We start from the raw sequence: 57671 nt of genomic DNA on the forward strand, positions 1-57671 counted from the left end.
CGGCGGGTGGCCCTCAGCAACCTGGACAAGGTGCTGTATCCCGCGACCGGTCTCACCAAGGGCGAGCTGCTGCACTACTACGCCACGACCGCTCAGGTGCTGCTGCCGCACCTGCGGGACCGCCCGGTCTCCTTCCTGCGGTATCCGGACGGTCCCGACGGCCAGGTGTTCTTCACCAAGAACGTGCCGCCGGGTACCCCCGACTGGGTCACCACGGCCGAGGTGCCCCGCTCGGAGGGCCCGGCCCGGATGGTGCTGGTGCAGGACCTGCCGAGCCTGATGTGGGCGGCGAACCTGGTGACCGAGTTCCACACCCACCAGTGGACCGCGGACGACCCCGGCGAGGCCGACCGGCTGGTGTTCGACCTGGACCCGGGGCCGCCCGCGACGGTGGTGCAGTGCTGCGAGGTCGCGCTGTGGCTGCGGGAGCGGCTGGCGGCGGACGGGATCGAGGCGTACGCCAAGACCTCCGGGGCCAAGGGGCTGCATCTGCTGGCGGGGGTGCGGGGCTCGTCCTCGGAGCGGGTGTCGGACTACGCGAAGGCGCTCGCGGTGGAGGCGGAGCGGGCGCTGCCGAAGCTGGTGGTGCACCGGATGACGCGCAGCCTGCGGCCGGGGAAGGTGTTCGTGGACTGGAGCCAGAACGCCGCGCGCAAGACCACGGCCGCCCCGTACACCGTGCGCGCCCGCGACGTGCCGGCGGTCTCCACGCCGGTGACGTGGGACGAGGTCGCCGGGTGCGGGCGGGCGGAGCAGTTCGTCTTCCTGGCGCCGGACGTCGGGCCCCGGGTGCGGGACCACGGCGACCTGCTGGCGCCGCTGTTCGAGCGGCGCCGGGCGGCGACGCTGCCCTGAGCCGGACCTCAGAGGCGCTGCCAGGTGGCCCGGTCTCGAGCCATGGCGTGCAGGGCCTCCACGTCCGCCGGTTTCAGCACCCCTCCCGCGCGGCCCAGGTCCGGCAGCTCCCGGTCCGTGAGGACGCGCACCGAGCGGGGCGGAGCGGTGACGGAGACCTGCGCCGGCCCGACGAGGACGAGGACGGGGTGGACCTCCGCCGTCAGGGCGTGGGAGGCCCGGTCGGCGTCCGCGCGGACCCGGCGCAGCAGGGGGCGGGGTGCGCGGCGGCCCAGCGCCACCAGCGGGTCGGCGACCCGCACCCGCTGTCCGCGGGCGGGCAGCACGTGGAGGGCGAAGAGCCCGCCGGGTCCGATCAGCAGGTGGTGGACGCGGTCGCCGCCGGGCAGCGGGAGGGAGTGCAGGGTGTGCCGGCCGGTGCCGTCGAGACGGTCGAGGGCCGCCCCCGTCGCCTGCTCGGCGGCCAGCTCCCGGCGGCGCGGGTCGGGGCGCAGCCGGTGCGCCGGTGCGGGCTCGCGCTCCAGGGCGATCAGGAGGGCCTCGCCGGGCCGGTTGGGGGCGAGGTCGTCGTCCGGGTGGAGGGTGAGCCGGGCCAGTTCGGCAGGGGTCGGCACCGGGGGCGGGCCGACCGTGACCGGGCCGGTGACGAAGGGGCCGAGGGCCTGGAGGACCTCGTCCCTGCGGTCGTCGCTCAGCAGGTTGACGCGGGCCGCCTCCCGGTCGTACCAGGCGACGTTCCCGCCGTCCGGAAGGCAGACGTAGAGCCGTTCCCGGCCGTGGCGCCAGGTCGGCACGACGCGCAGTCCGTCCATGCCATCACCCCCCGTCCATGGGACCAGGAGGGGTGCTGCCGGGGCAAGAACCCGGTTACCTTTGGGAGGAGTTGGGCAGGCCCTGGGCGGGACTGGGGAGGCGCCTGTGCGTACCCGTGGGAAAGGCCCCGACGTGCCGGCCCCGGATCGGCCGTGGGACGAGATCGTGCCGGGGCTGTGGATGGGCGGGCACGAGTTCCGGCGGCCCGGCGGGCGGCTGGAGTTCGCCGTGGTGCGGGACGAGTTCGACCTCGTGCAGACGCTGCTGCGGTTGCCCGGACACGGGCCGGACGAGGGTGTCGAGCACCATGTCTGGCCGATCCCGGACGGCCCCCTGGACGGCACGCAGCTCGCCGGGGTGATCCGGCTGGCCCAGGCCGCGGGCGAGGCGCTGGACGGAGGCCGGAAGGTCCTCGTCCGCTGCTACCACGGGTACAACCGCTCCGGTCTCGTCGTGGCGCACGCGCTGATGCGCCGGGGCGGCAGCGCCGAGGAGGCGATCCGGCTGATCCGGGCCCGGCGCTCGCCGTGGGCGCTGCACAACGACCTGTTCGTGGCCTATCTCCGGGCCGGTCTGGCCACCGTGCGGCTGCTGGAGGAGCTGGCCGAGTAGCCCGGTGGGACCGTGCGCAAGCAAAATGGCCTTCCGTACGGCGACGCGTACGGTGCCGCGGCGTCCGCGGTGCCGCCCGCGGCCGTGCGGGACCGCCGACGCCGACACCGAACCCCAGGAGTGCAGTGCTCCCGATCCGCCGCGGGCACCCCGCCCGCGTCCCCGCCGCCCTCGCGCTGCTCCTGGCGGCCGCGGCGGCCGGCGCGCTGGCGGCCTGCGGGGACACCGGCGGGCTCGAGGACGCCGGGGCGACGGCCGCCGCGCGCGATCCGGCCCGGCTCTGGCCCGGCCTGACCCCGGCGTCGAGTCCGGCGTACGACATCGGCGAGGTGGAGCACGCGCCGGTGAAGGGCGTCGCGGTGCCCGGCGGCGACATCCGCAGGGCGGACCCGGTGGCCGCGGTGCGGGCCGAGATCGCCGCCCACCCGGACGACTACGCGGGCGCGAAGGCGCGGTACCACGAGACGTCGGTGCGGATGGCGGACTGCGGCACGGACGGCGCCGGTGAGGGCGGCTGCCCGGTGCTGCGGCCGTACTACCGCGACCTGACCGGTGACGGGCGGCCCGAGATGACGCTGGGTTTCCGGCTGCTGCCGGACAAGCTGACCGCGGTGCGCGTGTACACCGTCGAGAAGGACCGGCTCGTGCGGGTCATGTCGTACGAGGACGCCGTGAGCGCGGTCGAGCTGGCCGGGCGGACGGTGATCGTCCGCTCGCCCTCGGAGGTCGCCGGGTACGAGTACCGCCTGCAGTGGACCTGGGACGCGGACCAGCGGGCCATGCTGCTGACCAGCGACGAGATGCTGCGCACCGACGACGGGGGACAGCACACGAAGCGCCCGTCCGCCTCGCCCTCGCCCTCGCCCTCCGCATCGTCCTCGGCGAGCGCCCGGTGAGGCTCGCGCTCCCCCGGTGGGCCGGACCGCTCGCGGTGAAGGCGGCCGTCTTCATCACCGTGATGTGCTGCGGGCTCGCCGCGCTGCTCGGCGTCCTGGTGCACGTCTCGGTGACCGATCAGACCGTCGGCCAGGCGCGTGGCGTCGCCCTGTCCCGGCTGCGGGACGCCACGGAGTCCTACGAGGCGGGGGACCCGCTGCGGCGCGGGGCCGGCGTCGATCCGCCGGGGCTGCCGCGGCGGCTGCGTGAGCTGGCCGTGTCGGGGCGGCGCGGCACGATGGTCGCCGAGTACGCGGGGCGCCCGACGATGTGGGCGGCGGGCCCCGCCGACGGCGGCCGGGTGCTGGCGGTGCGCGTCGACCACTCCCAGGGCCAGGCCACCATCGACGGCCTGGACGGCGCGATCGTGTGGTCCTCGGCACTGGCGATCGGGGCGACGCTGCTGGTCGGCGCGTTCGCGGTGACGCGGGTGACGCGGCGGCTGCACGCCACGGCGCGGGTGGCGCGGCGGATCAGCGCCGGCGACCTCGACGCCCGGGTCGGCGATCCGCGCGCGCAGGATCCGACGCGCCCGCAGGACGAGGTGGCGTCGGTCGCCGCCGCGCTGGACTCCATGGCGTCGTCGCTGCAGGCCAAGCTGCTCGCCGAGCAGCGCTTCACCGCGGACGTGGCGCACGAGCTGCGCACCCCGCTCACCGGCCTGCACGCGGCGGCCGAGCTGCTGCCGCCGAGCCGCCCCACCGAGTTGGTGCGGGACCGGGTGGCGGCGCTGCGCACCCTCACCGAGGACCTGCTGGAGATCTCCCGGCTGGAGAGCGGGCGGGAGCAGCCCGCGACGGAGCCGGAGGAGCTGGGCGCGCTGGTGCGGCGGGTGGTGCGGGGCTCGGGCACCGGCACGCGCGTGGACGTCGTACGGGACGCGTGGGTGGAGACCGACCGGCGGCGCCTGGAGCGGGTGCTGGGCAACCTGGTGGCGAACGCGCACCGGCACGGGCGGGGGCCGGTGGTGCTGACCGTGGACGGCGCGGTGATCACCGTACGGGACCACGGGGACGGCTATCCGGAGTACCTCCTGGCGCACGGGCCGCAGCGTTTTCGCACCGAGGGCGGGACGAAGGGGCACGGCCTGGGGCTGACGATCGCGCTGGGGCAGGCCGAGGTGCTCGGGGCGCGGCTGGAGTTCACCAACCCGCCGGACGGCGGGGCGCTGGCGCGGCTGACACTGCCTCAGCAGTCCTGACCACGGCGCCTTCCCCGATGGCCCAGTGCGGTGGGCGGGGGGCACGGGGCGCTCCTAATGTGGCGGTTAGTCACCTGAAGAACCGTTCGCTCCCGGGAGGTACTCCCATGTCGCCACTGTCCGCACCGGCCTCGCGTTCACCCCTGGTCCGCGGCCTCGCCACCGCCCTCGCGGCCGGCGCGCTCGCCACCGCCGTCGCCGTCACGCCCGCCGTCGCGAACGACGGGCGGAGCGGGGACACCGGCTCCACGTCCGCCGTCACCGACGGCGGGAACCGCGGCGGGAACGGCGGCGACGAGCGGGGCGACGGCCGCCAGGAGCAGGGCCGCTACCGGGGCGTCGTGACGGCCCAGCGGCTCGCCCTGCGCACCTCGCCGACCCGCGGTTCGGACGTCATCCGGTACGCCCGCCGGGGCGAGGTCGTCTCCATCTACTGCAAGACGCCCGGCGACCGGGTGCAGGGCAACCCCCTCTGGTACCTCCTCACGGACGGCACCTGGGCCTGGGGCGCGGCCCGATACATCGACAACATCGGCCCCGCGCCGCGCTGGTGCTGAGCCGAACGCCGCGCGCACCCCACCATTTGGGTAAGTTCCGGACATGACCAAGGCCGGAACCGGAACCGGGATCACCGTGGCACAGGCGGACACACCCGCTCCCGTCGCCCGGCTCCCCCGGCGCCGGGGCATCGAACTCGCGCTCATCGTGATGGCCGTCCTGCTGTCGGTCTTCGGCTACTGCAACGTCGGCCTCGCCCAGCACGACGCCCTTCCGCCCGGCGCCGCAGGTTACGGCGCCGGGCTCGGTGTGCTCGCGCTCCTCGCCCACCTGGCGGTGCGGCTGCGCGCCCCGTACGCCGACCCGCTGCTGCTGCCCATCGGGGTGCTGCTCAACGGCCTCGGCCTGGTGCTGATCTACCGGCTCGACCTGGAGACGCCGGGCGACCGGGCGGCCCCGGCCCAGCTGGTGTGGTCGACGCTGGGTGTCGCGCTGTTCATCGTGGTCGTCCTGCTCCTGCGCGACCACCGGGTCCTGCAGCGCTACGCCTATGTGTGCGTCGCCGCGGCGCTCGCCCTGCTCACCGTGCCGATCTTCTTCCCGGCGGTGAACGGCGCCCGGATCTGGATCCGGATCGAGGACTTCTCCATCCAGCCCGGCGAGTTCGCGAAGGTGCTGCTCGCGGTGTTCTTCGCCGCCTACCTGGCCGCCAACCGCAGCGCGCTGGCGTACGCGGGCCGCCGGGTGTGGCGGCTGCAACTGCCCACCGGCCGGGTGCTCGGCCCGATCCTCGCGGTGTGGCTGGTCAGCGTCGGCGTCCTGGTCCTGGAGCGGGACCTCGGCACCTCGCTGCTGTTCTTCGGCCTGTTCGTGGTCCTGCTGTACGTCGCCACCGGCCGCACCGGCTGGATCGCCGTCGGGCTGCTGCTGGCCTCGCTGGGCGCGGTCGCCGTGGGCTGGCTGGAGCCGCACGTGCACGGCAGGGTGGAGGACTGGCTGCACCCCTTCGCGTCCATCGAGGCGGGCGCCGGCCCGAACCAACTGGCCCAGTCACTCTTCGCCTTCGCGGCGGGCGGGGTGACCGGCACCGGTCTCGGCCTCGGCCACTCGGTGCTGATCGGCTTCGCCGTCAAGTCGGACTTCATCCTGGCGACGGCCGGGGAGGAGCTGGGCTTCCTCGGCCTGACCGCCGTCTTCCTGCTGTACGGGCTGCTGGTGGAGCGGGGCTACCGGGCGGGCCTGGCCGCCCGCGACCCGTTCGGCCGGCTGCTCGCGGTCGGCCTCTCCTCGATCGTGGCGCTCCAGGTGTTCGTCATCGCGGGCGGGGTGACCGGCCTGATCCCGCTGACCGGCATGGCGATGCCGTTCCTGGCGCAGGGCGGGTCCTCGGTCGTCACCAACTGGGCGATCGTGGCGCTGCTGATCCGGGTCAGCCACGCGGCCCGGCGCGGGACGCCCTCGTGACCCGGAACATCCGGCACGCGGCCGTCTTCTGCGCCCTGCTGCTGGTCGCCCTGGTGGTCAACGCGGCCCGGGTGCAGATCGTCCAGAAGCCGGAGTACGACGGCAACCCGGCCAACCGCCGCCCCGACATCGCCCGCTACCAGCAGCCGCGCGGCGACATCCTGGTCGGTGGCGAGGCGGTCACCGGCTCCCGGGACACCGGCGAGCACCTGCGCTTCGAGCGGACCTACGCGAACGGGCCGATGTACGCGCCGATCACCGGCTTCGCCTCGCAGGCGTACGGCACGACGCTGCTCGAACACGCCGAGGACGGACTGCTGTCCGGCGCCGACCCGATGCTCGCGCCGCTGCCCCTGTGGAACGACGTCACGGGCGCCCACAACCCGGGCGGCGACGTGGTGACGACGATCGACGGGGCCGCGCAGCGGGCGGCGTTCGAGGGGCTCGGCGGGCGCAAGGGGGCGGTGGCCGCGATCGAGCCGGCCACCGGCCGCATCCTGGCCCTGGTCTCCACGCCCTCCTACGACCCCCAGTCGCTGTCCGGCAACAGCGCGGCCGCCACCCGGACCTGGCACCGGCTGAACGACGACCCGGACAAGCCGATGCTCAACCGGGCGGTGAGCCGCACCTATCCGCCGGGTTCGACGTTCAAGGTCGTCACCGCGGCGGCGGCGCTGGACGCGGGTGTGGTCCGCGACCTGGACGCGCCGACCCGCTCCCCCGACCCGTACACCCTGCCCGGGACGCGGACGAAGCTCACCAACGAGGCCGACGGGTGCCGCGACGCCTCGCTGCGGGAGGCGTTCGAGTGGTCCTGCAACACGGTGTTCGCCAAGCTCGGCGTGGACGTGGGCGTGTCCGGCATGACGGCGATGGCGGACGCCTTCGGCTTCAACGACGACGGACTGCGGATTCCCTTCCCCGTCGCGCGAAGCACCTTCGACACCTCGGTGGACCGGGCGCAGCTCGGCCTGTCGTCGATCGGCCAGTACAACACGCGGGCGACGCCGCTGCAGATGGCGATGGTGGCGGCCGCGGTGGCGGGCGGCGGTCAGGTGCGCTCGCCGTACCTGGTGGAACGGACGCTGCGGGCGGGCGGCAGCCTGGTGGCGGCGGCCGGGTCGCGTCCCTCCCGGGAGGTGATGCGCCCCTCGACGGCGGCGCTGCTCAAGAAGCTGATGACCGGGGTGGTGGACCAGGGCACCGGCGCGAAGGCGGCGATCCCCGGTGCCACGGTCGGCGGCAAGACCGGCACGGCCCAGCACGGCGTCGGCAACTCGGGGACACCGTACGCGTGGTTCATCTCCTGGGCGCGGGGCGACGGGGACGTGGAGCCGAAGGTCGCGGTCGCGGTGGTGGTCGAGGGCTCGGCGGCGGACCGCGGGACCGTCAGCGGGGGCGGCCTGGCGGCGCCGATCGCCCGGGGGGTGATGGAGGCGGTGCTCGCTGGATGAGACGGGGGTACCGCCTCCCGGAGCGACCGACCTAACGTTCGGTCCATGACTGACGACGCCGTGTACGAACTCGCCCAGGTCAACATCGCCCGCCTCAAGGCCCCTCTGGACTCACCGCAGTTGAAGGACTTCGTGGACGCCCTCGATCCGGTGAACGCGTCCGCCGACGCGGCGGACGGATTCGTGTGGCGCCTGCAGAGCGAGGGCGGGGACGCGACCGACATCCCCGTTTTCGGGGATTCCTGGCTGATCGTCAACCTGACGGTCTGGCGGGACACCGACGCCCTGACGGCGTTCATGTACCAGGGGCGGCACCGGGAGATGCTGGCGCGGCGACGCGAGTGGTTCGAGCGGCTGGCGGAGGCCGTCACGACCCTGTGGTGGGTCCCGGCGGGCCACCGCCCCACGGTCGCGGAGGCGGAGTCCCGGCTGCTCCACCTGCGCACCCACGGACCGACGCCGTACGCCTTCACCCTGCGGACATCCTACCCGGCCGGGGCGTCGGTGCCGGTGCCCGGCGAGGTGCCGGAGGGGCTGGGCTGCTCGGTGTAGGAACCTGAACACGCCTCACTTCTTTACTCGCGGTCAACAACTTCCGCGCAGGGGATTGACGAGCTTGCTGACACGCAGTCTCATAAGACGCAGCAAGCTGGAGTGACCGCGGGTAACACGATCTGTTCGACGAGGTGGGACACAGCCATGACGACCCTGACGGAAGCCGACGCGCTCGAGGGCCTGCGCGACGCGCTCGGCCTGCTCAAGGACCGGGAGCAGGTGGCCGAACGGCTGCTGGACTCGTCCGCCAAGCACTCCTTCGACCCCGACAAGGAGCTGGACTGGGACGCGCCGTTCGAGGACGGGAAGTGGTTCTGGCCGCCGGAGCTGGTGTCGCTGTACGACACGCCGATGTGGCAGCGGATGAGCGAGGAGCAGCGCATCCTGCTCTCCCAGCACGAGGCCGCCGCGCTCGCCTCGCTCGGCATCTGGTTCGAGCTGATCCTGATGCAGCTCCTGGTCCGGCACGTCTACGACAAGGCCGCGACGAGCGCCCACGTGCGCTACGCGCTCACCGAGATCGAGGACGAGTGCCGGCACTCGAAGATGTTCGCCCGGCTGATATCCCGCGGCGAGACCCCGTGGTACCCGGTGAGCCCGGTCCACCAGCACCTGGGGCGCCTGTTCAAGACGATCTCCACCACGCCCGGCTCCTTCACCGCCACGCTGCTCGGCGAGGAGGTCCTGGACTGGATGCAGCGGCTGACCTTCCCGGACGAGCGGGTCCAGCCGCTGATCCGGGGCGTCACGCGCATCCACGTCGTGGAGGAGGCCCGGCACGTGCGCTACGCCCGTGAGGAGCTGCGCCGGCAGATGGTGACGGCCCCGAAGTGGTCGCAGGAGTTCACCCGGGTGACCTCCGGCGAGTTCGCCCGCGTCTTCTCCAAGGCCTTCATCAACCCCGAGGTCTACACGAACGTCGGCCTGGACAAGCGGGAGGCCCTGGCCCAGGTCCAGGCCAGCGGCCACCGCAAGGAGATCATGCAGACCGGCGCGAAGCGCCTCACCGACTTCCTGGACGACATCGGCGTACTGCGCGGTGCCGGCCGGAAGCTGTGGCGGTCGTCGGGACTGCTGGCGTAGTCCGGCCGGTCCAGTCCGCCGACGTGGGTGGGCCCCGGTTCGTGCGGGTTACGCTGCGGTTCATGACCCCGCAGGCCCCCACCCCCGCCTACCGCCGACTCAGTGTCGAGGAGCGCCGCGTCCAGTTGCTGGAGGCGGCGCTCGCCCTCTTCGCGCACCGGCCGCCGGAGGAGGTCTCCCTGGACGACGTGGCCGAGCAGGCCGGGGTCTCGCGGCCGCTGGTCTACCGCTACTTCCCCGGCGGCAAGCAGCAGCTGTACGAGGCCGCGCTCAGGTCCGCCGCCGACGAGCTGCGGCTCTGCTTCGACGAGCCCCGCGAGGGCCCGCTGCTGGCCCGGCTCTCCCGCGCCCTGGACCGCTACCTCACCTTCGTCGACCAGCACGACACCGGCTTCAGCGCCCTGCTGCGCGGCGGCAGCGTGGTCGAGACCTCGCAGACCTCGGGCATCGTGGACGGTGTGCGCCGGGCCGCCGCCGACCACATCATGCGCCACCTGGACGTCACCGAGCCCGGCCCCCGGCTGCGGATGACCGTCCGGATGTGGATCACGGCGGTGGAGGCGGCCTCGCTGATCTGGCTGGACGAGGAGAAGCAGCCGCCCGTGGACGAGCTGCGGGACTGGCTGGTGGAGCAGTTCCTCGCGGTGCTGACGGTCACCGCCCGCCGCGACCCGCAGACGGCGACGCTGGTCGAGGCGCTGGCGGCGGACCTCTGACCGTGCGCCGGCCTCCGGCACCGGTGCGCGGATCACCGACACTGGTGCCGTGAAGAGCGAAGACACCCCCTTCGAGGGCGGCCCCATGGACGGACGCGTGCTGCCCGTCCTGGTCGGGATGACCGGGCACCCGCCGAAGACCTACCGCATCCCCGTCCCGGACCCGGACGGCGGCCCGCCCACCGTGCTGGTGTACCGGCGCGTGCCCCGCCACTCGCGGGGCGGGACGGGGTTCGCCCGGTGGAAGTACGCGTACGACCCCTCGGGCAAGCGGGGCTCCGGCCGGAAGTGGCCGTGGTCGAAACCGGACCGCCCGGCAGCCGCCGATCCAGACGCCACGCCGCGCGGCAAGCCGGACGACGCGGACGGGTGACCCCCTTGCGCCGATCCGCGCACACTCGGCGCGCGAAGCCCGCCGTCCCGCCCCATGCTCACGGTGCGGAGCGGACCCGCCGCCCCGCAGCGGAGGTGATGGCGTGTCAGGAAGGCTCCTGCGTCTGGCGTGTACGGCGGTGGTGGCGACCGGGATCGTCCTTGCGCCCGTGCCCGCCGCGGCCGAACCCGGACCCGGCCCGGCCGAGGGGGCGACCGGCGACCGTACCGTGGCCGGTCTGCTGACGGACCTTCAGCGGCTGTACCGCGAGGCGGAGAAGGCCACCGAGACCTACAACGGCACCGAGGAGCGGCTGAAGAGGCAGCGCGCCCGGGTGCTGCGGCTGAACGCCGAGCTGACCCGGACCCGGCTGTCGCTGCGGGACAGCCGCGGCGCGGCCGGACGGCTGGCCCGGCAGCAGTACCAGAGCAGCAGCAACCTCTCCCCCTATCTGCGGCTGCTGCTGGCCCGCGATCCGCAGCACGCCCTCGACCAGGGGCATGTGATCGGCCGGCTCTCCAAGGAGCGGGCCGAGACGGTGGGGCGGCTCACCGGCGACACCAAGAAGGCCGCCGAGCTGGCCGGGCGGGCCCGTGCGGCCCTGGACGCGCAGGCGGCCCTCGCCGCACGCCAGGAGAAGGAGCGGGACGCCGTGCGCGAGCGCCTGCGCGCCGTCGAGAAGATGCTCGCCTCCCTCACCCCCGAGCAACTGGCCGCCCTGGCGGAGCTGGAGAAGAGCGGGGTCGACGAGGAGCAGGAGCGGTTCCTGGCGTCCGGCTCGCTGGGCGACGACGCCAAGCCGTCCGCCGAGGGCGACCGGGCGGTGCGCTTCGCGATGGAGCAGCTCGGCAAGCCGTACGAGTGGGGCGCCGAGGGCCCGGCGTCGTACGACTGCTCCGGACTGACCTCGGTGGCCTGGGAGCGGGCCGGGACGCCGATCCCGCGGACCAGCCAGGAGCAGTGGGCGCGCCTCGACCATGTGCCGCTGGACGAACTGCGCCCCGGTGACCTGGTCGTGTACTTCCCCGAGGCCACCCATGTGGCGATGTACCTCGGCGACGGCATGGTGGTCCAGGCGCCCCGCCCCGGGGCCGACGTCAAGGTGTCGCCGATCGCCGCCAACCCGGTCCTGGGCGCCGTACGCCCCGACCCCGGCGGGGAGCCCGTACGGAGCTACACCCCGCCGAGGCTCCCCGCGGGGGCGACGGACGGGTCGGACGAGGGATACGCGGACGCTTACGCGCCGGACGCGCCCGAGACCTCCATCAGGTAGCCCTCGGTCTTCGCCGGGTCGTAGAAGAAGTTCTCGAAGTCGGCCGGGTCGTTGAAGCCGTTGGCGAAGCGGTCGGCGACCGGCTGGAGCTGGCCGGCGGCGCCGATCAGGTTCAGGACGTGCTCCGGCGGCGGGGCCAGCATGGCGTTGGTCCACTTGGTGACGTGCTGGGCCGTCTGCCAGTAGCGGTCGAAGGTCTGCTGCATCCAGGCCTCGTCGAACTCCTTCTCCCCCTGCTCCAGGATGGAGGCGAGGTAGGAGGCGGCGCACTTGGACGCGGAGTTGGAGCCCTGGCCGGTGATCGGGTCGTTGGCGACGACCACGTCGGCCACGCCGAGGACGAGACCGCCGCCGGGGAGGCGGCCGATCGGGTTGCGGACGGTCGGGGCGTAGCGTCCGGCCAGGGTGCCGCCGGCGTCGGTCAGTTCGACCTTGGTGGCCCGCGCGTACTCCCAGGGCAGGAACTTCTCCATGAGTTCCAGGGTCAGGGAGAGGTGCTCCGCGGGGTCCTTGACGTCCTTGAAGGCGTCGAGCGGGCCGCCGGGTATGCCCTCCCAGAAGAGGATGTCGGCGCGGCCCGAGGTGGTGAACGTCGGCATGATGAACATCTCGCCGACGCCCGGCACCAGGTTGCAGCGCACGGCCTCCGTCTCCGGGTGCTCGGGGCGGGGGCCCATCCCGTGGACGTAGGCGACGGCGAGGGCGCGCTGCGGCTCGCTGTACGGGGAGCGGGAGGCGTCGCGGCCGAACATCTGGACCAGCTCGCCCTTGCCCGCCGAGACCAGGACGAGGTCGTAGGCGCGGGAGAAGTAGTCCAGGTCGCCGACGGCCGCGCCGTGGATGACCAGCTGGCCGCCGCGCTGCGCGAAGGTCTCCATCCAGCCTGCCATCTTCACCCGCTGGTCGACCGACTGCGCGTAGCCGTCCAGGTGCCCCAGCCAGTCGATCGCGCGCTGCGAGGGGCCCGGGTCGAAGGAGCCGGGAGCCGCCACCGAGACGCCGAGCCCCTCGATCTTCGGGGCCTGGGACTCCCAGAAGTTCAGCTGGAGATCACGCTCGTGCTGGAGTGCCGTGTGGAACATGCACTGCGTCGACATGACCCGGCCGGTGCGGATCTCGTCCGCGGTCCGGTTGGACATCAGGGTGACCTCGTAGCCGTGCGACTGCAGGCCGAGGGCGAGCTGGAGACCGGACTGGCCGGCTCCGACGACGAGTATCTTCCGCATGCGGTTCTTTCCTTCTCCTGCTCGGGGTTCGTCTACTCGGGTGTTTCGTCGAGCGCGTGGCCCACGAGGGACAAGAGGGTCTCGATGGCCGAGATCCGACGGCGCGCATCCATGATCATTACAGGTATGTGCGCCGGGATCGTCAACGCCTCCCGCACGTCCTCCGCCTCGAACAGCTCGCTGCCGTCGAAGTGGTTGACCGCGACGACGTACGGCAGTCCGCAGCTCTCGAAGTAGTCCAGCGCCGGGAAGCAGTCCTTCAGACGGCGGGTGTCGGCCAGCACCACGGCACCGATCGCGCCGCGCACCAGGTCGTCCCACATGAACCAGAAGCGCTGCTGGCCCGGGGTGCCGAACAGGTAGAGCACCAGGTCGTCGTCGAGCGTGATGCGGCCGAAGTCCATGGCCACGGTGGTGGTGAGCTTGCCCGGGGTGGCGGTGAGGTCGTCGGTCTCCTCGCTCGCCTCGGTCATCAGCGCCTCGGTCTGCAGGGGCGTGATCTCCGAGACGGCGGTGACCAGTGTGGTCTTGCCGACACCGAAACCTCCCGCGACGACGATCTTCGTGGCGATCGGCGCGCGGGTGGGATCCGTCTGCCAGGGCTGCACGGGCCCGTCGGTGTCGACGAGCGGGGGGACGCCGAACGCGGCGGCGTCAGAGACGACGGAGTCCACTGAGCACCCTTTCGAGCAGAGCGCGGTCCGGGCGGCCCGTGCCGTGGCCGGTCCCGGTGCCGTACACACGGATCTTTCCCTGGTCCGCCAGGTCGCTGAGGAGCACGCGGACCACGCCGAGCGGCATCTTCAGCAGCGCGGCGATCTCGGCCACCGTACGCATCCGGCGGCACAGTTCGACGATGGCCCGCATCTCCGGCATCACGCGGGAGGTGAGGCCGCCGTTCGTCAGTTCCTTGCGCTCCTCGGCGGCTTCGAGCGCGGCGGTGCCGGCCGTGGCGCCGACGAACGTCTCGACCAGCAGGACGTGGCCGAAGCGGGTCCGGCCGCCGGTGAGCGAGTAGGGGCGTACCCGGGCGGGTTTGCGGTCGGCCCCGCGCACGGGGAGGTGCCCCCGGCCGTTCTTGGTGGGACTACTGCTCATCGGGCGCTCCCCGTCGACTCGGACTCCAGGGATTTCCGCAGCTCGGTGCGGAGTTCGGGGGTCAGGACGTGGCCGGCGCGGCCGACGAAGAGCGCCATGTGGTACGCCACGACGCTCATGTCGCAGTCCGCGGAGCCGTGGACGCCGAGCAGGGAGCCGTCGCTGATCGACATCACGAACAGGCTGCCCTCGTCCATGGCGACCATCGTGTGCTTCACGGTGCCGAAGTCCATCAGCCGGGCGGCGCCGATGGTCAGGCTGCCCACCCCGGAGACGACGGTGGCGAGGTCGGCGGCGGAGCCGCGCGGGCCCGCCCGGGGCGTCTCGCGGACCTGCCGGGCCTCCTCGTTGCGGCCGGGATCGGAGGACAGGAGCAGGAGCCCGTCGGAGGAGACCACGGCGACCGACTGGATGCCGGGCACCTCCTCGACGAGGTTGGTCAGCAGCCAGTGGAGATTGCGGGCTTCACTGCTCAGTCCGAAGGTACTGGGCGCGGTCAACTGCTTGCCTCCTCGACAGTGCCCCCCGTGGCTTCTTCGGTTGTGTCCGCGTCGACCGGCGCCTGGTGCGGCCCGGTGCGGTCCGCGATCTCCGCCTCGACGTCGCGGCGGCCCGCCTCCGCCCCCCGGCGGAATCCGCCCAGGCGGCGGCGGAGCGCGTCGGCGTCGACGGAACCCGGCGTGCGCGGCCGTGGGGCCGCCGCGGGCGTGGTGAGCTTCGGGGTCCGCTTGGGCAGCCCCTTCTCGGTGACGGGCTCGGCGTCCCCGGCCCGTCCGGCGCCCTCGTCCGGGGTGCGGTCGTGGGAGTCGGGGCCGAGGGCGTAGGGGCCGGCCGCACGGGGGCCGGGGATGCGGGGGGCGTCGGGCTCCGGCGCGGGCTGTTCCGGTGCCGGTGCCTCGGACGACGGGTCCGGGGGCGCCGGGGGCAGCAGGAGCGCCATCGTGGCGTCGTCGGGGAGGTCGTGGCCGGGGGCCTTCGCCGCCTCGCGGGACGACGTCTCCTCTCCGGGCTCCTGATCCGCCGCGGTGTTCGTGCCGGGGCGCGGGTCCGCGTGGGTGCCCGTGTCCGCGCCCGTGTCGGGTGCCTGGCCGGCAGCCGCCCGCGACGACCGCTCCGGGGCGGTGCCGGGGGCCGGGACGGCGTCCGCCTCGGTGTCCCGGGTGGTCCCGGGGGCCGGGGGTGTCACGGAGGCCGGGGCGGAGGTGGCGGCGGCGACCGGCTCCGTGCCCTCCACCTCGCCGGCCGCGGCGGACTCGGAGCCCGTCTCGACTCCGGGGCCTGCGTCGGCCCCGGAGCGCGCCTCGGGCCCGGAGCCCGGGTGGGACGCGGCGAGCGCCTCGGACCCGGGGCCGACCTCGGCTCCGGTGCCTGCCACAGGCCCGGAGCCTGCCCCGGTCCGGGAACCCGGGTCGGCCGCAGTGCCCGCGTCGGGCCGCCAGGGGGCGGACTCGGATCCCGCGCCGATCTCGGTGACCGCCTCGGACCGGGAGTCCGGGTCGGCCTCAAAGCCCACCTCGGGCCCAGCGCCCGCCTCGGAACCGGAGCCCGTCACGGGTCCAGAACCTGCCTCGGGCCGGGAGTCCGGGTCGACCCCGGAGGCCGCGTCGGACCCGGGACCCGCGTCGGACTCGAAGCTCGCCTCGGACCCCGGATCCGCGTCGGACTCGAAGCCCGTCTCGGACCCGGAGGCGACGTCGGCCCCGGAGTCCGTCTCGGACTCCGCTCGGCGTACGGCTCGTTCCGCCGAGGCCACCAGGGGGTCGGCGCTCTCCTGCGTGCCCTTCTCCGCGCGGCCGTGCAGGACGTTGGAGTTGGCCTCCGCGTCGGCGCCGGGCAGGGAGAAGGAGCCGGTGCCGTCGGACACCGGCACGGTCGGGGCCAGCGCGGCCGGAGGGGCCGCCGCGAGCAGGGGGCTCGGGAGGACGACGACGGCCGCGACGCCGCCCTGCTTCTGCTCCCGCAGCCGTACCCGCGCCCCGTGCCGGTGGGCGAGCCGGGCGACGACGTAGAGGCCGAGCCCGAGACCGTCCTCGCCCTCCTGGTCGTACGGCGCGTCCGGGTCGAAGTCGGTGAGGCGGGCGTTGAGCCGCTGGAGGCGTTCGGTGGCCATGCCGATGCCCTCGTCCTGGACGGAGAGCATCACCTCGCCGTTCTCCAGGAGCCAGCCGGAGACCTCGACGGGCAGGTCGGGCGGCGAGAAGGAGGTGGCGTTCTCCATCAGCTCGGCCAGCAGGTGGGAGAGGTCGTCGGCGGCGAACCCGGCCACGTGCGCGTGCGGCGGCAGCGCGGCGATGCGCACCCGCTCGTACCGCTCGATCTCGCTGACCGCGGCCCGGACCACGTCGACCAGCGGCACCGGGGAGGCGCTGTGCTGGACGTGCTCGGTACCGGCGAGGACGAGGAGGTTCTCGCTGTGCCGGCGCATGACCGTGGCGAAGTGGTCGAGCTTGAACAGGGTGGCGAGGCGGTCCGGGTCCTGCTCGCGCTCCTCCAGGCTCTCGATGACGGCCAGTTGCCGCTCGACCAGGCCGAGGGTGCGCAGCGCGAGGTTGACGAAGGTGGAGCCGATGCTCTTGCGCACCACCTCCAGCTGGGCGGCGGACTCGGCGAGTTCGGCGCGCAGCTCCTCCCGGGCGTCGGCCATCTTCTGCCGCTGCCCGACCAGGTGCTTGCGGTCGGACTCCAGCGTGGCGACCCGCCCGGCGAGCGTGGCGGCCTGCGCGTGCAGGGCGTTGACGGAGCGGACCACCTGCGCGAACTCGTCGTTGCGGCCGGTGAAGGCGACCGGCTCCTGGGCCGTCGGGTCCTCCGCCTCGGCCAGCCGGGCCGAGCCGCGGCGCAGCACCGACAGCGGACGGGTGAGGGTGCGGGCCAGGGCGGTGGCGATACCGACGGCGAGCAGGATCAGGGCGCCGAGGACGGCGATCCGGATCTCCAGCGCGGTCACGTCGTCGTCGCGCAGCTGCTCCAGCGCCTGGACGCGCTTCTCGTACAGGGCGGACTCGGCGCCGCGCATCGCGTCGACGCGGGCGGAGAGCGCGGCGTCCAGCCGCTTGGTGCTGGTGCGCAGGTCGCCGTCGGAGAGCGTCGGCTGGTCGGTGAGGCCGGCGAGGTACTTCTCGGCCGAGTTGACCTCGGGCCCGGCGACGGTGGCGTCGAAGCTGTTCCGCGCCTCCTTGGGGGCGCCCTCGCGGAAGTCGGCGAGGGCCGCGTCGGAGCGGACCCGGGCCTGCTGCGCGGCGGCGGCGAGGGCGTCGCGCTGCTCGGTGTCGGCGTCCGAGGTGCTGGTCGTCTCGGTCGGCAGGCCGGTCACCGGGTCGATGACGGTCTCGGTGGTGCTCGGCACGTTCAGGGCCGCCAGCAGCAGCCCGCGGGTGGCGGCGGCCTGCTGGACGGCGGTGTCCAGCTCGGCGAGGGCGTACGCGCCGGAGCCCGCGCGGGGCGGCATCTCCTCGCCCAGCTTCTCGGCGAGGGCGTGGAGTTCGGTGATCGCCTCCGAGTACGCCTCGTGGGCCTGGAGCGCGGTGCTCTTGCCGGTGAGGGCGGCGCGGCGCAGCGCGGCGACGGCGTCGAGGTCCTCGCGCAGGGAGGCGGGCGTGTCGGGGTCGGCGCGCAGCTCCTCCACCTGGCGGTCGACGCGGGCGCTGCGCTGCTCGGAGGGCGCCTTGGACTTGGGGCGGCCGGCCGCGATGTACGGGGTGACCTCGTCGCGCTCGTCGGCGAGGGAGTGGGCGAGGGTCAGCGCGCCCTGGGTCTGCTCGGCGAGCGTCACCAGTTCCTGGGAGTCGTGCAGTTGCCCGGAGGCGGCCACGACCGACGGGGCTCCGGCTCCGGCGACGGCGGCTGCGACGACCGCCACCGCGACGATGAGGCGGTTGCGTACGTGGGTGGGACGGCCCTTGCCGACGGGGGCCGCCGGCGGCTGCGGAGGGGTGGAGGTGCCGGGGGTGCGCTCCGCGCTCCCCACGGGGGCCGTCTGCTTGCCTGTGCGACGAGGCCGCGTCTTCTGCACCGGTGCTCGCATTCCTGACTCGTGTACCCGGGGGTCCGGGTGGCGCTCCGTCAACTGGCCGGTCGGGGGCGCGTGCACCCTCCGCCGGGCGCTGGGCTGTTCCCCCGCCGCCGGCAGCGCGTCGGGCGGGGAGACCGCGTGAGCGGGGCAGGCCCCCCACCGGTTCCCGACCCTCCCAGTGCCGGTGGGCGGTGAGCGCGCATCATCCGACCCGCCACCCGAAGGAGTGAACCCCGGAGGGGAGTTGAGGAGCAAGTTCCCCCGGCTCGTGCCGCACGGGTGTCCGGCGAGCCGGTTGGACGTCTGCGACGGGCGGTGGCACTATGTGCCGCCACGCGCCGCCGGAGGCTGGAATTCCATCCCAAATCCGGCGCCTGACCTGCGTCGGCGCTTCGATTCCGGGAGATCCCGAGGAAGATGCCAGCCTTGTGCGAATGCCGTGAAGGGGTCGTGCAGACTGGCCGGATGCGTACGGAACTCGTCTCGGAACCAGGCCTCGCCGACCAGCCCAACGAGGACTTCGCGAGCGTCGCGCTACCGGCCTCGGGACAGGGCGGCTCACTCGTCGTGCTGGACGGTGTGACGCCGCCACGGACCGCGACGGGCTGCCTGCATTCCGTGCCGTGGTTCACGGCGCGCCTGGGTGGGGCGCTGACCGAACTGACCGTTTCACTCCCGGATCTTCCCCTCGCCGACGTCCTGTCCCGCGCCCTCGCTCGTACCGCGGCGGCGCACGCGGAAACCTGTGACCTTTCTCACCCGCGCACTCCGCAGGCAACCGTGGTTCTCGCCCGCTGGTCCCCGGCCGCGGTCGAGTACCTGGTCCTGTCCGATTCGGCCCTGCTGGTCGAGGCCCCGGACGGCACCCTCACCGCCGTCCTGGACGACCGGCTGTCCCGGCTGCCCCGCTCGGCACTCGTGAGCGACGCGGTGGTCGACGCCGGACTGCGGAACAAGGAGGGCGGCTTCTTCACTGCCGCGGCCGACCCGGAGGTGGCGGCGCGCGCCGTGACGGGGGTGCTGCCGCGTGAGGGGGTGCGGACGCTGGCGGCGCTGACGGACGGGGCCGCGCGGTGGGTGGAGAGGTTCGGGGAGGGCGACTGGGCGGACTGCCTGGCGCTGGTGCGCAAGCAGGGCGCGCAGGCACTGGTGGACCGGGTGCGGGAGCTGGAGCGCGCGGACGCGGCGGGTGACCGGGCGTTCCTCGGGCGCAGCAAGACGCACGACGACGCGACGGTGGTCTACGCCGAGTTGTGAGCCGGGTTGCGGGACGGACGGCCGGCGCCGGTGCTACTTCTCCATCCCCCGGTTGAGTTCGTGCAGCAGCCGGGCCAGTTCCGTCACCTCGCGCGGGTCCCAGTCGGCGAGCCGGCGGGCGTACCGGGCACGGCGGGCCTCCCGGACGCGGCCGACGCGTTCCTGGCCCTCCGGGGTCAGGGTGACCAGCCAGGCCCGGCCGTCCGCGGGGTCCGGCTCGCGGGCGACGAGTCCGAGTTCCTCCAGGGCGCGCAGCTGGCGGGACATCGTCGCCTTCCCGACGCCGATGAAGGCGGCGAGGTCGGTGGCGCGCTGGCCGCCGCACTCGCCGAGCCGGACGAGCAGGCCGTACGCGGACGACTCCAGGTCGGGGTGGACCTCCCGGGCCATCTCCCCCTGGTTGGCCCGTGCCCGTCGCAGCAGGACGGTCAACTCCCGTTCCAGGGCGAGGAACTCGGGTTGGTTCACACCACCGCCGGACAGGCGGGCTTCGCCTCCGCGACCGCCGCCGTTCCCGTCTTCGTGCACGTCAGCCCCTGCCTTGATTTTCCGGTCCTGAAAGTTTCCGCCACGGGCCGCCATCGCCGCAGCTCGCCAAGTATTTCGCAGGCTTAGACCAACGGCGGTTCCCGGTCCTCTTCCACCCGCCGTTTCTACGTGCGTAGAGTTTTCACCGGACCTCCGGATGGCATGCGCACGCCATCCAGGGGTTCTCCCCACTCGCGCATCCCCCACCGGGCACCACCGAGCCAGCGGAGGCACGTCATGCTCGTGCACAGATCCGGATCGGCCCGCGGACGGCGGTTCGCCGTCACCGGGATCCTGCTCGCCGCGTTCTCCCTCGTCTTCACCCTTCCCGCCGACGCCTCGTCGTCCGCGGACGTCCCGCCGCGCGGCTCCGCCCACATGGGCATGGGCGTCGCGGCCCACGACGGCGAACACGGCACCCCCGTCCCGGGCCGCGCCGCCCAGACGGAGGGCGTCGACGTCTCCAGCCACCAGGGCAACGTGGCCTGGTCGACCCTGTGGAACAGCGGCGTCAAATGGGCCTACGCCAAGGCCACCGAGGGGACGTACTACACCAACCCCTACTTCGCCCAGCAGTACAACGGCTCCTACAACGTCGGCATGATCCGGGGGGCGTACCACTTCGCCACCCCGGACACCACGAGCGGCGCCACCCAGGCCAACTACTTCGTCGACCACGGCGGCGGCTGGTCCAGGGACGGCAGGACGCTCCCGGGCGCGCTCGACATCGAGTGGAACCCGTACGGCGCCGCCTGCTACGGCAAGTCGCAGAGCGCGATGGTCTCCTGGATCCGCGACTTCCTGAACACGTACAAGGCCCGCACCGGCCGGGACGCCGTCATCTACACGGCCACCAGCTGGTGGACCCAGTGCACCGGCAACTACGGCGGCTTCGCCGCGTACAACCCGCTGTGGATCGCCCGGTACGCCTCGACGGTGGGCACCCTCCCGGCCGGCTGGGGCTACTACACGATGTGGCAGTACACGTCGTCAGGACCGACGGTCGGCGACCACAACAAGTTCAACGGCGCGCTGGACCGCGTCCAGGCCCTCGCCAACGGCTGACGGCCCCCACCGGCAAGGGTGAGGGCCCGGGCCCCCTCACGGGACCCGGGCCCTCACCTCATCCGGTGCGCGTCCGTCACGCCGCGACCGGAACCTCACGCTCCGCACCGTTGGTCGCCGGTGCGAGCGCCAGTTCCAGGACCTGGCGGACGTCGGTGACGGCGTGGACGTCGAGCTTGTCCAGCACCTCCGCCGGGACGTCGTCCAGGTCGGGCTCGTTGCGCTTGGGGATGATCACCGTGGTGATCCCCGCCCGGTGCGCGGCGAGCAGCTTCTGCTTGACCCCGCCGATCGGCAGCACGCGCCCGGTCAGCGAGACCTCGCCGGTCATCGCCACGTCGGTGCGGACCAGCCGGCCCGAGAGCAGCGAGGCGAGGGCCGTGGTCATGGTGACGCCGGCGCTCGGGCCGTCCTTGGGGACCGCGCCCGCCGGGAAGTGGATGTGCGCTCCCCGGTCCTTGAGGTCGCCCACCGGCAGTTCCAGCTCGGCGCCGTGGCTGCGCAGGAAGCTCAGCGCGATCTGCGCCGACTCCTTCATCACGTCGCCCAGCTGACCGGTCAGGGTCAGACCCGCCGCGCCCGTCTCCGGGTCGGCCAGCGACGCCTCGACGTACAGGACATCGCCACCCGCGCCGGTGACCGCCAGGCCGGTGGCCACGCCGGGCACCGCGGTGCGCCGCTCGGCCGGGTCCTGGGCGGACTCGGGCACGTGGTGCGGCCGGCCGATCAGCTCGCGCAGGTCGCCGTCGGTGACGGTGAACGGCAGCTCGCGCCGGCCCAGTTCGTGCTGGGCCGCCACCTTGCGCAGCAGCCGCGCGATGGACCGCTCCAGGGTGCGCACGCCCGCCTCGCGGGTGTACTCGCCCGCCAGCTTGCGCAGCGCGCCCTCGTCGACGGTGACCTCGTCGGCGTCCAGTCCGGCCCGCTCCAGCTGGCGCGGGAGCAGGTGGTCACGGGCGATGACGACCTTCTCGTCCTCGGTGTAGCCGTCGAGGCGGACCAGCTCCATGCGGTCGAGCAGGGCCTCCGGGATGGCCTCCAGGACGTTGGCGGTGGCGAGGAAGACCACGTCGGACAGGTCCAGCTCGACCTCCAGGTAGTGGTCCCGGAAGGTGTGGTTCTGGGCCGGGTCCAGGACCTCCAGCAGGGCGGCGGCCGGGTCGCCCCGGAAGTCGGAGCCCACCTTGTCGATCTCGTCGAGCAGGACGACCGGGTTCATGGACCCCGCCTCCTTGATCGCCCGCACGATGCGGCCGGGCAGCGCGCCGACGTACGTACGCCGGTGGCCGCGGATCTCGGCCTCGTCGCGCACGCCGCCGAGGGCGACGCGGACGAACTTGCGGCCCATCGCGTGGGCGACGGACTCGCCGAGGCTGGTCTTGCCGACGCCGGGCGGGCCGACCAGGGCCAGGACGGCACCGCCGCGCCGGCCGCCGACCACGCCGAGACCGCGGTCGTCGCGCCGCTTGCGCACGGCCAGGTACTCGGTGATCCGCTCCTTCACGTCCTCCAGGCCCGCATGCTCGGCGTCGAGCACGGCCTGGGCGCCCCGGATGTCGTAGGCGTCCTCGGTGCGCACGCTCCACGGCATCTCCAGGACCGTGTCGAGCCAGGTGCGGATCCAGGAGCCCTCGGGCGACTGGTCGGAGGACCGCTCCAGCTTGTCGACCTCCTTGAGGGCGGCCTCGCGGACCTTCTCGGGCAGGTCGGCGGCCTCGACCCGGGCGCGGTAGTCGTCGGACTCCTCGGCAGCGTCCTTGCCTGCCTCGCCGTTGATCTCGCGCAGCTCCTTGCGGACCGCTTCGAGCTGGCGGCGCAGCAGGAACTCTCGCTGCTGCTTGTCGACGCCCTCCTGGACGTCCTTGGCGATGGTCTCGGCGACGTCCTGCTCGGCGAGGTGGTCGCGCAGCTGCTGGGTGGCGAGCTTCAGGCGGGCGACCGGGTCGGTGGTCTCGAGCAGCTCGACCTTCTGCTCGGTGGTCAGGAACGGCGAGTAACCGGAGTTGTCGGCGAGCGCGGACACGTCGTCGATGGCCTGGACCCGGTCGACGACCTGCCAGGCGCCGCGCTTGCGCAGCCACGCGGTGGCGAGTGCCTTGTACTCCTTCACCAGCTCGGTGACCTGGCCGGGCAGCGGATCGGGAACGGTCTCCTCGACCCGGGTGCCCTCGACCCAGAGCGCGGCGCCCGGGCCGGTGGTGCCGGCGCCGATGCGCACCCGGTCACGGCCGCGGATCAGGGCGCCGGGGTCGCCGTCGGCCAGGCGGCCGACCTGCTCGACCGTGCCGAGCACGCCGGTGGCGGCGTGGGTGCCGTCGATGCGCGGGACGAGGAGGACCCGGGGCTTGCCGGGTTCGGACCCGGCGGCGGCCTGGGCGGCCTCCACCGCGGCCCGTACCTCGGCGTCGCTCAGGTCCAGGGGGACGACCATTCCGGGCAGGACCACTTCGTCGTCGAGCGGCAGCACGGGCAGGGTGAGCGGTGTGAAGGCGGCGGACTCAGCAGCCATGATCTCCCCTTCGGCAGTCAAGTTGAGTTACATCGACTCAATGAAAGGGAGCCCCGGATTGTTCCCCAAGGGATGTTCGCTCTCAGCGATCAAGCTCCTGGGCCCGTCCCGCTTCTGGGGACAGCACCGTCGAACCGGTCGGCATTCCTCCGCGGGGCGGTGCCAGGATGGGCCAATGCCCCTCACTACCCACGACTCCCCCGAGGCCCCCGAGGTGCTGGACCGCCGCGAGGGTCCGTACGGCGAGGTGGTCCTGCGCCGGCACGGGACGCTGCTGCAGATCATCGCGAACGGCTGCTTCCTGATGGACACCTCCGACGGGCGTTCGGAGCGGCGCCTGGTCGACGCGGCGGCCGACGCGCTGGCCGCCTCCGGCGGGCGGAGCGCACCGCACCTGCTCATCGGCGGACTCGGCGTCGGCTTCTCCCTCGCACACGCGGCCGCCGACCCCCGCTGGGGCCGGATCGCGGTCGTCGAACGCGAGGGCGCCATCATCGACTGGCACCGCACCGGACCGCTGGCCGCACTCTCCGCCGACGCGCTGGCCGATCCCCGTACGGAGATCGTCGAGGCGGATCTGGTCGCGTACGTCAATGAGACATCCGACACGTACGACGCGCTGTGCCTGGACATCGACAACGGCCCCGGCTGGACCGTCACCGAGGGCAACGACGGACTGTACGCGCCGGCCGGACTGGCGGGCTGCGCACGCCTGTTGAGGCCCGGCGGGGTGCTCGCCGTATGGTCCGCGCAGCCCTCTCCGGAATTCGAAGAAACCTTGCGTAATGCCGGTTTCCAACAGGTGCGTACCGAAGAGATCCCCGTTGCCCGGGGCGTTCCGGACGTCGTGCACATCGGCGTCGGGCCTGGATAGCAAAGGCGCGGTGACTCCCCGTACGCTGCTGCCCTGACGCGGATCATTCAAGCGTCAAACGCAGTCATGGGATCACCCCACGGATTCCGGAAAGCACACCTCAGGGGCGGGCGATGGAGCAGACACAGACCTCCCACAACGGCACGGCCACCCAGGGCGCCCAGCGTCGGGTGCTGGTGGTCGAGGACGATCAGACGATCGTGGACGCCATCGCGACCCGCCTGCGCGCCGAGGGGTTCCTGGTGCAAACGGCGGGCGACGGTCCGTCCGCCGTCGACACGGCCGAGGCATGGCAGCCGGACCTGCTGATCCTCGACATCATGCTGCCCGGCTTCGACGGCCTGGAGGTCTGCCGGCGCGTGCAGGCCCAGCGGCCGGTGCCGGTCCTGATGCTCACCGCGCGCGACGACGAGACGGACATGCTGGTCGGCCTCGGCGTGGGCGCCGACGACTACATGACCAAGCCGTTCTCGATGCGCGAGCTGGCCGCCCGCGTGCACGTGCTGCTGCGGCGGGTCGAGCGGGCCGTGGTGGCCGCCTCGACGCCGCGCAGCGGCATCCTGCGCCTGGGCGAACTGGAGATCGACCACGCGCAGCGCCGGGTGCGGGTGCGCAGTGAGGACGTCCACCTCACGCCGACCGAGTTCGACCTGCTGGTCTGCCTGGCGAACACCCCCCGCGCGGTGCTCTCCCGCGAGCAGCTGCTCGCCGAGGTGTGGGACTGGGCGGACGCCTCCGGCACCCGGACCGTGGACAGCCACATCAAGGCGCTGCGCCGGAAGATCGGCGCCGAGCGCATCCGCACCGTGCACGGCGTGGGCTACGCGCTGGAGACGCCGACGCCATGAGCCGAGGACGGGAAGCCGCACGGAGGAGCCCCGGCTCTCGGCACCCCGGGGAGCCCTGGGGCGGCGTACGCCCGTTCTCGATCAAGACCAAGCTGGGCGCGCTCGTCGTCACGTCGGTACTGATCACCACCGGCCTGTCGGTGATCGCGGTGCACACCAAGACGGAGCTGCGCTTCATCACGGTGTTCTCGATGATCGCCACCCTGCTGATCACGCAGTTCGTGGCGCACTCGCTGACCGCGCCGCTGGACGAGATGAACGCGGTGGCCCGGTCCATCTCGCACGGCGACTACACCCGCCGGGTGCGCGAGAACCGCCGCGACGAGCTGGGCGACCTGGCCGTCACCATCAACCGCATGGCCGACGACCTGGAGGCGCAGGACCTCCAGCGCAAGGAGCTGGTGGCGAACGTCTCGCACGAGCTGCGCACCCCGATCGCGGGTCTGCGCGCGGTGCTGGAGAACATCGTCGACGGCGTCACCGAGGCCGACCCGGAGACCATGCGCACGGCGCTCGGCCAGACCGAGCGGCTCGGCCGGCTGGTGGAGACGCTGCTGGACCTCTCCCGCCTGGACAACGGCGTCATACCGCTGCGCAAGCGGCGCTTCGAGGTGTGGCCGTATCTGTCGGGCGTGCTGAAGGAGGCCAACATGGTCGCCTCCGCGCGCGCGGGCATCGCCTCCGGTTCCGGCAGCCACACCCGCACCGACGTGCACCTGGCCCTGGACGTCTTCCCGTCCGACCTGACCGCGCACGCCGACCCCGAGCGCATCCACCAGGTCGTCGCCAACCTCATCGACAACGCCGTCAAGCACAGCCCGCCGCACGGCCGGGTGACGGTCAGGGCGCGGCGCGGGGAGCTGCCCGAGTCCCTGGAGCTGGAGGTGCTCGACGAGGGCCCCGGCATTCCGCGCTCGGAGTGGCGCCGGGTGTTCGAGCGGTTCAACCGCGGTTCGGTGTCCCGTCCGCACGGCCCGGGCAGCGACGGCGGCACCGGTCTGGGCCTCGCGATCGCGCGCTGGGCGGTGGATCTGCACGGCGGCCGGATCGGCGTGGCCGAATCCGAGCGGGGCTGCCGGATCCTCATCACTCTTCCGGGCCTGCCGTCGACGTCCGGTTGACGTAGGGTTCGAAGCGGAGCGTCAAGATCCACTGCGTCCGCCCTGGCGGACACGTGTGATCAGGCACGGACCCGCCTTTTCGAGGCGCCGGGTCCCGGTCTCCCGATCCCGCACGTAGCAGAACCTCGCTTGTTTCCCGCCACTTCCAGCGCCGAAACGCAGTCTGTGATGTGACTTACGCGACGATGAACGGGCCCAGCCTGACCTTCGGGGGCCGGTAGGCGTAGCCTTGATTCCCGCTGTCCACCATCTTGTGAAGAAGCGGAAGAGGGCGGTTCTCGCCGTGTCGCCACAGTCCCCCAGTAACTCGAGCATCTCGACCGACACCGACCAAGCAGGCGCGGGAAAGAACCCCGCGGCCGCGTTCGGTGCCAATGAGTGGCTCGTCGACGAGATCTATCAGCAGTACCTCCAGGATCCGAACTCCGTGGACCGAGCCTGGTGGGACTTCTTCGCCGACTACAAGCCCGGAGCGGCGGCGCAGCCCGCGTCGGACGCGGTGACCACGGACTCCGCCAGCACGCCGCAGGCCGCTCCCGCCCCGCAGGCGCAGGCCCCCGCTCCGGCCCAGCCGAAGGCGGCGGCGCCCGCTCCCGCGCAGCCCGCCGCGCCCGCCCCCGCCGCTCCGGCCGCGAAGCCCGCCGCCGCACCCGCGCCGGCCAAGCCCGCCGCCAAGCCGCAGACGAAGGCCGCCGCGCCCGCCAAGGACGCCGGCGCCGCCGCCGAGGGCCCCGAGCTGGTGACCCTGCGCGGCCCGGCCGCCGCGGTCGCGAAGAACATGAACGCCTCGCTGGAGCTGCCCACGGCCACGTCCGTGCGCGCGGTCCCGGTGAAGCTGCTGTTCGACAACCGCATCGTCATCAACAATCACCTCAAGCGCGCCCGGGGCGGGAAGATCTCCTTCACGCACCTGATCGGGTACGCGATGGTGCAGGCCATCAAGGCCATGCCGTCGATGAACCACTCGTTCGGCGAGAAGGACGGCAAGCCGACCCTGGTCAAGCCGGCCCACATCAACCTCGGCCTCGCCATCGACCTGGTCAAGCCCAACGGCGACCGCCAGCTGGTCGTCGCGGCGATCAAGAAGGCCGAGACGCTGAACTTCTTCGAGTTCTGGCAGGCCTACGAGGACATCGTCCGTCGCGCCCGCGACAACAAGCTGACGATGGACGACTTCACCGGTGTCACGGTCTCCCTGACCAACCCCGGCGGCCTCGGCACCGTCCACTCCGTGCCGCGCCTGATGCCCGGCCAGTCGGTCATCCTGGGCGTCGGCTCGATGGACTACCCGGCGGAGTTCCAGGGCACCAGCCAGGACACCCTGAACAAGCTCGGCATCTCGAAGGTCATGACGCTCACGTCGACCTACGACCACCGGGTCATCCAGGGCGCCGCCTCCGGCGAGTTCCTCCGCCAGGTCGCCAACCTGCTGCTGGGCGAGAACGGCTTCTACGACGAGATCTTCAAGGCGCTGCGCATCCCCTACGAGCCGGTCCGCTGGCTCAAGGACATCGACGCCTCGCACGACGACGACGTCACCAAGGCCGCCCGCGTCTTCGAGCTGATCCACTCCTACCGGGTCCGCGGCCACGTCATGGCCGACACCGACCCGCTGGAGTACCAGCAGCGCAAGCACCCCGACCTGGACATCACCGAGCACGGGCTCACCCTGTGGGACCTGGAGCGCGAGTTCGCGGTCGGCGGCTTCGCCGGCAAGTCCCTGATGAAGCTGCGCGACATCCTCGGCGTGCTGCGCGACTCGTACTGCCGCACCACCGGCATCGAGTTCATGCACATCCAGGACCCGAAGCAGCGCAAGTGGATCCAGGACCGCATCGAGCGCTCGCACACCAAGCCGGAGCGCGAGGAGCAGCTGCGCATCCTGCGCCGCCTGAACGCCGCCGAGGCGTTCGAGACGTTCCTGCAGACCAAGTACGTCGGCCAGAAGCGGTTCTCCCTGGAGGGCGGCGAGTCCGTCATCCCGCTGCTCGACGCGGTCATCGACTCGGCGGCCGAATCCCGCCTGGACGAGGTCGTCATCGGCATGGCCCACCGCGGCCGGCTGAACGTGCTGGCCAACGTGGTCGGCAAGTCGTACGCGCAGATCTTCCGCGAGTTCGAGGGCAACCTCGACCCGAAGTCGATGCACGGCTCCGGCGACGTGAAGTACCACCTGGGCGCCGAGGGCACCTTCACCGGCCTGGACGGCGAGCAGATCGCGGTCTCGCTGGTCGCCAACCCCTCGCACCTGGAGGCGGTGGACCCGGTCCTGGAGGGCGTCTCGCGCGCCAAGCAGGACATCATCAACAAGGGCGGCACGGACTTCACCGTCCTGCCGGTGGCGATCCACGGCGACGCGGCCTTCGCGGGCCAGGGCGTGGTGGCCGAGACCCTGAACATGTCGCAGCTGCGCGGCTACCGCACCGGCGGCACGGTCCACGTCGTCATCAACAACCAGGTCGGCTTCACCGCCGCCCCGGAGTCCTCGCGCTCCTCGATGTACGCCACCGACGTGGCCCGCATGATCGAGGCCCCGATCTTCCACGTGAACGGCGACGACCCGGAGGCCTGCGTCCGCGTGGCGCGGCTCGCCTTCGAGTTCCGCCAGGCGTTCAACAAGGACGTGGTGATCGACCTCATCTGCTACCGCCGCCGCGGTCACAACGAGACCGACAACCCGGCCTTCACCCAGCCGCTGATGTACGACCTGATCGACAAGAAGCGCTCGGTGCGCAAGCTGTACACCGAGTCCCTCATCGGTCGCGGCGACATCACCCTGGAAGAGGCCGAGCAGGCGCTCCAGGACTACCAGGGCCAGCTGGAGAAGGTCTTCACGGAGGTCCGCGAGGCCGTCTCGCAGCCGGCGTCCGCGGAGCCCTCGGAGCCGCAGGCGGAGTTCCCGGTCGCGGTGAACACCGCGATCAGCGCGGAGACCGTCAAGCGCATCGCCGAGTCCCAGGTCAACATCCCCGACCACATCACCGTGCACCCGCGGCTGCTGCCGCAGCTGCAGCGCCGCGCGGCGATGGTCGAGGACGGCACGATCGACTGGGGCATGGGCGAGACGCTCGCCGTCGGCTCCCTCCTCCTGGACGGCGTGCCGGTCCGGCTCACCGGCCAGGACTCGCAGCGCGGCACCTTCGGCCAGCGCCACGCGGTCGTCATCGACCGTGAGACGGGCGACGAGTTCACCCCGCTGCTGTACCTGTCCGAGGACCAGGCCCGGTACAACGTCTACAACTCCCTGCTCTCCGAGTACGCGGTGATGGGCTTCGAGTACGGCTACTCGCTGGCCCGCCCGGACGCGCTGGTGATGTGGGAGGCGCAGTTCGGCGACTTCGTCAACGGCGCGCAGACGGTCGTGGACGAGTTCATCTCGTCGGCCGAGCAGAAGTGGAACCAGACGAGCGGTGTGACGCTGCTGCTCCCGCACGGCTACGAGGGCCAGGGCCCGGACCACTCCTCGGCCCGCCCCGAGCGCTTCCTCCAGCTGTGCGCGCAGAACAACATGACGGTCGCGATGCCGACCCTGCCGTCGAACTACTTCCACCTCCTGCGGTGGCAGGTGCACAACCCGCACCACAAGCCGCTGGTGGTCTTCACCCCGAAGTCGATGCTGCGCCTGAAGGCGGCGGCCTCGAAGGCGGAGGAGTTCACGACGGGCCAGTTCCGCCCGGTCATCGGCGACGACTCGGTCGACGCGGCTGCCGTCAAGAAGGTCGTCTTCTGCGCCGGCAAGGTCTACTACGACCTCGACGCCGAGCGGAAGAAGCGCGGCGTGACGGACACGGCGATCATCCGCATCGAGCGCCTGTACCCGCTGCCGGGTGCCGAGCTCCAGGCGGAGATCGCCAAGTACCCGAACGCCGAGAAGTACCTGTGGGCCCAGGAGGAGCCGGCGAACCAGGGTGCCTGGCCGTTCATCGCGCTCAACCTGATCGACCACCTGGACCTGGCGGTCGGCGCCGACGTCCCGCACGGCGAGCGCCTGCGCCGCATCTCGCGGCCGCACGGATCGTCCCCGGCCGTCGGCTCGGCCAAGCGGCACCAGGCCGAGCAGGAGCAGCTGGTGCGTGAGGTGTTCGAGGCGTGAGCCACTGACGCCGACCACGGCCGCGCCGTGAAGGGCCCGGCTCCGGAGACTTTCCGGAGCCGGGCCCTTCGGCGTTCCCGGCGCGCGGGTGCCCGGTCAGGTGCGCTGGGGTTCGAAGTCCCAGAACGGGACGCGCCGGGCGCGGGCCGACAGGGTGCGGGGATGCCGGGGGCCGAGGACGGCGACCAGTCCCTCCAGGGCCTGGCTCTCCAGCGCGTCGGCCTGCCCACGCCGCCCCCGCACGCGCAGCTCGGCCGCGAGGGCCACCCCCGCGAAGAGCGTGAACGGATGGGTGGCGCCGAGGACGCGCGCCGCCGTGCCGGCCGTGTCCCGGCTCAGGGCGAGGGCCCGGTCCGCGTCTGAGGCGTCCGCGTGCAGGATCGCCGCGTTGAGCGCGCAGCCCAGCGTCCAGGGGTGGTCGTGCCCCACGGCGGCGTCCATGTCGGCCAGCGCGGCGTCGGCGAGGGCCGGTGCGCGGTCGCCCTCGCCCGCCCGGTGCAGCAGCAGGGCGTGGTTGGCGCGGGCCCCCGCCGCGTAGGGATGGCCGGCGGTGAGCGTCTCCTCGTAGCGGCCGACGACGCGCTCGCTCAGCTCACGGGCCAGGTCGAGGTCGCCGTGCTCCCGGGCGAGGCAGCTCCGGCTCGCGATGAGCATCAGCACCAGGGGATCGCTGTCGCCGAGCACCCGCTCCGCCAGCTCCAGCGCCCGGCCGACGTGGTGTGCCGCCTCGTCGGTGTCGCCCACGGCGTAGCGGCACAGCGCGAGGTTGTGCGCGGCGAGCAGGGTCAGCCGGTTGTGGGCGCCCAGCGTCTCGCGCACCAGCCGCCGGTTGGCGTCCTGTCTCGACAGGGCCTCCGCGTAACGGCCGAGCAGCCGGAGGTCGACGGCGCAGCTGGTCTCCGAGCCCAGCGTCCACGGGTGCCGGTCGCCGAGCACCCGGCGGCGCTCCCGGAGGGTGGGCAGATCGACGTTCAGGGCGTCCTCGTAGCGGCCCAGCAGCCGCAGTGAGACGCCCACGTTGTTCTGTGCGTTCAGGGTGCGGGTGTCCTGGTCGCCGAGGAGTTCGCGGTACGTGCCGTGCACCCGCCGCGAGATCTCCAGTGCCTCCGCGTAGTGCCCGAGGCCGCGCAGGTCCGCGGCCAGTCCGCCGAGGGCCCGCAGCAGGACGGGGTCGCGTTCCCCGCGCTGCGCGCTCAGGTGCCGGACGGCCGCCCGCTCGATCTCCATCGTCCGGTGGAAGTCGCCGGCCGCGCGCAGCAGGTTGGCGTAGTGGTGGGCCAGCTCCCAGACGAGGGGGTGCTGGTCACCGAGGAGCGAACGCCAGATCCGCGTGGCGTGGCCGCCGAGCCGGACGCCCGCTCCGTACTCGCCCGACAGGTACAGGTAGCGCAGGCAGTCGAGGACGAGCGTCTGCACGGCCTCGTCGGTGGTCGCGAGGACATCGGCGTACTTGAGGTGCGGCACGATCTCGGCGTACCTGGGCCACTGTTCGGGGGCCGAGGGCCGGCCGCGGTCCGCCGCCGCCAGCGCCCGCCGTACGACGTCGACGAGTTCGCGCCGGACCTCTTCCGGCATGGCCTTGTGCGCCATCTGGTGGACGGCCCGGTGCACGTACAGGTTCTCGCGCTCCGGTTCCTCCGGGTCCGGCTCCACCCGGACGACGGAGTGCCGTCGCAGGTGACCGACGGCCCGGTCCCACAGCCGGGGGTCGGTCAGCAGGCCGGCCACGGAGTCGGGCAGCCCGTCGTGCGGCATGCTCCTCAGCAGGTGGACGGGGACGAGGCCGGGGGCGAAGAAGCTGCACAGCCGGAGCAGGACGACGGACTCGGGCGCGGTCTCGCGGAGCTCGGCCAGGAGGATCGACCAGGCCGTCCGGAAGGCCGGCGGGAAGTCCTCCGACACGTTCCGCGCGTCGCCGTCGGTGCCGTCCGCCAGCAGGGCCAGGTACTCGTCCACCGAGCGGTCCGAGTCGCTCAGCCAGCCCACCGTCTGGGCGAGCAGCAGCGGCAGGTCGCCGAGCGCCTCGGCGAGCCGGTCGGCCTCGGCCGGGGTCGGGCCGGACGCGCGGCGGCGGATGAACGCGATCGACTCGTCACGGGTGTACACGGGCACTTCCAGCAGCCCGCCGCCGTAGCGGCCCCACTCCGGGTTCCGCGAGGTGACGAGGACGTGCCCCGGGCCCGTCGGCACCAGGTTCTCGATCTCCTCGGGCTCGTCGGCACCGTCCAGGACCAGCAGCCACCGGGAGTACGGCTCGCCGCGGCGCAGCGCGTCCCGCACCGCGCGCAGCCGTTCGCCGTACTCCTGACCGGTCCGCAGGCCCAGTCGGGGGGCGAGTTCGGCCAGCTGACGGCGGCAGTCGGCCCGGTCCCGCGCGTTGACCCACCACACCACGTCGTACTCGGGGCCGAGCCGGTGCGCGTACTCGGCGGCGAGCTGCGTCTTGCCCACCCCGGACATGCCGTGCAGCGTCAGCATCCCCGTGTCCAGCCCCGGACCGCCCAGCAGGTCGTGCATCTCGTCCAGCAGTGCCTCACGGCCGGTGAACCGGGTGTTGCGGCGCGGTACGGCCCCCCACACGCCCGGCGGGTCCGCCGGGAACCGCGGCCCGGCCGGGGCCCGCGCCGTGTCCTCCGTCACCGGCTCGGACGGCAGGCCGAGCCGGTCCAGCAGACGCCGCTCGGCTTCCTCGGCCCGCAGGCCGTGCAGTGCGGCGGGCGCCAGCAGGGAGACCTCCGACGGAAGCGCGGCCCCGGTGACCGACACGGCCGCGAACCGGGACGGGTCGGGGGCGACGACCTCGCGCAGGGCCGCGTTCCACTCCTCGGGCGGGTGTGTGCCGTGGCCGAAGTAGGGGGCGTCCAGGACCAGCAGGACGCGTCCGGGCGCGAGGGTCAGGTCGCGCAGCAGGGCCGCCGGTGGGACATCGGCCGGGGAGCCCCGGCGCAGCGGCGCCACCCGCACCCCGCGCCGCTCCAGCCGGTCCCGGATCCAGGCCGCCCAGGCCCGGTCGAGTCCGGCGAAGCTGATCGTGACCGTCCGCCGGTCCGGGTCGGGTCGCACGGTGGCCGGGCGCCGGTGCCGCGGGGGCACCCGTGGGACGGACGGCGGCGTGGGTCCGCCCGGGAGCCGTACCGCCGCGTCGGCGGTGGCCGGGCGTATCTCGCAGCGCAGTTCCGCCTTGCGGACCGGCACGCCCCACTGGTTGCTGACGGTCAGCCAGAGCGAGGCGGGTCCGTGGTCCGTGCCCGCGGAGACCCGGAACCGCGCGGGTCCGTAGGTGCCGCCGAAGCGGTGCAGGACGAGGTTCGGTTCGCCCAGGGCGGAGCAGTCGAAGTGCGGGGCGCCGTCCAGGGTGACGGTGAAGGTGAACTCCTCCTCGGAGTAGGGCCACTGGGCCGGTGTGCCGTCCGGGGAGGGAAGGGGGCCGCGCAGGTCGACGGTGACGAGGTAGTCGCCCCCCGCCTCCGCCTGCCGGGGCCACGCGACGACGGGCTCGATCAGCAGCGGTTGCCCGGACGGCCGTCCGGCGGCGCTCACCGGCCGCCTCCCTGCTCGGTGCCGAGCGCGTCCACCGCGGTGAGCCGCAGCGCCGTCCTCGGATGCCCGTAGTAGTGGAACATGAACGCGTACAGGAGCCGCAGGACCCGTTTCTGGCCCACGACGTCGACCTGTCCGTCATCGTTGCGGACCCGCGGCATCTGGGCCAGGGGGCCGAACTCCTCCAGGGCCCGCACCCGGAAGGCCCGCAGCGTCCGCACCACCGGGCGGCGCGGGTGTTGGGCGACCTCGCGCACCAGGCGCCGCGCCATCGCCCGCGCCTCCAGGTCGCCGACCTTCCCGGCGCTGACGATGCAGCCGCCCGCGCCCTTGCGCAGGAAGAGCTCCGCGAATCCGCGCAACGCCTCCTCCCCCTGGGCCCGGTTGTCGACGAACCGGCCGGAGTCGCAGGCGTTGAGGCAGACCAGCGAGCCGTCCCGGCGCAGCACCGACATCGGCTCGCCGTTCAGCTCGGCCCAGGTGCGGTCGCCGAGCGTGAGGCCCGGCACGGCGTCGCCGTAGGTGCCGTGACAGCCCAGGTAGACCAGTCCGGTTCGGTCGTCCTGGGTGTCGAGGTCGCTGAGGAAGGGGGTCATGCGCCGGTGCAGCCGGTGCGCGTACGACGTGAAGAGACGGCCGTCGTCCGCCATGTCCTGGTGGAGGTAGCCGAGCACCCGGCCGTGGCAGTCGCCGGAGTCGGCGGGCAGCCCGCCCTGGCTCGGATCGCGCACGGTGGTCCAGCGGGCGACGGCGATCAACGCGCCCAGCGGGCCGCCCGCCAGGCCCAGCGCGGCGTCCCCGGGGAGCAGGAGCAGCTCCCAGGGCAGGTCGTACCCGGTGTCGTCCCACACGACCAGGTGCAGGCCGTCGCCGTGCCGGGCGCGGATCCGGTTGATCCAGTGGGCGAGTTCGTACTGGTTCTCCGACCACAGGAGAATGCCCCGCAGCACCTCCGAGGGGTAGTGCCCGTCGCCGTCCTGCCGCAGCCGGGCGAGGCTGACGGCGGGAGCGGGGCGGCGGGTGGGCCCGGCCGCGCAGGTCACCGTCAGGTCGCCGCACCAGCCCTGCAGCCGGTAGCCCGGCCGTCCGTCGGCCCCGTCGGCGCGCAGGACGCGCAGCACGGCGAAGCCGTCCTCCAGGCGCGCGCCGGGCCGTGCGTCGGTTCCGCCGAGCCCGGCGGGCGGCTCCTGCGCGCGCCGCAGGTTCGACACCGACGCGGTGGGGCGGCGGGCCACCGCCTTCAGCCCCGGCAGGGCCGCACGGAGCCCGGCGGTGCCGTTGCCCGGGAGTCTGCGGGGCCCACGGCGCGGCTCACTCACCGGCGGCCTCCGCCCCGGGCCCGTGGCGGCCGTCGACGACGATCGCCCCGAGCCGGTCGGCGAGGACGTACGGCAGGTCGCCGTACGGTTCCCGGCCCGGGTCGACGACCGCCACGTGCAGCCGCGTCCGGTCCATGGCTCCGATCCGGGCGGCGGCCTCCACCGCGTCCTCGACCCCCGTGGCGGCCACCTCCCCCGTGGGCCGTCCGGTGTGGCTGACCCGCAGCGGGACGTTGCCGCGGCCGTCGGTCACGACCACCAGCCACGCCTCCGTCGGTCCGGTCCCCTGGCGGCGGAACAGCCGGCGCAGCGCCTGCGCCGCGAGTTCGACGCCGTGGGCGAGCGGCGTCGCCCGGCCGGCCCGCCGGTACAGCGCTCCCGGCACCCGGGGGTCGAGGACGCTGCGGGCGGTGAAGGTCCCCGCGCGCAGTTCGTCGGCCGCGTCCGCCGCGCCGACCTCGATCACCTGGACCGTGGCCCGGCTCGTGTACGCCCACTGCAGGAAGGGGGCGAGGACCTCCTGCCAGTCTCCGTCCCCGGCCCCGCTCCGGCAGGTGTGGTCCAGCAGCAGCATCAGCACCCGCTCGGGGGCGGCGGCGCGCACGTTGCTGTGCAGGTCGACGGGCGAGACGGTGAACCGTTCGGTGCGCCGGGCGCGTTGGTGCACGGCGGCCTCGCGCACCGTGCGGACGTGAGCGATGTCCCGCAGGTCCGTGGCCCGGCGGGTGCCGATCACGGTGCCCCGGGTGGAGACGGGCCCGGTGGTGCGCCGTCGGGGACCGCGCAGCGGCACGGTGTCCCGCACCGCGGCCGGTTCGTCCTCCGGGTACGGGTTTCCCGCGGCCGGGGAGGGTGGGGCGCCGGGTGCGGTGCCGATTCCCTCGGCGGGTCCGGTGTCCAGCAGCCCCCGGTCGCCGTCACGCGTCCGGGGCCCGCGGTGCCCGCCGGCACCCCGACGTTCCGGGAGGGTGCCGGGCGGGCCCGCCGGCCCCGGTACCGGATCGGGCGGCTCCGGATCGCTGTCCGGGCGGTCCGGGGCGCTCCGCGGCACGGCCACGCCGATGAGCCGGGCCGCGGCGTCGCTGTGCTCGGCGGAGGCCGAGGGGCGGCCGTCCAGCGCCGCGAGGGTACGGGCGAGCCGCACGAGGGCCAGCTCCCGGCGGACCCCGGCGCCGGGCCCGAGCAGCTCCCGCGCCCGGCCGATCGCCGCGTCGTCGACGGGCACCGGGCGGATGCCTCGGTGTGCCGCCGAACGCCAGGCGGCCGGGAGCCCCGCGAACAGCGCCTCCCGTGCCTCACCCGCCTCCGGTTCCGCGAGTGCCTCGCCCGGACCGGGCAGCCGCAGCCCCGCCACCGACAGCCGTACGGCGAACCGGTCCAGCAGGTGCCGGCTCACCCGCGCCACGTCGGCGCCGCGGCAGGCGGCCAGCCAGCGGGCCCGGGGCCGGACCGTCCGGCGCGGTCCACCGCGTTCGACGGTCACGACGTCGGCACCGAGCAGTTGCACCGCGGCGCGCATCCCGGCGACGCCCGTCCGCGCGAGGTCGGGCACCACGACCAACGGCGGCACCCCGTCGGCGTCGTCCCCCTCGGCCAGGGGGCCGGGCTCGGTGCGGACGGTGATGCCGTGCTCGCCGCCGCGGATCCTGGTGCGGGTCCACAGGTCCTCGTCCCGGTCCGCGGCGCCCAGCACGAGCGGCGGGCGCGCCGGTCCGTCGGCTCCGGCGAGCACGGCGCCGAACAGCCGGGCGACCGGATCGACCAGCCGGGGGTCCAGGTCGAGGAGCAGCACCCCGGAGAGGGCGGGCTCGGCCGCCGCGCAGACCAGGGCGAGGCCCAGCCGGTGCGCCGGATCGTCGTACGGGACGGCTGCCATCTCGGTCAGGCCTCGAAGAGGTCCTGGAGGCGGGCCTCGTCGTCCGGCTCCCAGTCGAAGGTGTCGCCGTGCACCGCTTCGGGCCGCCGGTGCCGCAGGGCCATCGGCAGGACCTGCCGCAGATGCCCGGGGGTCACCCGGTCCGCGCCCTCCAGGGCGGCCAGTGCCCGGGCCGCCAGCACGGCCACGATCTCCCCCCGCTGGCCCACCGCCTCGGTCCGTTCCGCGGCCCGGGCGCACAGCTCCAGGACCTGGTCGGGGACGTCGACGTCGCCGACCCTGCGCCGGGCCGCCGTCAGCCGGTCCCGGGTGCGCGTGTCGTCCCGCCGTGCGGCGGACAGCCAGGCGGAGTCCTCGCGTTCCAGCTCCTGCTCGAAGTCGAGCACCGTGCGCAGCAGCAGGTGCCGGGCGGTCGCGTCCAGCGTCTCGGCGGTGACCATCAGTCCGAAGCGGTCGAGCAGCTGGGGGCGCAGCCCGCCCTCTTCGGGGTTCATGGTGCCGACCAGCCCGAACGACAGGTACTTGGCGGTGTCCAGTCCCTCGCGCTGCACGGACAGGACACCGGTGGCGGCGACGTCCAGGATGATGTCGACGAGGTGGTCGTCGAGGAGGTTGACCTCGTCGACGTAGAGCAGCCCCTTGTCCGCCGCGTCCTCCAGCAGCCCGGGTTGCGGCCGGGGCTCGCCGCGGACGAGCGCCTCCAGGTCCCAGCCGCCGACGACGCGGTCGTCGGTCGCGTTGATGGGCAGGGTGACCGGCAGCTCGCCGTGGGCCATCAGAGCGAAGGCCCGCACGAGGGTCGACTTGGCCGTGCCGCGCGGTCCGGCCATGAGCACACCGCCGATGCGCGGGACGACGTGGTGGAGCTCCAGCGCCAGCTTGAGTTCCTCCTGGGCCACGACGCGGGAGTACGGCAGGATGCGCGGGCCCGGCACGGCGCGGTTCACGAACCGGCTCCGTCAGCGGTGCCGGGCCCCTGGCCGTCGGGGGCGGGAGCCGGGTCCGGGGCCGGGGCGGTCTGCCAGCGGAGCGTGATCTGCAGCTGGGCCTCGGCCCCGCTCTTGACGAGGGTGGCCACCCCGGCGTCGATCTTGATCGCGAGCTGCATCTCGATCTCGTCCGGCCGCAGCCCCTCCGGCAGCTCGCCGAAGCGCCGTACGGCCTGGGCGGCGCACCTGCGGGCGAGGTCCAGTCCGTCGGTGTAGACGTCCCGTGCCACCCGGACGACCCGCTGTCCGGCGCCGTCCCGGGTCACCTCGCCTCCGTAGACGAGGTCGAGCCCGTCGACGACGGACGGGTCGACCTGTGCGTCGACCTCGACCGGTATGGGCCCGTCCGCGCCCGCCGGCACGGGTCCCCATAAGATCACCACACGCTCCCCCTGGCCCAACTGGTGTGTGTTACAGGTGTGTTGAGTGGACCCGTGTTCTTCCCCGGGGCGCTGGGGGTTATGCGCCCCGGGAGGGTCGGGCGTGGCTGTTGGCCGCCGTGCCGACAGCCGTCAGGTGATCTGAGGTTCGAAGTCCCAGTAGGGACGGTTGCGGGAGCGGGCCGAGAGGGTGTGCGTGTGCTTGGTCCCCAGTGTCGCGTCCAGGTCGGACAGCGCCTCCTGCTCGACCTTCTCCGCCTGCCGGCGGTCCCGCAGGCCGCGCAGGTCCGCCGCGTACGCGATCCGGGTGGACAGCGTGAGCGGGTGGGTACGACCGAGCGACTCGATGGCCCGCGCCGCCGTGTCCCGGCTGAGTTCGGCGGCCCCCTCGGTGTCGCCCACCAGGTTCCGCAGCGCGGAGGCGTTCAGGGCGCAGCCGAGTGTCCAGGGGTGGTTCTCACCGACGGCCTGCGTCATCTCGGCCAGCGCCTGCTCGACGAGGACGTGGCCGTGCTCGCGCTCGCCGACGTTGCGCAGGATCAGGGCCTGGTTGGCACGGGACCCGGCGATGAACGGGTGCCCCTCGGCGAGCATCATCTCGTAGCGCGCGACCACGGCCTCGCTGACTTCACGCGCCTGGTCGATGTCGCCGTGCTCGCGGGCGTAGCAGCTCTGGCCCGTCGCGAAGATCAGCGTGAGCGGGTGGCTCTCGCCGAGGACACGCTCACCGCGCTCCAGGACACTCGCGAGCATCGGGCCCGGCTCCTCACCACGAGGGACCTGTTCACCGGTGCGGTACCGGCACAGCGCGAGGTTGTACTCCGCCTTGAGGGTCTGCGGATTGTCGGGGCCCATCACGAGGCGGTTCTCGCGGACGTTCTTCACCTGGATGGACTCCGCCTCGGAGTAGCGGCCCAACAGGCGCAGGTCAACGGCGTAGTTGATCTCCGAACTGAGCGCCCACGGATGGCGCGCACGCAGTAGCAGACGGCGCGCCTCCATGGTGCGCCGGTCCGCTTCCAGCGTTTCCCCGTAGCGGCCGAGCAGGCGCAGCGAGGTGGCCAGGTTGTTCTGCGCGTTCAGGGTCCTGGAGTCCTGGTCGCCGAGGAGTTCGCGGTAGGCCGCCAGGACCCATTGGGAGAGTTCCAGGGCCTCGTCGTAGCGGGCCAGGCCGCGCAGGTCGCCGCCCAGGCCCGCGGCGGCGCGCAGGTGGTCCAGGTCCTGCGGTCCGCGTTCCTCCCTGAGGTGCTCGACGGCGTCGCGGCTGAGGGACTCGGTGCGGGCGTAGTCGCCCATGGCGCGCAGCAGGTTGGTGTAGTGGTAGGTCAGCTCCCAGATCCGCGCGTGGGTCGGACCCAGGAGGCGGCGCCAGGCGGTGAGGGCGCGCTCGCCGAGTTTGATGCCGGCCCGGTACTCGCCGGAGAAGTACATGTAGCGCAGGCAGTTCAGGACCATGCGCTGGACCTTCGCGTCCTTGCTCTTGAGGACGTCCGCGTACTTGAGGTGCGGCACGATCTCGGCGTAGCCGGGCCACAGCCGGGTCTCGGTCGGGCGTCCCGGGTCGGCGGCCGCGAGGGCCCGCCGTACGACGTCGATGAACTCGCTCCGGTCGGTGTCCGGCATGTCCTTGTGCACGATCTGGTGGACCATGCGGTGCAGGTAGAGCGACTCCCCGGCGGAGACCGGTTCGTCCAGGGACGCCTCGTGGGACTCCAGCCGGACCACCGAGTAGGTGCGCAGCTGGTTGACCGCCTTGTTCCACAGCAGCGGGTCGTTGAGCAGTCCGGCGAGCTGCTCGGGCAGCTCGTCGACGGGCATCTCCTTCAGCAGGCGTACGGGGATGAAACCCGGCGCGAAGAAGGTGCACAGGCGCAGGAGGTCGACGGACTCCGGGACGGTCTCGCGGAGTTTGTTCAGCAGTATCGACCAGGCGGTCTGGAAGGCCAGCGGGAAGTCCGCCGACACCTTCACCACATCGCTGTCGATACCGCCCTCCAGCAGGGCGATGTACTCGTCGACCGACAGGTCGGAGTCGTTCAGCCAGCCCGCCGTCTGGTCGAGCAGCAGCGGCAGGTCGCCCAGCGCCTCCGCCAGTTGGTCGGCGTCCGCCTCCGACAGGCGGGGGGCGCGGCGGCGGATGAACGCCACCGACTCGTCGCGGGGATAGACCCGGACTTCGAGCAGCTTGCTGTTGTGCTCGCTCCACTCGGGGTTCCGCGAGGTGACGATGACGTGTCCGGGGCCGGTCGGCAGCAGGTCCCAGATCTGTTCCGGCTCGTCCGCCCCGTCGAGGACCAGCAGCCACCTCGAGTACGGCTCCCCGCGGCGGAGCGCGTCGCGTACGGCACGCAGCCGCTCGCCGTACTCCTGACCGGTCCGCAGGTTGAGTTTCGGTGCCAGCTCGGCCAGTTGCCGCCGGTAGGTGACGCGCTTCTCGGCGTTCACCCACCAGACCACGTCGTACTCCGAACCGAACCGGTGCGCGTACTCGGCCGCGAACTGGGTCTTGCCCACACCGGACATGCCGTGCAGGGTCAGCACGCCGGCGCCGGGGTCGGCGCTCTGCAGGAGGTGGTAGGCCTCGTTGAACAGCGGCTCGCGGCCGGTGAAGCGGGTGTTGCGCCGTGGCACCACGCCCCACACGTCCGGCATCGCCGCCGGGAACCGCGGCCCGCGCCGTTGCTCCGCCGGGGACTCGGCGGGCGCCTCGGGCGACAGGTCGAGCCGGTCGAGCAGGCGGCGCTCCGCCTCCTCGGCGCCCATGTTGGTCAGGGCGACCGGTGCCAGTACGGCCGCGGCGGCCGGGACCGCCGCCGTGGTGACCGACACGGCGGCGAAACGGGACGGGTCGGGGGCGACGATCTCGCGCAGGGCCGCGTTCCACTCCTCGTGGGTGCGCGGTCCGAGCTGGAAGTACCACTCGCTGACGATGATGAGGACCCGGCCCTCGGCGAGCGTCAGGTCGCGCAGCAGGTCCACCAGCGGGACATCGGCCGGGGAGTCCCAGCGCAGCGGCACCACCCGTACGCCACGCCGCTCCAGCCGGTCCCCGATCCAGGCCGCCCAGGCCCGGTTGAAGCCTGCGAAGTGGATCGTGACCGTCTGCCTGGCGGTCCCCCTCTCGGCCGTCTCGACCGGTTTGCGAGCTCCAGACATGCAGTGGCCTCCAGCACGTAGTACCGCAAAATCCTAGGACTCCGGAGCGTCGCGCGTAAGTCCGCCGACCGACGGCAACACCCCCTGTACGGACGATCTTTCCGTACCCGGACCGCGGTGCGTGGGCATTCATCCGTTAGAGGGCGGGAGCGCGGATGCGTGACGCCGGGTCCACAGTGCGCGCGCGGAGGCCACGTACGCCTGTGCGCGTGCGACGTGGCCCCTGGGTGCGGGGTGTTCGGCCATCCGTTCGTGGGCGGCGGCCATTTCGTCGACGAACCGGCGCCCTCGCACCGTGAGGTCGGGCGAGCCGACGAGGGCGGGCAGGGCGGCTCCGACCTGGGCGCGGTAGCGCGCGTGCTGGGCCCACGCCCAGTCCCGGTCCGGCAGCCCACTGACGAGCGCCCGGCGCTGGTAGAACGCGGCCATCGCGAGGTGGGAGTACGTGCCCTGGAGCAGACCGTCGTAGGGCCGGGGATCGGTGCGCCAGGGGGCGAAGTACCGCGCCTCGGGACCGGCCCGGTGCAGCGTCACCAGGTCGCTGAGGGCCGCGAGCTTGGCGTGCTGCAGTTCGTGGACGAGGGTGGCGGCGAGCGTCACGGAGTCGGGCGGGGTGCTGCTGAGGAGGGCGCCGAACGCCTCACGGCGCGTGGCGCTGCAACTGCCGCGGCCGGTGCCGACATCGGGCGGCGTCTCCAGCGGGACGAGGCAGCGCAGCAGCGCGTCCGCCTCGGTGAGGCGCTGCCGCCCGCCCGAGCGGAGCGCGAGGGCCGTGCCGGACCAGGCCTGGAGCCACCGCTTGCGTTCCGCGTCGTCGAGTGCGAGCGGGGTGCGCAGGTTCCCGTGGCCGGGTCCGTCGGGCAGTTCGCGGTACGGGTCGAGGTCGTCCAGCGGCAGCGGCGGGGCGGTCGGGGTGAGGCCGGGGAGGGCGTGCGCGGGCGTCCAGGCGAGGGCGCCGGACCAGGCGCCGACGCCGCTCTCCAGGTGGACGGTCACGTCGGGGGCGTCGGCCTGACGCAGGACCAGTCGGCCCTCGGTGCAGGTGACGTCGACGGGTACGTCCCCGGACCGTGCGGTGTGCAGGACGCCGAGCGACGGGAGGGCGAGGACCCCGGCGCGGGCCGTGAGCCGGGTGCTGAAGGGGATGCCCGCCCCGGCCGCGACGACCGCGGCGATCGCGCTGAAGTGCGCGAGGTCGCGCCGCAGCCGCCGCGCCCGCTCTCCGTCCGCCGGGCCGGGGGCGGCGTCGAGGCCGCGCAGACAGGAGCGTGCCCAGGGTCCGGTGAGCGGGTGGAAGAGGCGGGCCCGCGCCGGGTTGGCGAACGGCGCGCGGGCGGCGGAGGGGGACGCGCCGGCCCCGGCGCGGGTCAGGGCGTCTGCGGCGACGCGGGCACCCCGTGCGCCGGGCGGAGCGTCGGCGGCGACGCGGGCACCCCGTGCGCCGGGCAGGGCATCGGCGGCAGTGGGGGTAGTTCGCGAGCCGTGCGGGGCATCTTGGGCGCCGCCCGTTGTCGCGTGGCCGGGCCGGCGCTCCGGGCCCGGCGCGTCCGCCGCCGGGAGCCGGTCCGCCTCGGTCAGCAGCGCCCAGTCCTCGCGCAGTCTCGCCTTCTGCGCGGCGGTGCAGACGGACCGCTCGGCCGCTTCGGCCGCGTCGAGCACGGCTCGCAGCAGCAGCAACCGCCGCGTGTCCTGGTCCCGCACGAGGAGCGCCAGGGTGTCGGGTCCGCCCTCGGTGCGGGCGAGTTCGAGAAGGGCCCGTTCGGGGACCACCGGAAACATCACGAAGCGCCCCCTCCGGCCGCGACCGGCCAGGTCGAAGCCGAAGCGGCCGAGGCGTGGCCAGCCGAACCCCCCGCACCGGCCGAAGCCGGGCCTGCCGAACTGCCCGAGCCGGTCGCCGCGGGGCCGGTCGCGGACGGACCTGCCGACGGCGGACCGGCCACGGACGAGCCGGTCGCGGCCGGACCGGCCACAGACGGACCGGCGACAGACGAGCCGGTCACGGACGGGCCGGGCGCGGACGAACCAACCGCGGCCGAACCGGCCGACGCCGAACCGGCCGCAGATGAGCCGGCCGCGGACGAACCGCCCACGGACGAGCCGCCCGAGGCCCCTGCGCTCGCGGCGGCGGTGAGACGCGAGGACACATGGCGGATGAAGCGCTGGAGGTCCGCGCAGTACACGGAGGGGTTCCGGAAGCCGTGCCCGGCGCGGTAGCGGTGCGCGTAGTGCCCGCCTCCGCACACCCGCAGCAGCGGGCAGGCCCGGCACTGCCCCGCGAGCGACGCGGTGCCCGCCTGCCGGGCGGCCACGCCCGGGTGCCGCAGCGCCTCGTCGAACGAATGACGGAACACGTCGAGGCCGGTCCGCGCGGCGCCGGGATAGGCCGACTTGAGCGAGTCGACCTGCTCGATCGACCCGTCGGTCTCCACCACGACCGCGTCGAACGGCGCGAGCCCCAGCGCCTCGGTGGCCGCGGGCAGACCCAGCAGGAGCGCCACGCACTCCTCGAAGAGCCGCACCCGGACCTCACGCCGCCCGGCGGCCCACCAGCGGTCGAAGACGGCGCACAGCCAGTCGCCGTACCGCACGCCGGTCAGGCCCGGCGGCGGCGCCGACCAGTTGCCGTGCGGCAGCAGGAGGTCCAGCGCGGGCGGGCGCAGGTCGAGCAGCGACTCGTACGTCTCGACCGGGTCCAGCGTCGGGTCGACGACGGTCAGCAGACCCGCGTACGCCTCCGGGAAACGCTCGGCGACCAGACGGGCCCCCCGTGCCGCGGCGGGCCAGGACGGACGGCCCGCGTGGTCCACCCGGCGTCGGTTGTGGGCGGCGGCGCCTCCGTCGAGGCTGATGCCGACACGGACGCCGGCGTCGGCCAGTACGGCGAGGCGCTTCTCGGTGAGCAGGGTGGCGTTGGTCTGCACGGTGGCGTGGATCTGACACCCCGGCGGGACCAGCTCCCGCACCCGCCCGGCGACCGCGGCGAGCGGCCCGGCCCCCGCGAGCAGCGGTTCGCCTCCGTGCAGCACCAGGGCGAGGTCACGCAGCGCGTGCCGGGCGGCGTGCTCGGCGATGCGGGTGGCGGTGCGCTCCAGGACGGCGGCGGAGGCGGCGGCGGGGCGGTCGCGCCAACTGCTGTCGGGACCTTCGTAGAGGTAGCAGTAGGTGCACGCGAGGTTGCAGCGGCCGTGCATCTTGACGATGAACTGGCGGAAGGGAAAGGGGCCTTCGGGACCGCTCCGCGGACCCGGAACGACGGGAGCCGGGCCGGTCATGGCCTGTTCCGACACTCCAGCACCCCCCATGCCGTAACGATCCGGCCGGTGCCGCCGCGAGTCGGCGCCACGGCCCCGTGCCGCACGGAGCCGCATTCCCGGCGCGGCGGGTGCCCGAAACTCGACGCCGCAGAAGTTGTCCTGTTCACATGTCTTCAGGCCCCAGGATGACCGCGGCCACTGGTCAGAAGGAGTTGTCGAAACCCCACAGCATCTCGCTCGGCTCCGCCGCCCGCGCCCTCAGTTCGCCCAGCACCTCGCGCAGCACCGGGTGATCGAGGGTGCCCAGCTGTGCGAGGTCCAGTTCCAGCAGGTCCGGCAGTGGCTCCCCGGCATCCGGAAGCACCTGCTCCGCCCCGGCCCCGTCCTGTGTGTCCATGTCCGTTCCTCTCCTCCGCTCCGCTGCCCCGCTGCCCCTTCGGGCCAGGTCTGAGGCCTCCCGCGTCCGGCTTTCCTGCCTCCGCCCTCACTCCAGGTCGGCGAGCCGCTGCGCCGTCTGCCGCGCGGTCGGTTCCCCCGTGGCCAGACGGTCGTCCGGCAACCGGTCCCACTGCGCCCGCGCCGCCGCGTAGGCGTCCCGGGCCGCGCGGGGCCGGACGGCCGCCTCGAAGGACATACCCCGCCAGTGGTGCGCCTGTGCGGCGAGTTCCACGGCCTCCTGGCGCCGGCGCTCCGTTTCGGCCTCCTCCTCCGCCCGGCGGGCCGACTCGGCGGCCGCCCGGAAGGCGTCCACCGCCACGTCCAGGCGCGCCGCGCGGCCGAGACTCTGGAACGCCTCGAACTGGGCCTGCCCCAGCTCCAGTCGGCAGCGCGCCGCCAGCAACGGGTCCTCCGCGTCGGCCGCGGCGAGCCCGAAGAGATGCTCCGCCTCCCTGAGATCGACCCGGTCGCCGCGCGCCTGGTACCGGAGCATGAGCGCCTGTCCGAGGAGCAGCAGCCGGTGGGCGACCCGCCGGCTGCCCGCCGGGGTCTCCATCCGGCAGTCCCGCAGCACTCGGATCGCTCCGGACACCTGCTCCTGACGCCGGTGGGCGGGCTCCAGGGCGGCCAGCCGGAGCAGTACGCTCCCCCACTCGGCGAGCACGTCCGCGTGCGCGGGCGCGTCCCGGGACATCCAGTGCGCCGCCTGCGCGAAACGGTCGGCGGCCCCGTGCAGTTCGGGCGGCTCCCCCGACTCGGCGTAGCGTGCGACCGCCACCCGCCCCGCGCGGACCAGCAACGCCGCGCGCTGGGCCTGCTCGCGTACGCGGCCGAGGGCCTCGTCGGTCCGGGCCTGGGCCTCGTCCAGCGGGCCGCCCGCCGCCAGCAGCGCGTCGACCAGGTCGATGAGCACCCGCACCCGGTCACGGACGGCCTCGGCGGTGTCCTGTTCCGGACCGGCCTCCAGTCCGCGGCGCAGCGACCGCGCCGACTGCTCCGCGTACAGCCGGACCTGCACCGGGTCCGCCGTCACCTCGGCCAGACGCAGCAGGGTGCGGCCGTGGGCCAGCAGCAGTTCGGAGGGGCGGTCGCTCCGGTCGGGCCAGGCGTCGGCGAACGCCTCCAGCATGCCGACGGCACTCTGCAGGAGAGCGCTGTCGCCGCCCAGGCGCCACTGGGTCTCCAGGGAGGCGACCCGTTCCAGGGTGAGCCGCAGCGCCTCCTCCTCGTCCAGGCCGGGTGCCGCGCACGCGACCGCGTACTCCCGGTCGGCGCGGCGCAGCAGGTCGAGCGCGCCGGACCGGTCTCCGCGCCGTCGCGCGTCGGTGGCGGCGGCGTGCAGCACGCGCGCGAGGACGGCGCGTTCGCGCAGGGCGTGCGGGGGCGCGGCGGCCCGCTCGGCGGCCCGGGTGGCCTCCTTCAGCAGCGCGGCACCGCCCTGCACCTCCCACAGCCGCAGGGTGCAGCGCGCGTACTCGCCCCACAGCTCGGGGTCGGCGCCGGCGGGCCGTTCCTGCTCGGTGGCGCCGCGCAGCAGCTGTACGGCGTCGATGAGGTCCTGGACCATGCCCTCGCCGTCGAACCGGGAGAGCAGGGCGCGCGCCCGGACGACCGCCCGGTGCGTGGGCCGCTCCGCGGTGATCCGCGGGCCGGTCCGGCTGTCGTACGTCGCGAACTGCTCGGGCAACGGCATGAACCGCTCCAGGATCCGGGCGGCGACCTCCGCGAAGGGCTGCGGGACCGGGGCGGCCCCGCCGTCGCCGCCGTTCTCGCCCGGGTACCCGGGTTCGGCGCCGGAGGTGTGCGGGTGCGGGTGTCCGGGACCGTCGTCGCCGAGCTGGGCGAGCGCGAGCGCCGGGAAGTTGGGGCCGCCCTTGCCGAAGTGCTGCTCGATGTACTCCGAGCAGTGCTTGAGCACCAGCATGGCCTCGTCCCGCCCGAGCCGGGACAGCAGGGCCTCGCGTATCTCGGGGTCGATGTCGTACCACTGGGAGCCGTCCTCGCCGTGGTCCGCGCGGGCCCGGGTGACCAGGCCGCCGACGAGTACCTCGGCGAGTTCGGACGGGCCGGACCCGGGCAGCATCGTCCGCTGGACCAGCTGCATCACCGGGAGGCAGAGCGGGGTCGCCGCGAGATAGACGGCCAGGCGCGCGGCGGCCGGAGACGCTCCGGCGCTGAACCTGCTGACCCGTTCCAACGGCGTGCGGCGGCGGGCCGGGCGGGCCGCCGGGGCGGCCGGCTGGTCGGCACGCACCCAGCCCACGGCGCCCGGGACCGGCCCGGAGCCCGACAGCAGGCGCGCCCACGAACCGAGGGCCACGGGCTCCGGCGGCAGTACGGGGACGGCCAGCGCGCCCCGGCGGGCCTCGGTGGAGGTGCCGGAGGTGGTGCGCACCCGCAGCGCGGCGCCGCCGCCCAGGGTGTCACCGCGCGAGAGGCCACCGAAGGTGACGGGCAGCCGGGTGCGGTTCCACATGCGCTGCGGCAGCGGCTGGAGCACGGCGACGGGGCCCTGCCGGGACAGGTGGTGGAGCAGCCGGTGGGCGTGGCCGCTGTGCCACAGCGGGCCGGCGCAGTCGCTGACCAGGACGACGATCCGGCGTCCGGTCGGATCGCTGAGCCGGTCGGCGGCGTGCAGCGGCGCACCGTGCGGGTCGGCGCTGCGGCTGACGGCCGGGCCCCCGTCCGGCCCTTGGTGCAGGTGGCTGACCTGGACGTCCGAGAAGGCTCCCAGCCGGCTGAAGATCTGGGCCAGTTCGGCGAACAGCCGGCCCCACACGCGCATCGAGGTGGAGGCGTCGAGCACCAGTTGCAGCCGGGCGTCGCCGCGGGACAGGTACCGGCGGACGGGCAGGATCAGTCCGCCGGCCCGGGCGCTCGTCTCCGCGGTGCCGACCTCGTCGAGTTCGGACCGCAGCGGTGTGGCCGGGCTCCGGTAGCCCTGCAAGGGGCGCAGGGCTCGCTGGAGTTCGAGCGGCGCGGGCAGCACGGGGGCGGCGGGCACGCCCACCGGCAGCGCGCCGGCCCGGCCGGCTCCGCGCACCCCGGGTCCTTGGCCGGGGGGCGGCGGGTAGAGGGCCACGCGCCGGGCGGGCGGAGCGTCGGGGGGCTCGGGCGCGGGCGGCCGGGTGTCGTCCGGCAGCACCACGGGCCGGGCGGACGGGCGGGCCGCCGGGGGCGCGGAGGGGGCACCGGGGTCGGGCGGAGCGTCCGCGGCGTCGGCGGACCGGGTCCACCGGGCCAGCCAGAGCGCGTCGCAGAGCTGCTCGGCGTCCGGGTCCAGGCCGATCTCCCGCAGCCTCAGGACGAGTCGGGCGAGCGGGTCGTCGGCGGGCACGTCGGTGCGCCCTGTTTCGGAACCCTCGGCGCCGGGGGCGCCGTGGTGGCCGGGACCGTGACGCGCCGTCTCGTCGGGCATCGCGTCACCTCGGGCGATCGAGCCGCTGGATGAGCAGGTCGGCCAGGCGGTCGCGGCTGGGCGTGGCGGCGGCGTCGGTGAGGTAGATCGCGTTGAGCAACTGGTCCGTCGCCAGCAGCTCGCTGCGGGACCGCTCCAGGAACCGGGTGACGAGGTCGTCGCCCGCGCGGGCCGCCTCGTCGCCCAGGTGGGCCCGTACGAAGGTGGCGAGCCGGTTGTGGTCGGGGCGGCCGAGCTCCAGGTGGATGCAGCGCCGCATCAGCGGGGCCGGGAAGTCGCGTTCGCCGTTGCTGGTGAGCACCACGAACGGGAAGGCGCGGCAGCGCACGCGGCCGTCGCGCACCGGCACTTTCACGCCGTCCGCGGTGAGCACCTCGGCCGTGCGGTCCGGCAGCCGGTCCGCGATGCGTTCCAGCTCGGGGATGGCGAACTCGCCCTCCTCCAGGACGTTCAGGAGGTCGTTGGGCAGGTCGATGTCGCTCTTGTCCAGCTCGTCGATGAGCAGGACACGCGGCTTGTCGGAGGGCAGCAGGGCGGTGCCGAGGGGGCCGAGCCGGATGTAGCCGCCGATACCGTCGACCGCGCCCGGCGTCCCGGACCCGGGGCCGTTGTCCGCCTGCGCGGCGATCTGCACGTCCTGCAGGCGCGCGATGGCGTCGTAGTGGTACAGGCCGTCCTGGAGTTCGGAGCGGCTGACGATGGACCAGCGCAGTACGTTGCCCAGGCCCAGTTCGTACGCCACCGAGTGGGCCAGGGTGCTCTTGCCCGCGCCGGGGCTGCCGGTGACCAGGAGCGGCCGGCGCAGGTACAGCGCGGCGTTGATCATCTCGAGTTCCTCGGCGCCCGGCCGGTGCAGTTCGGCCAGGTGCCGGTGGGCGCCGAGCCTGCGGTCCTGGGACCCGTCGCCGGAGCCCGCCGCGTCCCGGCTGGTGAAGTCCCGCCACGGAGGCGGGTCGGGAAGCCGGTCGAGGCCGTCGTGGGGTTCGCCGGCGCCCCGGTAGATGAGCCACTCGCTGGATTCGGTCATGATCCAATCCTCGTCGTCACTCGTCCGGGGGCGCTGTCGTCGTGGGGGCGTCCATCACGGTATCGATCCTGAACGGGACTGGTAAGAGGCACATCACCCAACGGGTCCCTTGGCAAAGGGACTTGAAACACCGGGGCGCATGATCGACCCGGGCACGCGCGGGCCGCGGTCACGGTGCCTCCAGCAGGTCGCCCGCGCCGGGCAGGGGCTGGTGCGGATCGTCGTACAGCAGCGCTATGCCGTGGGCCCAGAAGGTCTCGGGCCGTCCCGATCGCAGTCTGAAGCGCAGGTCGCGCACGGCCTCGGGCAACCGGTGGGCGCCGGTCGGGCCCGCGATCTGGTCCAGGGTGCCGCGGTGGAACTCGCCGCAGACCGTCTCGGGCAGCACATGCCGACGGCGCCACAGCGCCACGCCGAAACCGCCGCGCACGAGCCGGGCGAGCGCCTCCGTGTCGGCCTCGCGGCCGTGGCCGTCGAAGCGGCACAGCACCGGGACCGTGCCGTGCGACAGGCCCCGCAACTCCTCGACGGGCGGCACCGGTTTGCGCAGGCCGTCGTCGCAGTCGAGGACCGCGGCCGTCACCGGGTGTGCGTGCAGCCAGCGCCAGCGGGCCCTGCGTTCCTCGTCGATGTCCAGCCGGTAGTCACCGTCCAAGGCGGCCGCGGACTGCTCGCCGCCTCCGCCGGTCCCGTGCCTCCCGCCGATTCCGCAGCTTTCCCCGGGCTCGCCGTACTCCGCGTACTCGGCCTGCTCGGCGTTCTCTGTCAGCTGGTCGCGGTCGGAGCAGCGCAGGACGACCGGGCGCTGGGTGCCGAGCCGCTCGTCCTCGGGGCCGAGCTTCCATTCGTCCACGTCGAGTGCCAGCAGCGAGTGCTCCGTCGCCACCTGCAGGACCGCCGGCCGGCCCGGCGTGTCGCACTGCCGGAACGCCTCCTTGAGCGGTGCGGACAGATGGGTGGCGAGGTCGGCGAGCGGGACTCGCTGGACCTCCTTGAGGCGCTTCGCCTCTCCGTCGGAGCGCACGACGAAGACCGACCAGTCGCAGCGGTCCGGCTCCCAGCCCCGCCGCACGATCTCGACCAGCACGGACGACTGTCCGGTCGCGGCCCGTCCCCGATCACCGGCGGACAGCGCGGTCCGCCGGGCGCCCACCACCGGGGCGGGCCTGCGCGCCTCCATCCTGGCCTTCCGCCGTTGGACGAGGGCGGTCCGGCGGCCGGGGCCGAGCCGCTGGGCAGCCTGCCACACCCCGGCCCACAGGGCCTCCTCGGCGGCCGGCGTACTGGGCGCGAGGAACGGGCGGTCGGCGGTCATGGCGTGCACCGCGTAGTCGAGCACCAGGTAGAGGGCGCCGTCGTCGCGCGCGTACTCGTACAGGGCACCGAGTCCGTCCCGCCAGCCGCGCGGGGCGGGCAGCGGAGCGGGGGCCTCGAAGTCCTGCAGCGAGTCGAGGAGGTCCAGCAGGTCACGGGTGCTGGCCGGGGGCGGCAGGTCCGCGAGACGGCCGAGCAACTGGACGCGCTCGTCGGGGCTCAGCGTCTGACCGGGCCGGGCGCCGAGCCGGCTCTGCACGTCGGCCCAGGTGTGACGGCGCGCGTCCGGATGGCGCTGCCGGTCACGGTGGTACCGGTCGTGGGCGTGCACCACCGCCTGGTACAGATCGTCTGCTTCCGCCTTCAGCTCCCCGGCGGGCACGGGCAGCGTCCGCAGTTGTTCGAGCCCGGTGGACGTGCCCCCGCGCGCGTGGTCGGAGCGCGACTTCAGTACGCCGATGACCTCGCCGCGCTCCGGATCGATCACGGGGCCGCCGGAGACACCGTCCGGCAGGTCGTTGTCCCCGAGCCGCATCTGGACGTCCGTGGTCCAGCCGCCGATGGTGCCCTGCACGGTGAGGGTGCCGTCGAGCAGGCTCAGCCGCCCGTCGACCACCGTCCAACCCGCGTACAGGACCTTGCCCTCGCCGAAGTAGGCCGCGGGGCGCTCGGAGAGGTACACGCACTCGTGGTCGACCGGCTCGCTCAACCGCACCAGCGCGAGGTCGGGGGCGGGCCAGTTGCCGGGCACGGGTCCGAACCCTTCGGGCAGCGCCGCCGCCACGTGGCCAGAGACCGCGGACATGCCGCGGCCCGGTGCGGGCTCGTACACCACCACGACCTCGCCCCCCTCACCGCCGCATGCCACGTGTGCGCAGGTCAGAACCCAGCTCGGCGCGACGAAGTAGCCGCTGCCGAGGAACGTCCCGGGTTCGTCGAGGGCATACCCGGCGTCCGGCCGATGAATGCGAACGGTCGCCGCCATGACGAGGCCACGCAGCGCACGGCGGGCCGCGTCGTGGGCCCCCGGTGCGCCGGGGGCGCGTCCGTGCGTCACGCCCCGCTCCCGGAAGCGGCGTCACCGGTCCCACCGTGCCCCGGAGCGCGGGCGGACGCGTCCGCGCCGGCGCCGGGGGGCTCACCACCCGGGGCGCGGGCGTCGGGCGCGGGCGGGGCCGGCGGGCCGCCGTGCCAGGTGAGGGTGACCGAGATGCCCGCCTTGGCCTCACCGTCGGCGAGCAGGCCCACGACCTTGCCGGCCTTGGCCGTCAGCTCGATGCCGAACTGGACGCTCACCTCGTCCGGCCGCACCGCGCGCAACGGTTCCGCCAGCGAGTGCGCGACACCGGTCACGAGCGCGTTCAGACTCTCGACGCTCGCCTCGATCCGCTCGCCGAAGCCGGTGTCGCTGAACGACAGCTGCCCGGAGGGCACCGGCAGCTCCGCCGCGCCCGAGATCCGGGCCCAGACCGGTGTTCCGTCCGGCAGCACGATGCGCGTGACGCGCGTCGCTTCCTCTCCCATGCGATTCCCCCGTCCCCGCGCCCCCTCGACGGCCCCGGAAGGCACGGCCCTGTGGACGCCTATCCTTGTGCTGTCTCTTCACAACCGACGGACAGACCCCATCTCTCCACCCCGCAGGCACAGGTTTCTTCCCGCACGGGAGGCTCTCAACCCTGCAAAGACCCGACGGAGCACGATCCATGTACTTCACCGACCGCGGCATCGAGGAGCTGGCGAAGCGGCGCGGCGAGGAGGAGATCACCTTCGAGTGGCTCGCCGAGCAGCTGCGCACGTTCGTCGACCTGAACCCGGACTTCGAAGTACCGGTGGAGCGCCTGGCCACGTGGCTGGCACGGCTGGACGACGAGGACGAGGACGAGGACGAGTAGGACACCGGGAGACGAGGACGGGCAGGGGCGCACGGGCGCCGAGAGGAGCACGTAGGCACGGCCGGCCCTCGGGGCGCCTCGGCGGCACGGCGGGGCCCGCCGGACCGTCGGGGCGGACCGTCAGGGGCGCCTGGAGAGCCCGTGGGCCGCGCCGAGCGCGCCGTGCCCGACCAGCAGCGCCCCCGCCGCGATCCAGCCTCCGCTGCGGCGCCGCAGACCCCAGACGGTGAGCGGCAGGCCCGTCACCATCTGGGCCACGGCCAGGGCGCGGGCCCCCGGGCCGCCCGGCCAGGGCATCCAGGCGGCCGGACGGCACCCGTCGGCGGCGGGGCGGCGTCCGGCGGCCTCGGTCCAACGCACTCCGGGCACGGCGCGGGCGGCCGCGCCGAGGTGGTCGGCGCCTTCGCCGGGGTCGAGCCCGGCGGGGAGGGTGACCCCCGCGCGTGTGAGCACCGCGAGCAGTCCGCGCAGCCTGGCCCGGGCGCCGGCACCGGCCCGGGCCGCCCCGGGTTCGCGACCGGCGTCCGGATCGGTCCGGGTCAGCCGGTCCAGCGACTGCGCGTCCAGGACCGGGTCCAGGCCCAGCCGGGCGGCGAAGGTGCGCATCGCCTCGTCCTCGCCGGCCGGCGTGCCGTTCGCGAGCCACACGTAGCCCACCGGCCGGCGGAATCCGGACGCGAGGGTGTATCCGGCCCGGTCGGCGTCCCACCACAGGGCGAGTACGGGCCAGGGGGCTCCGACGGCGAGCGCCGCCGCCCAGCCGGTCACGACGCGGTCGACCGGCTCTCCCCCGTCCCGCCAGGGCCCGCCCTCCGGCACGAGCACGCTCCACCCGTCACCGGCCCGGACCAGCGGCATCGGTTCGCCCAGCAGGGGCGCGACGACGGCGACGGAGTCCGGCTCGGCGCGGCAGAGCAGCAGGGCGCCGGGAGCGGGAGCGGACACGGACTCTTCCGTCGACATAGTGACAAGTTAGGGCAGGTCGGCCTGCCCGGCCGATCGTTGATCACCAGAACGGGTGCCTTGACTTTCCGTGTCCGCGATATATCGTGAATTGCGAGGGACGCGATATGGCGCGTTCGGTCGAGGAGGTCTGCACCATGTCCGAGTGGTCCGTCGCGGAGCCCAGGAAGCTCACCTTCGACGAGTCCGTGAGCCGGCTCCACGTACGCATTGCCAGCGGAACGGTGAACGTGGTGGGCACGGACGAAGGTTCCGCCCGCTTGGAGGTCTCCGAGATCGAGGGCCCACCTCTCGTCGTGACCCACCGGGACGGCGTGCTCACGGTGGCCTACGAGGACCTGCCCTGGAAGGGCTTCCTCAAGTGGCTGGACCGCAAGGGCTGGCGCCGCAGTGCGGTGGTCTCCCTCGCGGTGCCGACCGGCACCCGGGTGGAGGTGGGCGCGGTCAGCGCCGCGGCCGTGGTCTCGGGCCTCGACGGACCCGCCGAGGTCAAGGGCGTCTCCGGGGACACCACCCTGGTGAGCCTCGCGGGCCCCGTCCGCGCGGACACCGTCTCGGGGAACGTGGAGGCCCAGGCCCTCACCGGCGACCTCCGCTTCAACTCCGTCTCCGGCGACCTGACGGTGGTCGAGGCAGGCTCCTCCGTGCGGGCCGACTCGGTCAGCGGGTCGATGATCGTCGACCTGCACCCGGCCGGTGGCCCCACCGACATCAGCCTGAACAGCGTCTCGGGCGAGATCGCCATCCGGCTGCCCCAGCCGGCGGACGCCCAGGTCGAGGCGAACACGGCCAGCGGCATGGTCAGCAGCGCCTTCGAGGACCTCCGGGTGGGCGGCCAGTGGGGGGCCAAGCGCATCACCGGCCGGCTCGGCGCGGGCAACGGTCGGCTGAAGGCCACCACGGTCTCCGGCTCGATCGCCCTGCTCCGCCGTCCGGCGGCCGAGGACACACCGTGGGAGCGGGAGCCCGAGGACTCCGACCCGGCGGGCCGGACGCAGGGCGACTCGGGGGACAATTCCGCTTCCGTCCGGGACCAGGGCGCCACCGACGCCCCTTCCGACGGCACGACCGACAAGAAGGTGCTCTGACATGCCCCCCGTCTTCGCCCACGGCCGCCTCCGCCTCTACCTCCTCAAGCTTCTGGACGAGGCCCCGCGCCACGGGTACGAGGTGATCCGGCTCCTCGAAGAACGCTTCCAGGGCCTGTACGCCCCGTCCGCGGGCACGGTGTATCCGCGCCTGGCCAAGCTGGAGGCGGAGGGCCTGGTCACCCACACCACCGAGGGCGGCCGCAAGGTGTACGCCATCACCGACGCCGGGCGCGCCGAGCTGGCCGACCGCAGCGGTGAGCTGGCCGATCTGGAGCTGGAGATCCGCGAGTCGGTCGCCGAGCTGGCCGCCGAGATCCGGGCCGACGTGCGGGGCGCGGCCGGCGATCTGCGGCGTGAGATGCGGGCCGCGGCCACCGCGGCCCGTCGGGGCGCCTCCGGAGCGCACGACGAGGGCCCCGACTCCGCCGGCGGTGCCGGGGACGCCGAGGAGAAGGAGGCCTGGCGGGCCGCCAAGGAGGAGATGCGGCGGGTCAAGCAGGAGTGGAAGGAGCAGGCCCGCCGCGCCAAGGACGAGAGCCGTCGCGCCCGCGACGAGGCACAGCGGGCCCGGCGCCAGGCCAAGGAGGCCCAGGAGCGGGCCCGCGCCCAGGCGCAGGAGGAGGTCCAGCGCATCGCCCAGCGCGTGCAGGAACAGGTGCAGGACCACTTCTCGCGGGGCGACTGGCCGACGGGACTGCGCGAGGGGCTGAGCGAACTGGCCAAGGAGGTCGGCGACTTCGGCAAGGACTTCGGGAAGGAGTTCGGCAAGGACTGGGGCTTCGGCCGCACCGACACCGGGAGCACCTCCCACCGCCCCGAGTACTCCGTCACGCCCGAGGACTTCCCCGCCGGATACGCCCCGAGCTGGGCGCACGAGGACGCCGCGGAGTCGACCGGCGACCCGGCCCGTGACCTGGACCGGCTGCTCGACCGCTTCAGGGACGACATTCGCGACGCGGCCCGGGACCACGGTGTGACGGCCGACCAGTTGCGCGACACCCGCCGCCGCCTGTCGGAGGCGGCGGCCCACATCGGGGCGATCCTGCGCACACCGAGGGCCTGAGCCCGGCCGGGTTCGACACGGCGCCCCGCCATCCCCTCAGGGGCGCCGCGCGCGACCGGGGAGGCGCCGGTCAGGCGCAGGCCTCCCCGGCGCCGTCGCCCAGCACCCTGGTCAGCGAGGCGTGGGTCACCCCGTGGTCGGCGAGCACCTCGGCGGACACACCGGGGCGCAGGGCCAGGGCGAGGAGAAGATGCTCGTCCCCGATGTGCCGGTCGCGACGGGCGACGGCGACCCGCAGCGCCTTCTCCAGGACCTCCTTGGCGCCCCGGCTGAAGCTCCGGTGTCCGGACCACCGGCGCCCGGCCTTCCGGTCGTCGGCGGACATCGCCCCCACGCCGTGGGCCTCCTCCACCCTGGCGACGATCTCCGTGACGTCGATCCCCAGTCCGGCGAGGGCCTCCGTCTCGGACTGCGACAGACCGGCACGGCGCCGCGCGTCCCGCAGCGCCTGACGTACCGCCTCCCGGTGCTCGCCGGCGCCGAGTGCCGCCAGCGCGAAGGAGGCGCGACTGCCCTCCCGGTCCAGCAGGGCGAGCAGCAGGTGCTCGGGCTCGACGGTCCCCGCCCGCGCCTCCTCGGCGTGTCCGACCGCCCCCTGCACGACCGCGCGGGCGTCCTTGGTGAATCGCTCGAACATCAATGCCTCCCGTACTTCTTGTGCACGGCCTGCCTGCTGACCCCGAGTTCCGTGGCGATCTCCTGCCACGACCACCCCTGCTGCCGCGCGCTGCGCACCTGTACGGCCTCCAGCTGCTCCACCAGCTTCCGCAGGGCGGCGACGGCTCGCAGCCCGATCCGGGGATCGCGGTCACCCGCACGCGTGGCGAGATCCGTTGCTTCGCTCATACTGTCAACGTAAGTTGACATCCAGTGAATGTCAACCCTAGTTGACACATGAAGGCCCACGGCGAACGCGAACGGCGGGCCCGGGGAACCGGACCCGCCGCAAGTGAGGTAACCCGTCAGGAGTTGCTGAGCACGATCTTGCCGAACTGACCGCCGGAGGCCATCCGCTCGAACCCCTCACGCGCCCGGTCCATCGGAAGCACCTCGTCGAGGACGGGCCGCACTCCGGTGGCAGCGCAGAAGGACAGCAGGTCCTCCAGCTCGTCCTTGGAGCCCATCGTGGAGCCGACGACCTTGAGCTCCAGGAAGAAGATCCGGGTCAGCTCGGCGTGGGAGGGCCGGTCGCCGCTGGTGGCACCGGAGATGACCAGCGTGCCGCCCGGCCGGAGCGACTTGATCGAGTGCGACCAGGTGGCGGCGCCCACGGTCTCGATCACGGCGTCCACCCGCTGCGGCAGCCGCGCACCGGGCTCGACGGCCTCCACCGCACCGAGCTCCAGGGCCCGCTTGCGCTTGGCCTCGTCCCGGCTGGTCGCGAAGACCCGCAGCCCCGCCGCCTTGCCGAGCACGATCGCGGCCGTGGCGACCCCACCGCCGGCGCCCTGCACCAGGACCGAGTCACCGGGACGCACCCCGGC

45 protein-coding genes and 1 pseudogene (2 of these 46 only partly in view) are annotated in these 57671 nt (G+C 73.8%); 21 read left to right on the top strand and 25 right to left on the bottom strand.

What is annotated here, in order from left to right:
- Positions 1–855, top strand: partial view of a non-homologous end-joining DNA ligase gene (gene ligD / locus ACZ56V_RS00535; RefSeq protein WP_398912976.1) — the 3' portion only. It extends 27 nt beyond the left edge of the window; the window shows 855 of its 882 coding nt (coding positions 28–882); its start codon lies beyond the left edge, outside the window; it ends in the stop codon at positions 853–855.
- An 8-nt stretch (positions 856–863) separates the two neighbouring features.
- Here ligD and ACZ56V_RS00540 read toward each other — a convergent pair whose 3' ends face one another.
- Positions 864–1667, bottom strand: coding sequence for an NERD domain-containing protein (locus tag ACZ56V_RS00540; protein WP_398912977.1), 804 nt, complete (start codon positions 1665–1667; stop codon positions 864–866).
- Between the two features lie 106 nt (positions 1668–1773).
- Between ACZ56V_RS00540 and ACZ56V_RS00545 the strand changes: the two genes are divergently transcribed.
- The 11 genes from ACZ56V_RS00545 to ACZ56V_RS00595 all read left to right on the top strand — a co-directional run bounded on the left by ACZ56V_RS00545 (position 1774) and on the right by ACZ56V_RS00595 (position 11833).
- Positions 1774–2280 (top strand): protein-tyrosine phosphatase family protein, encoded by a 507-nt coding sequence (locus ACZ56V_RS00545; protein WP_356360467.1) that lies wholly within the window; start codon positions 1774–1776, stop codon positions 2278–2280.
- Between the two features lie 125 nt (positions 2281–2405).
- Entirely contained in the window at positions 2406–3176 is a 771-nt protein-coding gene (locus ACZ56V_RS00550; protein WP_398912981.1) for a hypothetical protein, read from the top strand.
- Positions 3173–4417: an ATP-binding protein gene (locus ACZ56V_RS00555; protein WP_468938110.1), complete on the top strand. Its 1245-nt coding sequence runs from the start codon at positions 3173–3175 to the stop codon at positions 4415–4417. Before ACZ56V_RS00550 ends, ACZ56V_RS00555 begins: the two co-directional genes overlap by 4 nt.
- 107 nt (positions 4418–4524) lie before the next feature.
- Positions 4525–4974: an SH3 domain-containing protein gene (locus ACZ56V_RS00560; protein ID WP_467381637.1), complete on the top strand. Its 450-nt coding sequence runs from the start codon at positions 4525–4527 to the stop codon at positions 4972–4974.
- Positions 4975–5017: 43 nt separating this feature from the next.
- A complete protein-coding gene (locus ACZ56V_RS00565; RefSeq protein WP_356360459.1) occupies positions 5018–6379 on the top strand; it encodes an FtsW/RodA/SpoVE family cell cycle protein in 1362 nt (453 codons plus the stop codon).
- On the top strand, positions 6376–7833 hold the full coding sequence (locus ACZ56V_RS00570) for a penicillin-binding transpeptidase domain-containing protein (RefSeq protein ID WP_468938113.1): 1458 nt from the start codon (positions 6376–6378) through the stop codon (positions 7831–7833). The genes ACZ56V_RS00565 and ACZ56V_RS00570 overlap by 4 nt, the downstream gene beginning before the upstream one ends.
- A gap of 45 nt (positions 7834–7878) precedes the next feature.
- The gene (locus ACZ56V_RS00575; RefSeq protein WP_432183683.1) at positions 7879–8385 is read left to right on the top strand and encodes a DUF3291 domain-containing protein; all 507 of its coding nucleotides are present in this window, start codon (positions 7879–7881) and stop codon (positions 8383–8385) included.
- Positions 8386–8532: 147 nt separating this feature from the next.
- Positions 8533–9471, top strand: a complete 939-nt coding sequence (locus tag ACZ56V_RS00580) for an AurF N-oxygenase family protein (protein ID WP_125628873.1) — start codon at positions 8533–8535, stop codon at positions 9469–9471.
- Between the two features lie 62 nt (positions 9472–9533).
- Entirely contained in the window at positions 9534–10187 is a 654-nt protein-coding gene (locus ACZ56V_RS00585) for a TetR/AcrR family transcriptional regulator (RefSeq protein WP_467381646.1), read from the top strand.
- 49 nt (positions 10188–10236) lie between these two features.
- Positions 10237–10560: a hypothetical protein gene (locus ACZ56V_RS00590; protein ID WP_398912993.1), complete on the top strand. Its 324-nt coding sequence runs from the start codon at positions 10237–10239 to the stop codon at positions 10558–10560.
- 103 nt (positions 10561–10663) lie between these two features.
- On the top strand, positions 10664–11833 hold the full coding sequence (locus tag ACZ56V_RS00595) for a C40 family peptidase (protein WP_468938118.1): 1170 nt from the start codon (positions 10664–10666) through the stop codon (positions 11831–11833).
- Here ACZ56V_RS00595 and ACZ56V_RS00600 read toward each other — a convergent pair.
- The 5 genes from ACZ56V_RS00600 to ACZ56V_RS00620 are packed head-to-tail and all read right to left on the bottom strand — an operon-like array spanning position 11797 to position 18181.
- Complete coding sequence (locus ACZ56V_RS00600) at positions 11797–13059, bottom strand: styrene monooxygenase/indole monooxygenase family protein (RefSeq protein WP_398912998.1); 1263 nt, start codon at positions 13057–13059, stop codon at positions 11797–11799. The two genes, ACZ56V_RS00595 and ACZ56V_RS00600, sit on opposite strands and share 37 nt — an antisense overlap.
- A gap of 32 nt (positions 13060–13091) precedes the next feature.
- Entirely contained in the window at positions 13092–13733 is a 642-nt protein-coding gene (locus ACZ56V_RS00605) for a GTP-binding protein (RefSeq protein WP_356360443.1), read from the bottom strand.
- Positions 13714–14157 (bottom strand): DUF742 domain-containing protein, encoded by a 444-nt coding sequence (locus ACZ56V_RS00610; protein ID WP_104631742.1) that lies wholly within the window; start codon positions 14155–14157, stop codon positions 13714–13716. Before ACZ56V_RS00610 ends, ACZ56V_RS00605 begins: the two co-directional genes overlap by 20 nt.
- Positions 14154–14657 (bottom strand): roadblock/LC7 domain-containing protein, encoded by a 504-nt coding sequence (locus tag ACZ56V_RS00615; protein ID WP_226025210.1) that lies wholly within the window; start codon positions 14655–14657, stop codon positions 14154–14156. The genes ACZ56V_RS00610 and ACZ56V_RS00615 overlap by 4 nt, the downstream gene beginning before the upstream one ends.
- Positions 14654–18181, bottom strand: coding sequence for a sensor histidine kinase (locus ACZ56V_RS00620; RefSeq protein WP_468938122.1), 3528 nt, complete (start codon positions 18179–18181; stop codon positions 14654–14656). The genes ACZ56V_RS00615 and ACZ56V_RS00620 overlap by 4 nt, the downstream gene beginning before the upstream one ends.
- 453 nt (positions 18182–18634) lie before the next feature.
- On the opposite strand from ACZ56V_RS00620, the gene ACZ56V_RS00625 reads away from it, so the two are divergent.
- Entirely contained in the window at positions 18635–19426 is a 792-nt protein-coding gene (locus tag ACZ56V_RS00625) for a protein phosphatase 2C domain-containing protein (RefSeq protein ID WP_398913002.1), read from the top strand.
- Positions 19427–19459: 33 nt separating this feature from the next.
- Here the strand turns inward: ACZ56V_RS00625 and ACZ56V_RS00630 are convergent, their stop codons facing one another.
- Positions 19460–19954 carry a MarR family winged helix-turn-helix transcriptional regulator gene (locus tag ACZ56V_RS00630; RefSeq protein ID WP_356360435.1) on the bottom strand — a complete coding sequence of 165 codons (495 nt, stop codon included), beginning with the start codon at positions 19952–19954 and terminating at the stop codon, positions 19460–19462.
- 237 nt (positions 19955–20191) lie between these two features.
- Here ACZ56V_RS00630 and ACZ56V_RS00635 point away from each other — a divergent pair, with 237 nt between their 5' ends.
- Complete coding sequence (locus tag ACZ56V_RS00635; protein WP_468938126.1) at positions 20192–21019, top strand: lysozyme; 828 nt, start codon at positions 20192–20194, stop codon at positions 21017–21019.
- Positions 21020–21095: 76 nt separating this feature from the next.
- On the opposite strand, the gene lon is transcribed toward ACZ56V_RS00635, so the two are convergent.
- Complete coding sequence (gene lon, locus ACZ56V_RS00640; protein ID WP_468938128.1) at positions 21096–23528, bottom strand: endopeptidase La; 2433 nt, start codon at positions 23526–23528, stop codon at positions 21096–21098.
- A 175-nt stretch (positions 23529–23703) separates the two neighbouring features.
- On the opposite strand from lon, the gene ACZ56V_RS00645 reads away from it, so the two are divergent.
- From ACZ56V_RS00645 to ACZ56V_RS00660, 4 genes are all read left to right on the top strand, one after another.
- Positions 23704–24402, top strand: a complete 699-nt coding sequence (locus tag ACZ56V_RS00645; RefSeq protein ID WP_398913008.1) for a spermidine synthase — start codon at positions 23704–23706, stop codon at positions 24400–24402.
- Between the two features lie 113 nt (positions 24403–24515).
- Positions 24516–25250: a response regulator transcription factor gene (locus ACZ56V_RS00650; RefSeq protein WP_003973686.1), complete on the top strand. Its 735-nt coding sequence runs from the start codon at positions 24516–24518 to the stop codon at positions 25248–25250.
- A complete protein-coding gene (locus ACZ56V_RS00655) occupies positions 25247–26371 on the top strand; it encodes a sensor histidine kinase (RefSeq protein ID WP_356360428.1) in 1125 nt (374 codons plus the stop codon). The genes ACZ56V_RS00650 and ACZ56V_RS00655 overlap by 4 nt, the downstream gene beginning before the upstream one ends.
- A gap of 283 nt (positions 26372–26654) precedes the next feature.
- Positions 26655–30464, top strand: coding sequence for a multifunctional oxoglutarate decarboxylase/oxoglutarate dehydrogenase thiamine pyrophosphate-binding subunit/dihydrolipoyllysine-residue succinyltransferase subunit (locus tag ACZ56V_RS00660; RefSeq protein WP_468938132.1), 3810 nt, complete (start codon positions 26655–26657; stop codon positions 30462–30464).
- A 96-nt stretch (positions 30465–30560) separates the two neighbouring features.
- Here the strand turns inward: ACZ56V_RS00660 and fxsT (ACZ56V_RS00665) are convergent, their stop codons facing one another.
- From fxsT (ACZ56V_RS00665) to ACZ56V_RS00725, 13 genes and pseudogenes are all read right to left on the bottom strand, one after another.
- Positions 30561–34004 (bottom strand): FxSxx-COOH system tetratricopeptide repeat protein, encoded by a 3444-nt coding sequence (gene fxsT / locus ACZ56V_RS00665; protein ID WP_468938134.1) that lies wholly within the window; start codon positions 34002–34004, stop codon positions 30561–30563.
- Positions 34001–35323 carry a CHAT domain-containing protein gene (locus tag ACZ56V_RS00670; protein ID WP_467381660.1) on the bottom strand — a complete coding sequence of 441 codons (1323 nt, stop codon included), beginning with the start codon at positions 35321–35323 and terminating at the stop codon, positions 34001–34003. Before ACZ56V_RS00670 ends, fxsT (ACZ56V_RS00665) begins: the two co-directional genes overlap by 4 nt.
- Complete coding sequence (locus tag ACZ56V_RS00675; protein WP_468938137.1) at positions 35316–37199, bottom strand: magnesium chelatase; 1884 nt, start codon at positions 37197–37199, stop codon at positions 35316–35318. The genes ACZ56V_RS00670 and ACZ56V_RS00675 overlap by 8 nt, the downstream gene beginning before the upstream one ends.
- A gap of 5 nt (positions 37200–37204) precedes the next feature.
- Positions 37205–38146: an AAA family ATPase gene (locus tag ACZ56V_RS00680; RefSeq protein WP_467381662.1), complete on the bottom strand. Its 942-nt coding sequence runs from the start codon at positions 38144–38146 to the stop codon at positions 37205–37207.
- Positions 38143–38568 (bottom strand): CU044_2847 family protein, encoded by a 426-nt coding sequence (locus ACZ56V_RS00685; RefSeq protein ID WP_398913020.1) that lies wholly within the window; start codon positions 38566–38568, stop codon positions 38143–38145. Before ACZ56V_RS00685 ends, ACZ56V_RS00680 begins: the two co-directional genes overlap by 4 nt.
- A gap of 132 nt (positions 38569–38700) precedes the next feature.
- Complete coding sequence (gene fxsT, locus ACZ56V_RS00690) at positions 38701–41724, bottom strand: FxSxx-COOH system tetratricopeptide repeat protein (protein WP_468938141.1); 3024 nt, start codon at positions 41722–41724, stop codon at positions 38701–38703.
- Positions 41725–41853: 129 nt separating this feature from the next.
- On the bottom strand, positions 41854–43503 hold the full coding sequence (locus tag ACZ56V_RS00695) for an aKG-HExxH-type peptide beta-hydroxylase (RefSeq protein WP_468938143.1): 1650 nt from the start codon (positions 43501–43503) through the stop codon (positions 41854–41856).
- A gap of 332 nt (positions 43504–43835) precedes the next feature.
- A pseudogene (locus tag ACZ56V_RS00700) lies at positions 43836–44999 on the bottom strand (FxsB family cyclophane-forming radical SAM/SPASM peptide maturase); the annotation flags it as partial.
- Between the two features lie 184 nt (positions 45000–45183).
- The gene (fxsA, locus tag ACZ56V_RS00705) at positions 45184–45378 is read right to left on the bottom strand and encodes an FxSxx-COOH cyclophane-containing RiPP peptide (protein ID WP_398913023.1); all 195 of its coding nucleotides are present in this window, start codon (positions 45376–45378) and stop codon (positions 45184–45186) included.
- A gap of 87 nt (positions 45379–45465) precedes the next feature.
- The gene (locus ACZ56V_RS00710; RefSeq protein ID WP_468939329.1) at positions 45466–48756 is read right to left on the bottom strand and encodes an SAV_2336 N-terminal domain-related protein; all 3291 of its coding nucleotides are present in this window, start codon (positions 48754–48756) and stop codon (positions 45466–45468) included.
- Between the two features lie 85 nt (positions 48757–48841).
- Positions 48842–49864, bottom strand: a complete 1023-nt coding sequence (locus tag ACZ56V_RS00715) for an AAA family ATPase (protein WP_356360411.1) — start codon at positions 49862–49864, stop codon at positions 48842–48844.
- A 169-nt stretch (positions 49865–50033) separates the two neighbouring features.
- The gene (locus tag ACZ56V_RS00720; protein ID WP_468938148.1) at positions 50034–52235 is read right to left on the bottom strand and encodes a VMAP-C domain-containing protein; all 2202 of its coding nucleotides are present in this window, start codon (positions 52233–52235) and stop codon (positions 50034–50036) included.
- Positions 52232–52702 carry a CU044_2847 family protein gene (locus ACZ56V_RS00725; RefSeq protein ID WP_467381669.1) on the bottom strand — a complete coding sequence of 157 codons (471 nt, stop codon included), beginning with the start codon at positions 52700–52702 and terminating at the stop codon, positions 52232–52234. Before ACZ56V_RS00725 ends, ACZ56V_RS00720 begins: the two co-directional genes overlap by 4 nt.
- A gap of 179 nt (positions 52703–52881) precedes the next feature.
- Between ACZ56V_RS00725 and ACZ56V_RS00730 the strand changes: the two genes are divergently transcribed.
- Entirely contained in the window at positions 52882–53070 is a 189-nt protein-coding gene (locus ACZ56V_RS00730) for a DUF6104 family protein (RefSeq protein WP_468938152.1), read from the top strand.
- Between the two features lie 120 nt (positions 53071–53190).
- On the opposite strand, the gene ACZ56V_RS00735 is transcribed toward ACZ56V_RS00730, so the two are convergent.
- The gene (locus tag ACZ56V_RS00735) at positions 53191–54033 is read right to left on the bottom strand and encodes a hypothetical protein (protein WP_468938155.1); all 843 of its coding nucleotides are present in this window, start codon (positions 54031–54033) and stop codon (positions 53191–53193) included.
- A 137-nt stretch (positions 54034–54170) separates the two neighbouring features.
- Between ACZ56V_RS00735 and ACZ56V_RS00740 the strand changes: the two genes are divergently transcribed.
- On the top strand, positions 54171–55121 hold the full coding sequence (locus tag ACZ56V_RS00740) for a DUF4097 family beta strand repeat-containing protein (RefSeq protein WP_468938157.1): 951 nt from the start codon (positions 54171–54173) through the stop codon (positions 55119–55121).
- Position 55122: 1 nt separating this feature from the next.
- Positions 55123–56187: a PadR family transcriptional regulator gene (locus ACZ56V_RS00745; RefSeq protein WP_467381675.1), complete on the top strand. Its 1065-nt coding sequence runs from the start codon at positions 55123–55125 to the stop codon at positions 56185–56187.
- Between the two features lie 70 nt (positions 56188–56257).
- On the opposite strand, the gene ACZ56V_RS00750 is transcribed toward ACZ56V_RS00745, so the two are convergent.
- The 3 genes from ACZ56V_RS00750 to ACZ56V_RS00760 all read right to left on the bottom strand — a co-directional run.
- A complete protein-coding gene (locus tag ACZ56V_RS00750) occupies positions 56258–56824 on the bottom strand; it encodes a Clp protease N-terminal domain-containing protein (protein WP_467381677.1) in 567 nt (188 codons plus the stop codon).
- Entirely contained in the window at positions 56824–57033 is a 210-nt protein-coding gene (locus tag ACZ56V_RS00755; protein ID WP_059300758.1) for a helix-turn-helix domain-containing protein, read from the bottom strand. Before ACZ56V_RS00755 ends, ACZ56V_RS00750 begins: the two co-directional genes overlap by 1 nt.
- A gap of 116 nt (positions 57034–57149) precedes the next feature.
- Positions 57150–57671, bottom strand: partial view of a zinc-binding dehydrogenase gene (locus ACZ56V_RS00760; RefSeq protein ID WP_468938161.1) — the 3' portion only. The gene runs 444 nt beyond the window's last position; 522 of the gene's 966 nt are visible here — the last part of the coding sequence; its start codon lies beyond the right edge, outside the window — the gene reads right to left on this strand; it ends in the stop codon at positions 57150–57152.

This window comes from Streptomyces sp. NPDC034099, from assembly GCF_055575415.1.

Coding starts and splice junctions, on each gene's coding strand:
- ACZ56V_RS00540 (WP_398912977.1), bottom strand. CDS start 1,667: ATGGACGGACTGCGCGTCGTGCCGACCTGGCGCCACGGCCGGGAACGG.
- ACZ56V_RS00560 (WP_467381637.1), top strand. CDS start 4,525: ATGTCGCCACTGTCCGCACCGGCCTCGCGTTCACCCCTGGTCCGCGGC.
- ACZ56V_RS00565 (WP_356360459.1), top strand. CDS start 5,018: ATGACCAAGGCCGGAACCGGAACCGGGATCACCGTGGCACAGGCGGAC.
- ACZ56V_RS00575 (WP_432183683.1), top strand. CDS start 7,879: ATGACTGACGACGCCGTGTACGAACTCGCCCAGGTCAACATCGCCCGC.
- ACZ56V_RS00580 (WP_125628873.1), top strand. CDS start 8,533: ATGACGACCCTGACGGAAGCCGACGCGCTCGAGGGCCTGCGCGACGCG.
- ACZ56V_RS00585 (WP_467381646.1), top strand. CDS start 9,534: ATGACCCCGCAGGCCCCCACCCCCGCCTACCGCCGACTCAGTGTCGAG.
- ACZ56V_RS00600 (WP_398912998.1), bottom strand. CDS start 13,059: ATGCGGAAGATACTCGTCGTCGGAGCCGGCCAGTCCGGTCTCCAGCTC.
- ACZ56V_RS00610 (WP_104631742.1), bottom strand. CDS start 14,157: ATGAGCAGTAGTCCCACCAAGAACGGCCGGGGGCACCTCCCCGTGCGC.
- ACZ56V_RS00620 (WP_468938122.1), bottom strand. CDS start 18,181: ATGCGAGCACCGGTGCAGAAGACGCGGCCTCGTCGCACAGGCAAGCAG.
- ACZ56V_RS00625 (WP_398913002.1), top strand. CDS start 18,635: ATGCGTACGGAACTCGTCTCGGAACCAGGCCTCGCCGACCAGCCCAAC.
- ACZ56V_RS00635 (WP_468938126.1), top strand. CDS start 20,192: ATGCTCGTGCACAGATCCGGATCGGCCCGCGGACGGCGGTTCGCCGTC.
- lon (WP_468938128.1), bottom strand. CDS start 23,528: ATGGCTGCTGAGTCCGCCGCCTTCACACCGCTCACCCTGCCCGTGCTG.
- ACZ56V_RS00645 (WP_398913008.1), top strand. CDS start 23,704: ATGCCCCTCACTACCCACGACTCCCCCGAGGCCCCCGAGGTGCTGGAC.
- ACZ56V_RS00650 (WP_003973686.1), top strand. CDS start 24,516: ATGGAGCAGACACAGACCTCCCACAACGGCACGGCCACCCAGGGCGCC.
- ACZ56V_RS00655 (WP_356360428.1), top strand. CDS start 25,247: ATGAGCCGAGGACGGGAAGCCGCACGGAGGAGCCCCGGCTCTCGGCAC.
- ACZ56V_RS00675 (WP_468938137.1), bottom strand. CDS start 37,199: ATGGCAGCCGTCCCGTACGACGATCCGGCGCACCGGCTGGGCCTCGCC.
- fxsT (WP_468938141.1), bottom strand. CDS start 41,724: ATGTCTGGAGCTCGCAAACCGGTCGAGACGGCCGAGAGGGGGACCGCC.
- ACZ56V_RS00695 (WP_468938143.1), bottom strand. CDS start 43,503: ATGTTTCCGGTGGTCCCCGAACGGGCCCTTCTCGAACTCGCCCGCACC.
- fxsA (WP_398913023.1), bottom strand. CDS start 45,378: ATGGACACACAGGACGGGGCCGGGGCGGAGCAGGTGCTTCCGGATGCC.
- ACZ56V_RS00715 (WP_356360411.1), bottom strand. CDS start 49,864: ATGACCGAATCCAGCGAGTGGCTCATCTACCGGGGCGCCGGCGAACCC.
- ACZ56V_RS00725 (WP_467381669.1), bottom strand. CDS start 52,702: ATGGGAGAGGAAGCGACGCGCGTCACGCGCATCGTGCTGCCGGACGGA.
- ACZ56V_RS00730 (WP_468938152.1), top strand. CDS start 52,882: ATGTACTTCACCGACCGCGGCATCGAGGAGCTGGCGAAGCGGCGCGGC.
- ACZ56V_RS00735 (WP_468938155.1), bottom strand. CDS start 54,033: ATGTCGACGGAAGAGTCCGTGTCCGCTCCCGCTCCCGGCGCCCTGCTG.
- ACZ56V_RS00740 (WP_468938157.1), top strand. CDS start 54,171: ATGTCCGAGTGGTCCGTCGCGGAGCCCAGGAAGCTCACCTTCGACGAG.
- ACZ56V_RS00745 (WP_467381675.1), top strand. CDS start 55,123: ATGCCCCCCGTCTTCGCCCACGGCCGCCTCCGCCTCTACCTCCTCAAG.
- ACZ56V_RS00750 (WP_467381677.1), bottom strand. CDS start 56,824: ATGTTCGAGCGATTCACCAAGGACGCCCGCGCGGTCGTGCAGGGGGCG.
- ACZ56V_RS00755 (WP_059300758.1), bottom strand. CDS start 57,033: ATGAGCGAAGCAACGGATCTCGCCACGCGTGCGGGTGACCGCGATCCC.